This is a genomic window from Ochrobactrum teleogrylli, assembly GCF_006376685.1.
In the GTDB taxonomy this organism is placed as follows: Bacteria; Pseudomonadota; Alphaproteobacteria; order Rhizobiales; family Rhizobiaceae; genus Brucella; species Brucella teleogrylli.
On sequence record NZ_VEWL01000006.1, the window covers coordinates 114733 to 171864 of the forward strand.

A 57132-nucleotide genomic window follows, 5' to 3' on the forward strand; every position below is an offset into this window, starting at 1 on the left:
TCCTGCTGATTTTGCAAAATAATTGCCCTCCATATTTGGTTAAAAAGAGGTAAAAGCGTTTTAGCCGGCTTCGTTCACAAAAGCTTCTCTTCTCCCCGTTATCCACATTCGCCCCCAGCGACTGACGCACAATATCTAGCGTTAGACGCCTTACAACAAACCAATGCTTGACGCTCGCAGCCGAGTCGTTTTTTATGAACTTATCGTTGCGTAAGTGGCGTGGCCGGGCGTCTGAATAGCCGGTCTTTCTTTCAGGTTAGTCAAGTTCTGGAACGGGCGTTGCGCTTATTCAGCGTAGTTGTCGCTCCGGGCTTCGTCGTGCCCGAATTCCGGGTCGGACCGCCTTTGGAGAAGCAGATGCAGCCACATGACGAAAGAGCGTTAACACTAGATTTAGTATTTGCGCTCATGCTTCTTACAAGATAGAGTATTTTTCGATCTGCTGATTTGTTGGTTTGCAATGCCCTGACGAGGATGGTTTCGACTGCCTTGGGGTGTTTTGTTGCGAGCCGGATACGGCAGAAGCAGGATTTTGGGGCCCCGGATATCTGCCGGTGTCCTCACCAAGAAGCCCTTCCCCGCAGTTGGGCTTTCGAAACAGAGACGCGGTACAGACAGCACGTGGCAGGCCATGGTGGAAACTCACCCTTGGGGCTACTATATATAGAACGTTTGGATGGAAAAGATGAAGATCGAACGCCGTTTCACGAAAGAGAATCAGTCGGCCTATGCGGACATCGCGTTTCGGACTGCGACCAGCGAGATCAAGAATCCCGATGGATCCATCGTATTCCGCCTGGAAAACATCAATGTACCGGCTCAGTTCAGTCAGGTTGCGGCCGATATTCTTGCGCAGAAATATTTCCGCAAGGCTGGCGTGCCTGCCCATCTGAAGAAAGTCGAAGAAAACGACGTTCCGTCGTGGCTGTGGCGCTCGGTCGCCGATGAGGATGCGCTGGCGTCGCTGCCGCAGAACGAGCGTTATGGCTCCGAAATGGATGCCTGTCAGGTTTTCGACCGTCTCGCTGGCACCTGGACCTATTGGGGCTGGAAGGGCGGCTATTTCGGTTCGGAAGAAGACGCTCTCGCCTTCCGCGATGAGCTTGCCTATATGCTCGCCACACAACGCGTCGCGCCGAACAGCCCGCAATGGTTCAACACCGGCCTGCATTGGGCTTATGGCATTGACGGCCCCGGCCAGGGCCATTTCTATGTCGACTGGCAGACCGGCAAGCTGACCAAATCCAAGTCGTCCTATGAACACCCGCAGCCGCATGCCTGCTTCATCCAGTCCGTCGCTGACGATCTGGTCAATGAAGGCGGCATCATGGATCTGTGGGTGCGTGAAGCGCGCCTGTTCAAATACGGTTCCGGCACGGGTTCGAACTTCAGCCACCTGCGCGGCGAAGGCGAAAAGCTTTCCGGCGGCGGCAAGTCCTCCGGCCTGATGAGCTTTCTCAAGATTGGTGACCGCGCTGCCGGCGCCATCAAGTCGGGCGGTACGACGCGCCGCGCTGCAAAGATGGTCGTGGTCGACATCGACCATCCGGATATCGAGGAATATATCGACTGGAAGGTGAAGGAAGAGCAGAAGGTTGCTTCGCTCGTCACCGGTTCCAAGATCGTCAAGCAGCATCTGGCTGCAATCATGAAAGCCTGCGTCAACTGCGAAGCAGATAATGACGATTGCTTCGACCCATCGAAGAACCCTGCCCTGAAGCGCGAAATTAAGGCCGCGAAGAAGAACCAGGTGCCGGAAAACTACGTCAAGCGCGTGATCCAGTTCGCGCGTCAGGGCTATACGGACATTCAGTTCAAGACCTATGACACGGACTGGGATTCGGAAGCTTATCTTACCGTTTCGGGCCAGAACTCGAACAATTCCGTCTCGCTGAAGGATGAATTCCTGCGCGCCGTCGAAAACGACAGCGACTGGAACCTGACCGCACGCAAGGACGGCAAGGTCATGAAGACGCTCAAGGCGCGCGATCTTTGGGAAAAGATCGGTTATGCCGCATGGGCGTCCGCTGATCCGGGTCTGCACTACAACACCACCATGAACGACTGGCACACCTGCCCGGTCGCAGGTCCGATCCGCGCCTCCAATCCGTGCTCGGAATATATGTTCCTTGACGATACGGCCTGTAATCTGGCGTCGATCAACCTGCTCACCTATCGCAACAAGGACGGTTCGTTCGACATTGCAGCTTACGAGCATACGGCCCGCCTGTGGACCATCGTTCTCGAAATCTCGGTGATGATGGCGCAGTTCCCATCCAAGGAAATTGCCCGCCTCTCCTACGAATACCGCACGCTCGGCCTCGGCTATGCCAATATTGGCGGCCTGCTGATGACCTCCGGTATTCCTTATGACTCCGATGAAGGCCGCGCCATCTGCGGCGCGCTGACCGCGATCATGACCGGTATTGCCTATGCAACCTCCGCTGAAATGGCGAAGGAACTGGGCACCTTCCCAAGCTACGAGCCGAATGCGGAACATATGCTGCGCGTCATCCGCAACCATCGTCTGGCCGCTCATGGCAAGACGGAAGGTTATGAAGGCCTCGCCGTCAACCCGGTGGCGCTGATTGCCGAAGACTGCCCGGATCAGGATCTGATCACCCATGCTCGCGCGGCCTGGGACAAGGCGCTGGAACTTGGCGAAAAGCATGGCTACCGCAACGCCCAGTCCACCGTTATCGCGCCAACAGGCACGATCGGCCTCGTCATGGACTGCGACACGACCGGCATCGAGCCTGACTTTGCACTGGTGAAGTTCAAGAAGCTGGCCGGTGGCGGCTACTTCAAGATCATCAACCGCGCCGTGCCGGAAGCACTCCGCACGCTCGGTTATTCGGAAAGCCAGATCGCCGAAATCGAAGCCTATGCTGTCGGTCACGGCAACATCAATCAGGCACCGGGCGTCAATCCTTCGTCGCTGCGCGGCAAAGGCTTCACCGATGAGAAGATCGAAGCCCTGAATGCTGCGCTCAAGAGCGCCTTCGACATCAAGTTCGCTTTCAACAAGTGGACGCTGGGCGAAGATTTCTGCAAGGATGTGCTGAAACTCACCGATGAACAGCTGAACGATTTCTCGTTCGAGATGCTGCCAGCCCTCGGTTTCTCCAAGAAGGACATCGAAGCCGCCAACATTCACGTTTGCGGTGCAATGACCCTCGAAGGCGCACCGTTCCTCAAGGAAGAGCATTACGCGGTGTTCGATTGCGCCAATCCATGCGGCAAGATCGGCAAGCGTTACCTGTCGGTGGATAGCCACATCCGCATGATGGCTGCCGCGCAGCCGTTCATTTCGGGCGCGATCTCCAAAACGATCAACATGCCGAATGATGCGACCGTCGAAGACTGCAAGAACGCTTACATGCTGTCCTGGAAGCTGGCTCTGAAGGCCAATGCGCTTTACCGCGATGGTTCCAAGCTCTCGCAGCCGCTCAACGCAGCGCTGATCTCGGATGATGAAGACGAAGATGATGCAGTCGAAGCGCTGATCGAAGCACCGGCAGCCGCTCGTGCCGTTCAGGTGACGGAGCGTATCGTCGAGAAGGTGATCGAGAAGATCGTGCATGAGCGCGAAAAGCTTCCGAACCGTCGTCAGGGCTATACCCAGAAGGCCGTCGTCGGCGGACACAAGGTCTATCTGCGCACCGGCGAGTTCGGTGACGGGCGCCTCGGCGAAATCTTCATCGATATGCACAAGGAAGGCGCTGCTTTCCGTGCGATGATGAACAACTTCGCCATCGCCGTGTCGCTCGGCCTGCAATATGGCGTGCCGCTGGAAGAATATGTGGAGGCATTCACCTTCACCAAGTTCGAACCGGCTGGCATCGTCATCGGCAATGACGCGATCAAGACCGCAACGTCGATCATCGACTATGTGTTCCGCGAACTGGCCGTGTCCTATCTGGGCCGCAACGATCTCGCCCATGTTGACACGAGCGATTTCTCGAACACAGCGCTTGGCAAGGGCATCAAGGAAGGCAAGACCAATCTGGTCTCGACCGGCTGGACGCGCGGCTACAAGCCGACCCTGGTGACCAACACGGCACCGGGCGGCAGCGAAGCCAAGGGTTCGGCTGCATCGGCGCCGCAGGCTTCGAATGTCACGACCTTGAAGTCGAGTGCTACCCCGGCTGGTCGCCCTGCGACCATCGGTCTGGTGACGGAAGGTGCAACGGCTTTCAAGCGTGAGTTCGAAGAACAGGCCGCTCCGGTACAGCAGCAGGAAACCTCGGCTGCAACGGAACTGTTCTCCGACAAGGCTGCTGCCGATGCTGCTTCGGCCCGCGCTGAAAGCGCCAACTCGGCAAAGAAGCTCGAAGCGGACCGCCGCATCAAGTCGATGATGCAGGGTTACACCGGCGACAGCTGCACGGAGTGCCAGAACTTCACCATGGTGCGTAACGGCACCTGCCTGAAGTGCGACACCTGCGGCGCGACAAGCGGCTGCAGCTGATCGAATGACGGCGAGAAACCGCGAGCATTTTTATTGAGATAAAAGAGCGCCCTTCCGGGCGCTCTTTCTATTTGTGATGAGCGAAAACAAGCCGTACATTCCGTTTCGAAAACAAATGATCTTCGATAATTTGTCGGCTCACTTCCAGGGTCGACCCATCCCAATCCAGTTCTGTGAGGACGCGATGAAAGCGATTGTCATCCACGCCGCAAAGGACTTGCGTATTGATGAGCGCGAGCTCGAGATGGCCGGTCCCGGCGAGGTTGAAATCCGTCTCGCGGCTGGCGGCATATGCGGCTCGGACCTGCATTATTATAATCACGGCGGCTTTGGCACCGTGCGCGTCAAGGAACCGATGATCCTAGGACACGAGGTTTCCGGCCATATTGCTGCACTGGGCGAAGGGGTTTCGGGGCTTGCCGTTGGCGATCTGGTCGCCATATCGCCGTCCCGCCCCTGCGGACACTGCGAATATTGCCACAAGGGGCTGCCCAATCATTGCTTCAACATGCGCTTTTACGGATCGGCTATGCCCTTCCCGCATATTCAAGGCGCGTTCCGCGAAAGGCTTATCGCAAAAGCCAGCCAATGCGTGAAAGCCGACGGCCTCAGCGCCGGTGAAGCGGCAATGGCAGAACCGCTCTCGGTCACCCTGCACGCCACCCGCCGCGCAGGCGAGATATTGGGCAAGCGCGTGCTGGTGACAGGTTGCGGCCCCATCGGCACGCTTTCGATCCTCTCGGCCCGCCGCGCAGGCGCGGCTGAAATCGTCGCAGCGGATATTTCCGGGCCAGCGCTTGAATTTGCCCGCAAGGTCGGCGCGGACCGCACCGTCAACCTATCGGAGAACCCGGATGGTCTGGCGGAATACGCTCAGAACAAGGGTTCATTCGACATTTTGTACGAATGCTCCGGTGCAGCATCCGCCCTTGTGGCGGGCATACATGCCATGAGGCCGCGCGGCGTTATCGTGCAGCTTGGCATGGGCGGCGAAATGAACCTGCCGATCATGACGATCACAGCCAAAGAACTCGATCTGCGCGGCTCCTTCCGCTTCCACGAGGAATTCGCCATCGCGGTCAAGCTCATGCAGGATGGCCTGATCAACGTCAACCCCCTCATCACGCAGACGCTGCCCCTTTCCGATGCGCTGCGCGCCTTCGACATTGCGTCGGATAAAACGCAGTCGATGAAAACCCAGATCGCATTCAGCTAGAGCATTTCCAGCAAAAGTGCGTAGCGGTTTTGCGTGGGATAATGTGTAAAAACAAATAGATAGATCGGTCCCACGATTCCGTACTAACCGGAACCGCTCTAAAGAATTTCAGGAGAAGATATGAGCGTCCAACTCTTCGATCTGACAGGCAAACGCGCGCTTGTTACCGGCTCGTCTCAGGGGATCGGCTATGCGCTGGCAAAAGGTCTCGCCGCCGCCGGTGCCGACGTCATCCTCAACGGTCGCGATGAGGCAAAGTTGAAAGTCGCTGCCGACAGCCTCAGCGTAAAGCACATGCTGGCCTTCGACGCGACGGATCACGACACCGTCCGCTCGGCAGTAGATGGGTTCGAAGCAGATGTCGGCGCCATCGACATTCTCGTCAACAATGCGGGCATGCAACATCGCACCCCGCTTGAAGACTTTCCAGCCGATGCCTTTGAGCACTTGCTGAAAGCCAACGTGTCTACCGTGTTCAATGTCGGACAGGCGGTCGCCAGACATATGATCAAGCGCGGAACGGGCAAGATCATCAACATTGCCAGCGTTCAGACCGCGCTCGCAAGGCCCGGCATCGCGCCTTATACCGCGACCAAAGGTGCCGTTGGCAATCTGACCAAGGGTATGGCCACCGACTGGGCGAGATATGGCTTGCAATGCAACGCCATTGCTCCGGGATATTTCGACACGCCGCTCAACGCCGCGCTCGTTTCAGACCCGGCTTTCTCAAGCTGGCTTGAAAAACGCACGCCTGCGGGCCGCTGGGGAAAGGTTGACGAACTCGTTGGCGCCTGCATTTTCCTTGCGTCTGGCGCGTCCTCTTTCGTCAACGGCCATGTGCTTTATGTCGATGGCGGCATCACCGCATCCCTTTGAAGGTCAAAGACTGTAGCTATCCGCAACGGAATTCCGATCTGTGAACAATTCAACCGGATCGGCATCTGCTAAAAAACACTCTCTGCGGTTGATTTGCGAGCCACACCACATTATTTCGCAATAGATCTCGATGATACAATCATCAAAACTGTATCAGTCTTTGAACGGCGTCCATCAAAACGCACGAAAACTCGTTTCGGGAAAATCTATTGTCGGAATTCTTTGTTAAATATCCGTGGGCGGAGACGCTCACGGCACTCGGCGGATTGTTTCTCTCCGCATTCATCGCAAATTTTCTGATCAAGGCGATCCTGCTCAAGCTGCTCGACCGGCTCGTTCAGAAGACTTCATTCGGTCAGGATGAAGAACTGAAACGCCACAGCGTCATCAGCCGTCTGGCCAATATCGTTCCGGCCTTGATCATTTCTTCAGGCATTCTGGCGATACCGGGGTTGCCGGATACGGCAATCACCATCATTCGCAATGTCGCGATCGCCTTCATCATTCTGACGCTCGCCCTCGCGATCAATTCAGCGTTGGGTGTGGTAGACACGCTTTATCATCGCCGCCCAGAGGCCCGTTATCGGCCCATGAAGGGCTATATTCAGGTCGGCAAGCTGGTCGTCTATATCATCGCCGCCGTCCTCATCATTGCAACCCTGCTCGACAAGTCGCCGGTTATTCTGCTGTCCGGTGTGGGTGCCATGGCTGCGGTACTGATACTCGTTTTTCAGGACACATTGCTCTCACTGGTCGCCAGTATGCAGATCGCCTCTTCCAACATGGTTCGTGTGGGCGACTGGATCGAGATGAAAAATCTCGACGCCAATGGCGATGTGACCGAAATCGCGCTTTATACGGTCAAGGTGCAGAATTTCGACAGAACAATCACCACGATTCCGATCCGCAAGCTCATCACCGAACCGATGAAGAACTATCGCGGCATGCAGGAATCGGGCGGCCGCCGCATCAAGCGCGCGCTCTTTATCGACCAGAATTCAATCCGCTTCCTGACCGACGACGAACGCGCGAAAATGGCGTCAGTGGACTGGCTGGCCGACTATCTGCCAAAAAAGGCGAAGGAAATCGCCGAATGGAACGACAAGCTGGGTGACCGCGCCAAAAACCCGGTCAATACGCGTCGTTTCACCAATATCGGCACTTTCCGCGCCTATGTGGAAAACTATCTGCGCAACTATCCCGGCATCCATAAGGGCATGACGCTGCTGGTGCGCCAGATGGACCCGACCCCGGCAGGCTTGCCACTCGAAATCTACTGCTTCACCAACACCACCGTCTGGGCCTCATTCGAGCAGATACAATCCGATATTTTCGACCACCTTTATGCGGTGCTGCCGGAATTCGGCTTGAGCGCTTTCCAGAACCCGAGCGGCAAGGATTTCCGCAAGCTGGGGGTGGCTGAACCAGGTTCTAACGAAGAGCTTCGATGATCTGCGCGTCGAGGTTCTGAACGCTATAGCCGGAGCGGGATGGCGTAAGTCCCAGACGCACCACAGAAAGATGCATGGACGGTACGATCATGACGGTTTGACCGTCATGGCCGGACATCCAAAAAGCATCATCGGGAATGCCATCCTCGCCCGCTTTGGCACCGCCGGACTGCAACCAGACCTGCGCAGAACCGTAACGGCCATCCGAGGCCGCTGACGGTGTGCGCATGAACGCCACGAAATCAGCTGGCAGAACCTGCCTTCCATCGAGCTTCCCGCCCTCTGCCAGAAACGCTCCGAGACGGGCCCAATCGCGCGCGGTCGCGTACATATAGGACGACCCGGCAAAGACGCCCGACGCGTCGGTTTCCAATAGGGCGCTGCTCATGCCGAGCGGTTCGAACAAGGCGATGCGCGGATAGGCCAAAGCCGCATTCCGGCTGTCGAAACTATCCATGAACAGCTTGGAGAGAATATTCGCGGTCCCGCTCGAATAGTTGAATTTCGTTCCAGGTGCCGCTTCCAGTGGCAGCGAAGCGGCAAATCCCGCCATGTCCTTTTCCAGAAACAGCATGCGGGTGACATCTGCCACAGCACCATAATTCTCGTTGAAGCGCAGCCCGCTTTCCATCGCCATCAGATTGGCGATGGTGATTCTGGCGCGCTCATCGTTCTGCCATTCCGGCAGAAGATCGCTTTTGGCCAGATCCATGCGGTTTTCCGCAATGCGCATCCCAATCAGCGTCGCCATGACCGATTTTGTCATCGACCAACCAAGCAGTGGCGTGTCGGCATTGAAGCCCTCGCCATAGGTTTCGGCGATGAGTTGACCGTTGTGAATGACCGCGATGGCCCGCATGCCGGGGCCTGCCAGTTCCTTATCCTCGATAACGCTCTGCACCTTATCTGAGATCGCCACGTTCAGCGGTTGCGATGACGCTTGTGCAGCTTCATCGCTGGCGACGCTGCGGCTATCCGTCGATTGAACATTGGCGCAACCCTGACCGGGGAGAAACACAGCCTTGCTGGGGGCAAAAAAGCCGAAAATCCGGACAGTTACGGTGTCAGTGTCATCATCAACGGCCACATTGAGGAATTTCAGCAGCGGGTTTCCCGGTGCCTGAACATCGTCTGCGAGTACCGCATCGGCGTCTCGTTTGGCGATAAAGACATTGGAACACACGATCTTGGCCGCATAACCCGTGCCCACCCGCAAAAGCTCCGGCGGGTTGAAACCGAGCCATGATGCCGCGCCGACTAACAGTAGAACAACCAAACCGACGAGAAACGTGAGAAATCGCTTCAAAAACTTCGACATGAAATACCGTTTTCTTTCAGGGCAAACCTGCCCGAGCAGGGCAATATCCAAATCTCAATCTTGCGGTATGTTTCTGTGAAACGCGATTGCAGTCAATTACCATCCGACAACAGACCAACTAAAAAGGGGCGCTGCTGCGCCCCTGATTCTATCGATTGGAACTGGCCGGACCATTCCACCGGCTGCTGTGATGCCGGTAATGCCCGCGATAGTAATCGCGCTTGTAGTGACGGTGCGACCGCCAGCGATGATCGCGGTAATGGCGACGATCAGACCGCCAATGGTCCCTTCTGTGGTAATGCCGCTTCTTCCAGTGCTTACGCGAATGGTAGCCGCGATGATCGCGAACCTGTTCCACATTGGAGGTTACGCCGGGCTTAGCGAGATTTGCCACTGGTGCGGCGGAAGCCGCGCCAGCTCCCACCAACAAGCCAACACCAACAATACCTGCAATAAGTCCACTAAAGAGCTTCATTCTGTGTACTCCTCTTGATGGGAAGCATCATGAAACCTAGCGCATGAACTCAAAATGAACAGATTGAACTTTTCAAACATCTGTGATGATCTTAAAAGCCGTTCAATTTATTCTTCAAGAATTTTTTACACCGATAATAATTGGTTATCGCAGCGGAAAAACCGTGAAATTTCCAGCAACCAAACGTTACAAAACTTCGATTGAGATGAAATCAGACCACGGTAAATTGTTTCGTGGCGGTCCAAGCATCCGCCGGCTGGAAGACATACCAGTCTGTTAATTTGCGTGTTGCCCCCAATTAGCACGCAATTGACACGGGAGACGCCACGCTGCCCTTGTTGCGCGTCTCCCGCTCCACTCTTCGGTGCAACCTCTACGGGTTCATTTTTCTGCCGTCTTTATGCAATCATGTCCGCAGGCGCTTCGCTGCATTAGCGTTGAAGCGCCCCCGGCGTCATTATGCACCAAACACAAACGTCGGGGTTTCTCCTGTCTGATTCCCCTCCCCGCACATCAGGTCATCACGCGCCTTGGCATCAAAACGATGAACAATCCTGCCGCTCGTGCGTTAGTTACCTGTTCCCAATGTAAAACGGAGGAAATCCCGATGGACTGGAATCGTGTTGAAGGCAACTGGAAACAGGTCAAAGGTAAGATCCAGGAACAATGGGGCAAGCTGACAGACGATGATCTCGACCAGATCAGCGGTCGCCGCGAACAGCTTGAGGGTAAGATTCAGGAGCGGTACGGAGTCGCGAAAGACCGCGCCAAATCCGAAATTGATGACTGGTATAATCGACAGCAATGGCTGTCATGAATGAAACCCCGCCACGGCGGGGTTTTTCTTGGGCTACACTTTTGCGCACGGACGCAACACTGTTCTGCATGCGCCCGACTTGAGCCCGCCCGACTTTCCCGGTATCCAAGAGCTGAGACTGTTCGATGTTCTGCTGCGCAGGGGTTTTAAATGTCGCATAAACTGAATGTTGCTGCTTGTGCATTGGCGCTTCCTGCGCTGGCATCCTGCACGTCGCCTTCAGCCAGCGTCAATCCGCCGAAGCCGCCAGTCGATCCGACACCTATCCTCGGCACCTGGTGCAGCAATAATGACAAGCGCTTCACAATTTCGCAGGAGCGCTTCGACAGCCGCGACATGCAGTGTACCGTCATGAAGCTCGACAATTACAAGGGAACGTTCACGCTCAATCTGGTTTGCGAAAACGACCAACAGCAGGCCAGTGAAAACGTGACCATCACGCCGATTGGTGACGCAGTGGAAATCGTATTCCTGTCGAAAGGCGTGCGCCACACGCGGGCCAACCGTTGCGGGCCTGCCCCTTCTGCGCCTGTTGTGGCGCCTACGCCATCCGAGCCCACCCCGGCCTCTCCGGTCGTACAATAAAAGATAGCCAGCACGACACCTCTGCACGGTTGAGAATTCCGGGCTTGCTCGGAGTTTCGCAGCAGCGTGCCTGCTATTTTTCCGCCGGTCTAAATCGCATGCGGGCGACGACCGGCGCAGGTTTCCTCATGAAACAGGCAAAAAATGTCGGAACGATCCTGAAATCAAACCGTTAGGACTATGAACACTCAATTCAGAAAGGAGAGCAGTTATGTTTAGAACGACACTTCTGACGGCAGCGTGTGCACTCTTGATTGGTGCTCCAGCCCTTGCGCAGACGGCGGCTCCCACCGCGACAACGCCCGGCACGGATGCGCCCGCACAACAGGATCTGCCTGTTTCCACCAAGAACATGTTCGGCGCAGCACCCTCCCCTGACAACAACAAGATCGGCTTTGTCGAGCCTAAGGAAGGCGAAGTTCTCGTCTCCAGCTTCATTGGCCGAAGCGTTTATGAAAGCGATGCCAATGATGCAAAATCCATCGGTAAGCTGAATGACCTGATCGTCAGTGCTGATGGTTCGGTTGTAGCAGCCGTGATCGGCGTCGGCGGCTTCCTTGGCGTCGGTGAGAAGGACGTGGCCGTAAGCCCGGATGTCTTGCAGCTCGCGACCCGTAGCGACGGAAACACCTGGCTGGTTCTCAGCGCAACGAAGGACCAGTTGACCGCAGCGCCTGCTTTCGACCGCTCCAAGGTCTTCACCAATGGCGTGGCCGATCCAAACGCAGCCAAGGAAAGCGAGGCTCCGGCCAGCGGTGAGACGACTACCCCGGCGACACCCGCAACGCCTGCCCCGGCTCAATAAAAGCTGACCAAATGACAGCTATGGCCCCGATCTGTGATAGGTTCGGGGCCATAACCGATTCAGCGGACCTTTCTCACAAAGGCCCGCACTTTTATCCATTGGGCTCAATCGGAGGCTACGCCAATGAAGAAAGCTGTTCTCATCTGCATCGCGGCATTGTCGGCCAGCAGCTTCGCCGCAATCAATTCCGTTGAGGCCTCGACCTCTCCCAAGCAGCGCGCCGCCGAAGTCAAGGCCGTCATCGACGCGGTCTCTCGCGAACTGCCGAAGAACCCGATCAATACGGTTATGTATATCCGGGCGAATAATTTCGAGGTTCTCGCCGGCACCTGCACCGTGCGCGCGCATATCGTCTCTTCCAAGCCCACCGCGTCGGACAAAGGCGACAAGATCAAGGTCCGCCTCAACCGGCAGCGTTGCGTGCGCTAGAACGCATCCTGAAGCGCCTGCGTTTGTAAGAGATTGCTTATTGTTAACGTCGCTCAATATGGCGGATTAAGCGTATCCGTGCGATAGTATCGGCCATGAGAACAAGGGCGCTAATAAGGGCACGGCATACCGCTCTGATGGCGGTCAGGGTGCTGTGTCTTGTCGTGCCGATTATTGTCGCCCTCACCGCCCTCATGCTTATCGCCAAATATGACGACGACAGGAATATCGTGACGAATACCGGCGTTGCAGGCGCGACGATGCCGAACGGCAACTGAACAATTTTCGCAATGCATTTGGGCGGTTGGAAAATGGTGGGCGTGTCCAGGAAGACGTAATGAGAGTTTGCCCCGCGTAACGGGGCAAACCCCTCAACCGCCGAAAAATGATGTTTTCCCTCCGCGATTCGCCGAACCAAAGCTCAACGTAGGTTTTTTATTGCCGCTCGCAACAATGGTCGCGGTCGATTTATCGGATTTCACTGTCTGGGTATCTATGTTTCCGTTGATCGGTGCAGCTGCAAATGCAGTTCCTGCCGTCATGAATGCACCAACGGCTAACAAAGCTATGGTCTTCATCGTTCCTCCTTTGCTGGCCCCGCCAGCTGACGCCGAAAATACGATGAGATCATGCGGGCGTTGACACACAATCCGGTGTTACGAAACGCTAGATTTCATTTAAATGATATACGGCACTTGTCGTATTTCGGCATGGTAGGACGCAGAAAATAAACGCCCCACACCACATGATGGACGCTGCGGAGGCATTAAGGCTTGATTTGTGGAAATAAATGGTGGGCGCGACAGGGATTGAACCTGTGACCCCTCCCGTGTGAAGGGAGTGCTCTACCGCTGAGCTACGCGCCCTTAGAGGCACATATGTGCTCAATCAAGGTGACGCGGATATACGTTCCCGCTCAGGGCAAAGTCAAGCATGACCACACTTATTTCCCAAATGATTTTCCCTGCCGAAAACCGTCCGGGCAGACCCAACGAAAATGGCGACTATCGAACGATAGCCGCCATATCCAAGGATTAAACATCCGTACTTCTGACAGATACCAGGGGCGTAACGCCGATTAAATTGCTGCCAGACGCGAAGCCACCGTCTTGTCGGATGCCTTCTGCATGCCCGAGTCGCGATCATAAACGTCACTGTAATAACGAATCTGGCCATTCGCATCCGGCCATGCCGTGAAATAGGAAATATAGACCGGCACCGGCTCCGGCACCTTGATGCCGCGCTCGTTCTTGCCGAAATATTTCTCCAAATCACCGACTGGCTTGCCGAGTACTGCCGCAGCCATATCACGCGGGCGTTCCAGACGAATGCAGCCATGGCTGAGCGCACGCATGTCACGGCTGAAATAGGACTTTGCCGGCGTATCATGCATGTAGATATCATGTTCGTTCGGGAACAGGATTTTCAGTTCGCCCAAGGCATTGTCGAGGCTCGGCTTCTGACGAATACCGACATGCGCCTTTCCCGAAGCAACCGCGCTCCAATTAACGGCGCTCGCCGAAACCTTCTTGCCGCCGACATAGACTTCATAGCCGTTGCGGTCGAGATAGCTCGTGTCGCGCATGACCTTCGGCAGCATTTCGTTCAGAATAATCGAACGCGGCACACCCCAGGACGGATTGAAGACGACGGTTTGCACCTTGTTGTAGAAGAAATAGGTCTGATGGGTCGGCGAGCCGATTACCACATTCATACCCAGCTTTTCCTGGCCGCCTTCGAAATATTCAGCGCGGTATGCGGGCTGGTTGACCATTACATAGCGCGTGCCGAAATCATGCGGCAGCCAGCGCAGACGTTCCATCGAATAGAGAATACGGTCGCGCTTGACGGATGATTGCTCACCCTGCAACGCCGAAATCGTGTTTCGTCCGATAACCCCATCGGGCGCGCCGCCTGAAAGCTTCTGATAGTCCTTGATCGCGGAAACAAGTTCCGGATCGTAAAGGCTCGTATCGGCATGGGCCTGCAACACATCGCGGTGCTTTTCCAGATAATCAGCAGGCGCGTGTTTAGTAATCAGGGCAACCACCTTGCTCAACTGGTCGCTGGTGTCGCCCGGACGAATGACGCCGTCGAGCGACACGCGAATGGGTTCGCCCGTCGGTGCATCTGTCTGGGACAAAGCCTGCTTCAAAGCCGCATATTGCGCATTATCCGGCTGGAACCCGTGCAAATAGGCGGATGCATCCGCTTCACCGGCCAGTCTTTCCAGCACAGTTTTGGGATCGACGCGATCACGCGGCAGGTCGTGGAAACCGCTCAGGCGGTCGGCGATCACGCGTCCCTCGCCTGCATCCATCGCATAGCGCAATGCCCGGGCCGACATGCGAACTTCAAACTCTGCCAGCTTCTGCTGACGTTCCGCATTCTGCGACGGATCGAAATTGTCCGAAGGGATCGTGACTGCATATTCATCCGGATTGAGACCGTCTTCGCCAGCGCGTGCGAAGAAAGCGGCTACGGCCTTGGCGCGGTCAAGCACCTTGCCGTCGGCAGACCACATGAAGGAACGGTTGGTCGAATAATAGGAAACAATCGCTTCAGCGATTGGCTTTTCAGCCTTCACATCAACCGACTTCAGATAGTCCATGGCGGCGTCGAAAGCGCGGTTGCCAGCCGTTTCGGTCGTATCAGGCACCTTTTCCACACGGATCGGCGACATGCCGGATGTCAGTGGATCAACAGTTGGCGCAGAGGTTGCCGCAGTCACCTGCAAATCGAGCGCGCTGAAATCAATCTTGATCAGCGTTTCCGGCTTGTAATCATAAATCTCCGGCCCCTTGACCGTCACACGCTGCGCTGGCGGAGCGATACGCGTGCGCGCTGCCGGTGCGGCGGCAGCTGGTGCTGCTTTTATGCGCGGCGGGACGGCTGCTGGTGGAAGCGGTGCAACGGGCTGCTCGGCCTGTTGGCGGCGCTGTTGAAACAGCTCGAAAAGTGAATTTGCTGCCTGTGCCTGCGTGACCGGGAACAAGGCCGATGCGGCAAGAGCCAGTACCATCGCATTGCGGATGTAAGACCCGCTGGTGCGATTTTTCTTTGCATCCATCTGCGCGCGCCGAGAAAACTGCATTTCAACCGCCAAAGTTAGCATGTCCGCCGAAAGGCGAATCCATCTCAATCATTTCGCGTAGATTTTATGAATCTCGTATAGAAAGTTTTAACGCTAATGCCACTTCTTTCAATTTCTTGCTCGAAAATAATCACAAAACTTTGAGGGAGGCGCATCCGCGCAACAGCTGGCCCGCAAGGGATGCCGCTCATCATCCCCCCATTGCGCAATGTGCCGCAGTGGATTCCGCCTTTCATCGCGCTAAAAGCCCCTCTGAATTAACCCCGGACGCTGCCCGGCAATCCGGGTTTTGAGCAACATACGTGCAGGCTGGCGATCTCGCGATTTCTGGCCGGTGCGGCAGGCAAGCAAGCGAGGTACCACGATGGCAGAAGCAAGCGCCGCCGATCTCTTTCCTCTTGGCGAAGACACCACCCCTTACCGCAAACTAACCTCCGACCATGTTTCGGTCGATACGTTCAAGGGTCAGGAAATTCTGACCGTCGATCCGGAAGGTCTGCGTCTTCTGTCCGAGGCGGCATTTGCCGACATCAACCATCTGCTGCGTCCCGGCCATTTGCAGCAGCTTGCCAAAATCATGGAAGACCCGGAAGCGACCGACAATGATCGCTTCGTCGCCTATGATCTTCTGAAAAACGCGAATATCGCCGCAGGCGGCGTCCTGCCGATGTGTCAGGATACCGGCACCGCGATCATCATGGGCAAGAAGGGCCGTCGCGTCTGGACAGAAGGCGGCGATGCCGATGCGCTCGGCAGCGGCGTGCTCGACGCCTATAACAAGAAAAACCTGCGTTATTCGCAGCTGGCGCCGCTGTCGATGTTCGAAGAGAAGAACACTAAGAACAACCTGCCTGCGCAGATCGACATTTATGAAGAAGGCGAAGACGCCTACAAGTTCCTCTTCGTGGCAAAGGGTGGCGGCTCAGCCAACAAGACGTTCCTTTATCAGGGCACGCCTTCGCTTTTGACCCATGACCGGATGATGGATTTCCTCAAGGACAAGATCCTGAGCCTCGGCACAGCGGCCTGCCCGCCTTACCATCTCGCTATCGTCATCGGCGGCACGTCAGCCGAGATGAACCTCAAGACGGTCAAGCTCGCCTCGACGCGTTATCTCGACAGCCTGCCGACGGCGGGTTCGGAAACTGGCCATGCGTTCCGCGATCTGGAAATGGAAGCCGAAATCCACAAGCTGACCCAGTCACTGGGCGTCGGCGCGCAGTTCGGCGGCAAATATTTCTGCCATGACGTGCGCGTCATCCGTCTGCCGCGCCATGGCGCATCGCTGCCGATCGGTATCGGCGTGTCCTGCTCGGCAGACCGTCAGGCCAAAGGCAAGATCACCAAGGAAGGCATCTTTCTGGAACAGCTGGAGACCAATCCCGCGCAATACATGCCGGATATCGACGAAGAAAAGCTCTCCTCGCATGTGGTGAAGATCGACCTCAACCAGCCGATGGCCGAAATCTTGAAGGAGCTGTCCAAGCATCCCGTCAAGACACAGCTTTCGCTGACTGGCCCGATTATCGTCGCCCGCGATCTGGCACATGCGAAAATTCGCGAACGGCTGGAAAACGGCGAATCCATGCCGGATTATTTCAAGAACCACCCGATTTATTATGCCGGTCCGGCCAAGACTCCCGCTGGTTATGCATCGGGTTCGTTCGGCCCGACGACGGCTGGGCGCATGGATTCCTATGTCGACCAGTTCCAGTCGTTTGGCGGCTCCATGGTGATGCTCGCCAAGGGTAACCGTTCGCGTCAGGTGCGCGAAGCCTGCGGAAGCCATGGCGGTTTCTATCTCGGCTCCATTGGTGGTCCCGCCGCCCGTCTGGCGCAGGACTGCATCAAGAAAGTGGAAGTGGTCGAGTATCCGGAACTCGGCATGGAAGCCATCTGGCGCATCGAAGTGGAAGATTTCCCAGCTTTCATCGTCATCGACGACAAGGGCAATGATTTCTTCAAGGAACTCAACCTGGGTTGATCTGGCCCGATTGATCTCCGAAACGAATAAGGGCGGCTCTTAGAGCCGCCCTTTTGTATCAGGCATTCGCTCCGCCATCGGCGGTTAGCGTAGCACCCGTAACGAAGCGCGACTCTGGACCGGCAAGCCATGCCACCAAGCTCGCAATATCATCCGGCGAGCCATAGCTGCCGGTCGCGATGCGCTCCAGCTGCGGACCGGAGTGATCGCCGTCAGCAGGATTCATATCCGTATTGGTTGACCCCGGCTGCACGACATTCACCGTAACGCCCTTGGGGCCAAGATCGCGGGCAAGCCCCTTCGTCAGACCAATGAGCGCCGACTTGCTGGCGGCATAGAGGCTGATCCCCGGCCATGCGACAAGGTCCGCCAGATTGGAGCCAATGGTGACGATACGCCCGCCCTCACCCAGATGCGGCGCAGCCGCTATAACAGCGGCGAAAACAGCTCGGAAATTGACCGCCATCACCTCATCGAAATCCGCAATCGTCGTCTCACCCAGCGGAGCAGCGCGCCAGATGCCAGCGCTGTTGACCAGAATATCCAGCCGTCCCAGCTCTTTGACCGCCGCTGAAATCGCGGCGGCAATTTCATCCGCATGACGATTATCCGCCTTGAACGCGACTGCCCGGCCGCCTTCGGCGGCAATCTCGGACACGACCGCTTCGGCTTTTTCCCTGGAACTCACATAGGTGATGGCGACGATGGCACCGTCCTTGGCCAGCCGTCGCGCAATCGCGGCACCAATGCCGCGGCTGCCGCCGGTTACGAAGGCCACCTTCCCATTCAAAGGTTTTCCCGACATGAAATATCCTTTCTGTAACGATTGATACATAAAAGGTGTCAGGCTTGTCGAATGACGTCAAGTGGATTATTTAACGATCAATACAAAAAGGAGATAGCCGTGTCGGAACGCGGAAGACCTCGCAACTTTGACCGGGAAAAGGCATTGCGCGCAGCAATGTATGTTTTCTGGGAAAAGGGCTTTGACGGCGCATCACTGTCAGACCTGACAGCCGCCATGGGCATCAATGCGCCGAGCCTCTATGCCGCCTTCGGCAGCAAGGAGGGGCTTTATATGCATGCCTTGTCGCTCTATTCGAGCGAAGTCGGCACAGATATCTGGACGCAACTGGAAGAAACATCGGACGTAAAGCAGGCATTCGAGCGCTTTTTGCTGGTGAGTGCCGAGACTTTCTCGGTCACCGACAAGCCGCGCGGGTGCCTGATTGCGCTGGATGCGCTGTACCGCACCCAGTCCAGCCAGAATGTCTGCAATGAACTGAAGGCGCGTCGCAACGGGAATATCGACGTGCTGCGCGCCCGCCTTCAACGCAGTGTCGAGGAAGGCTCCTTGCCCGCGACCATCGACACCGACGCTATCGCCACCTTTTACGCGACGGTACAGAACGGTATGTCCATCCTGGCGCGCGATGGTGGCAGCGTGGAAAGTCTTGTCGCCACGGCGCATGGCGCGATGGCGGCGTGGGACAGGCTCACCGCGGCCTGATTGGTTACGGGCCGCTTATGCCACGGCGCGCAAGGGTACCGGACCGCTCACGTAATCCGCGATTTTGTCGGCCACATCCGTGCTGGCGATGATCCGCCGGTGGCCAAGACCGTCAGCCCAGTGCAGACGGACATGTGGACCGGCTTTCGCTGCCATTTCCGCACAGCGCGCTGGCACTTCCTTGTCGTCGCGTGCGTGAATAACCAGCGTCGGGATCAACAATCGGCGCAGATGCACATCGGTATCGAAATCATGGATCGGGCGCGCGGCGATTTGCTGGACCGTGTCCTTCATTGCCTGACGCACATCAGCCTTCAAACGCAGCACCTTTCCGAAGCCGTCGAAAACACCCTCCATGGAATGCGGAGACGCAATCGTGACAAGCTTGGCAGGACGCCGCTCGCGATAACAGCCAAGCGGCCCCGCAGCCGCATTGACGACCACCGCACCGCCAAAGGAATGCCCGACCATGGCGTAGAACGGCCCATACTGACGCCACGCGGCATCCACCGACGCGATGGCCCGGATGAAATCCAGTTCGCGTCCCGCCGAATCGCCATGTCCCGGCAGATCGAGAGCGACAACCCGTTCGCCGCGTGCGACCAGCGCGCTGATAATGGCCATCATATCCGCACTGCGTGAACCCCAGCCATGCACTACCAGCGAGGTACGGGCATTCTGTCGAGCCATCCCTGCTGGCTCGAAAAGATAGGTTGCGACAACGCCCCGATCGATAATCAGGTCAAGCCGCTTTGCCTTGAGCAACTCGCGGCTCGTCTGGCGCAGCCTTTCCGCATAGGCTTTTGTTTGGGGCTTGCGGCTCGGTGTGCGACAGAAAATTCTGAATGCCGCGCGGCCGGCACGTTCCGGTGCGATGCGCCCAAGCACACCCAGACCGAATCGCGTAACCTGTAGGGATAACGTCGCCATAGCGGGGCCTCAATCATGTTCAATCCTGAACAAATAATTGTACAAGAATGAACAAAATGCAAGACAAGAATCAAAAGCTGCCGTGGGATAATCCGCGCTTTAAAAACTGGATTGCGGTTGCGAGAGCCGGCAAAGCGGTTGAACGCGCGCTGGCGCAGGGACTGGCACCCTTCGATCTCAAGATCGCCGACCTCGATGTGCTGATGAATATTTATCGCCACCCCGGCGAATCGCAGCACGATCTCGCGCGCCGGATTCTGGTCGGGCGCTCCAACATTACGATGTTACTGCCGAAACTGGAGAATCGGGGATTGCTAATGCGCACCGGCGATCCGGTAGACAAACGCATCATTCGCCTTACCCTCACGCCGGACGGCGAAAAGCTGCTCGGTGAAGCGCTTTCAGTCTATACCGATCTGATCGACCGCGTCATGGCGCAATCGACCGCAGCGCAATGCAATGCGATGGGCGACATGATGCGGGGTATCGCGGATATGCTGGAAAAGGATTAAGCTCGATTAGCGGTCGCGCTTGAGCCCTTTTTCGGCCAGCTCGTCGAGATAGGTCTGCCACAGCGTCTCCTTATCGGTGCCGAGCTTATGCAGATAGGTCCAGGAAAACAGGCCGGTGTCGTGCATGTCGTCAAAGGTTATGCGCACCGCATAATTGCCGACCGGCTCGACCTTGATGATTTCGACGTTGCGCTTGCCGCCAACCGTAATGCGTTGTTCGGGAGAATGGCCCTGCACTTCTGCCGACGGAGAAAGCACGCGCAACAGCTCGGCGGTCAGTTCAAATCGCTCTCCGTTGTCGAAAACCACCGTCAGCAATTTGCGGTCGCTGGAAACGCGCAGTTCGGTCGGCCAAACGTCGCTCATCGTTTTTCTCCATATTGAGCTTGCTCCGTCATCGTCGAAGCCTGCTTGTGATAGGCCGCATGCCAAAATACCGCAAGTGCATTGAAACTGCTTCAGCGGCGCAAAACTGGACAAGGCGTCGCGGAAGTCTTATCTCATAAGAACGGGTCGATACTGCGTCGCACCTCATGGAAACAATGGCTTCACAGATGAAAACCTTGCAGGCACAGCCCCTTGTTTCTCCAACCGGACCGATGATCGATCCTTTCGGGCGGATGGTCAGCTATCTGCGTGTTTCGGTGACGGATCGTTGCGACTTCCGCTGCACCTATTGCATGGCGGAACATATGACCTTTCTTCCCAAGAAGGATCTGCTGACGCTGGAAGAGCTGGAACGGCTCTGCACCGTGTTCATCGACAAGGGCGTGCGCAAGCTGCGGCTCACCGGCGGCGAGCCGCTGGTGCGCAAGAACATCATGCATCTGATCCGCGGGCTTTCGCGCCATCTGGCATCCGGAGCGCTGGACGAACTGACGCTGACCACCAACGGCTCGCAGCTTGCGCGCTTTGCCCATGAACTGGCCGATTGCGGCATGAAGCGCATCAATGTCTCGCTCGATACGCTGAACCCTGACAAGTTTCACGAAATAACCCGCTGGGGTGATCTCGCACGTGTGCTAGAAGGCATCGATGCCGCCCAGAAGGCCGGTATTCGCGTGAAGATCAATGCCGTGGCGCTCAAAGATTTCAACGAGCTCGAAATCCCCGAGCTGATCCGCTGGGCTCATGGTCGCGATATGGACCTGACGCTCATCGAAACCATGCCGATGGGCGAAATCGAATTCGACCGCACCGATCAGTATCTGCCGCTGTCGCAAGTGCGCAACGATCTCTCACGCCAGTTCACACTGACCGATATTCCGTACCGGACGGGCGGCCCTGCCCGCTATGTGACGATCGAGGAAACTGGTGGTCGCCTTGGCTTCATCACGCCTCTGACGCATAATTTCTGCGAAAGCTGCAATCGCGTCCGCCTCACCTGCACAGGCATGCTTTATATGTGCCTCGGCCAGAATGACGATGCCGATCTGCGCAAGGTGCTGCGGGAAAACGACAGCGATGCGTTTTTGAGCCGGGCTATCGATGAGGCAATCTCGCGCAAACCCAAGGGCCATGATTTCATCATTGATCGCGATCATAACCGCCCAGCTGTGGCGCGCCACATGAGCCTGACGGGTGGTTAATCACCGCGCTATACTTTTGGGCGAAAATAATCACAAATAATTGTCGCACAATAAACTTTAACAAGGTATTGGATTCTAAACTGGATTCTATACCGTGCTGCAGTCAGATAATTTCCGCGCAAGTATTTATATGCTTCTCGCCATGGGCACCTTCACCATCGGGGACAGCATAACCAAATTCCTTCTCACGGAAATGAACAGCGGGCAGTACATGCTGATCCGCGGTTTTTTTGCCACCTCGATGATCGGTTTTCTGGCCTGGCGTCATGGCGCGCTGCGCAATCTTTCTCTGGAGTGGATGACGGTCCTGCGCGTGCTGGGCGAAGTCGTTGCGACAATCACTTACATTGTCTCGCTGGGCCACCTCTCCCAGGCGTTCTGTTCCGCCGTGTTTCAGGCCACACCTTTGGTCGTCACGCTGGGCGCTGCAATCTTTCTCAAGGAAAAAGTTGGCTGGCGGCGCTGGGTCTCCATTCTGGTGGGCTTCGTCGGTGTAATCATCATCATTCGCCCCGGGTCAGCCGGTGCGGCAAGCCTCGGTGCGGTTGGCATTTTGCTGGCGAGTGTCGCGTGCGCGGCCATGCGCGATATTGCAACGCGCCGTGTGCCCGCCCATGTGCCGACATTCTACCTTTCCACGCTTACCGCTGGTGCGATTGCGGTTACCGGCGGCGTATTGACCGTCCCCATGGGCGGTTGGCAGCCTGTCGGCCTTCTTTCCATCGCGACCTTGCTGGGCGCAGCCGTGCTTTTGCTGATCGGATATCACTTCATCATTCTCGCCATGCGTGAGGGCGAAGTGTCCTTCGTGTCCCCGTTCCGCTATTCCAGCCTGCTCTGGGCGATAGGCTTGAGCATTGCAATCTTTGGTGAAGCGCCGGATGCGTATACAATTGCTGGATCTGTTCTGGTCGTCGGAAGCGGCATTTACATGGTCTATCGCGAAAACGCGCTCAAGAAGCGTGAGAAGAACAAAAGCACTCTGGCGTCTATTCCAACCGGTCTCGGACCAAAATGATGACCATCAAGGATGTAGCCGGTGCGATCATCGCGGGCGGATTATCGAGCCGTATGCGCGAAGGCGGAATAGACGGTGACAAATTCCTGCAGGTTTTGGGTGCCGGTTCCGTCATTGGTGAGGTCGCCGCACGGCTTAAACCGCAGGTGAGCGCGCTTTTCGTCAATGCCAATGGCGACGCCTCCCGACTGTCCAGTCTCGGTCTACCGGTTGTTGCAGACATTTCCGCATCACATGGCGGTCCGCTGCCCGGCATCCTCACGGCGCTCATCCATGCGAAAAATTCGACATGGCTGCTGACCGCAGCAGCGGACACGCCGTTTCTGCCTGCCGATCTTGGACAGCGGCTTTTCGAACGTCAACGAGCGACCGGCAAGGACATCGTTCTTGCAAGCTCTGCGGGGCATATTCACCCGATCTTTGGCCTGTGGCGCACGCAGCTGGCGGATCGTCTGAATGACTGGCTTTCAACCGCAGAGAAAGCCAGTGTTCTCGCTTTCGCACGCGATGTTGAATTTGAAACGGTGGACTTTCCGCTCGTGGCGACCAAGGATGGCGCGGAGAACTATGATCCATTCTTCAATATCAACCGGCCCGACGATCTTGTCGAAGCCCGGCGATTGCATAGGCTGAACGGAGATACGGAATGACACACAAGCTTTTCGGCATTACGGGCTGGAAGAATTCCGGCAAGACCACACTGACCGAAAAGCTCGTGCGCTGCCTGACCGAACGTGGCTATCGCATCGCCACGATCAAGCACGCGCATCATAATTTCGACATCGATCACGAAGGCACCGATTCCTGGCGGCATCGTCAAGCAGGTGCCGCAGAAGTGGCCATCGTTTCGGAGCGCCGCTTCGCCATCATGCATGAAAATCTCGACGGTCCGGAAATCGCCCTGCAAGACATCGCGGACAAGCTTGCGCCGTGCGATTTGATTCTCGTCGAGGGCTATAAGCGCGAGCCGCACAAGAAAATCGAGCTTCGCCGAACGGGCAGCCATGATGGCCCGCCGCTCGCCGAAAACGATCCAAGCATCGTGGCCATTGCAACCGATCATCCACAGCCGGGCTTAAGCCTGCCGGTCTTCGATATCAATATGGTCGATGAAATCGCCGATTTCATCCAAAATGAAATGGCACTTTGAGCAATTCCCTATCGCTTTCCGCCAAAACGTCAGCATTCACTATTTTGCCACGTCATTCAGCGGATAGCCTGTGAATTCCACAATAATTATACGCAAAATTATTACGCAACCCATCTTGCCTTCGGGTGAAAAGTGGTGGGAATATCGTGCTCAGATTGGAGGGCGGCGGCGAAGATGCGAAAAAATATTGCGCAGCCTCCGTTGAACCATCTATTGGTAGCCACGGGAGGAATGACTATCAATCGGTAATCCTCAATTTTAAATTGCAATTGCACTACAGATGGCTGAACCAGAACAATAATCAGGGAACCAGCCAGAGTAAACGAGAGGACTAAATATGCGCGTATTGAAGCGTATCGTAGCAGCAGCTTCGGTTGCAACCATTGCAACCATGGCAGGCGGACTGACCATTGGCGCCGCAAATGCCCAGGAGCCCTTAAAGCTCACCATAGCCACCGAAGGCGCCTACCCCCCCTTCAATTTCATAAAGCCGGACGGCACCCTTTCGGGATTTGACGTCGATATCGCGAAAGCACTTTGCGATGAAATGAAGGCTCAGTGCACGTTCGTCACCCAGGAATGGGATGGGGCAATTCCGGCCCTTCAGGCTGGCAAGTTCGACGCTTTCATCGCTTCCATGTCGATCACCGACGAGCGCAAGAAGCAGGTCGATTTCTCGAACAAATATTACAATACGCCTCCGGGCATCGTCGCTCCGAAAGATAGCGACATCAAGGGCGTGACCAAGGAAGATCTCGCTGGCAAGACGATCGGCGTTCAGGTTTCCACCACCCATGCCAACTACTCGGAAAAGACCTTTACCGACAGCACGATCAAGGCCTACCCGACTGCCGAGGAATACCGCCTCGATCTGGCCAATGGCCGTCTCGACGCCGCCAATGACGACAGCGTGACGCTCGGCGAATGGCTGAAGACGCCGGATGGCGCCTGCTGCAAGATGGTCGGCACCTTCCCGCCGGTTGTTGAAATTCATGGTCCCGGTGCAGGCGTTGCCTTCAAGAAGGGCCGCCCGGAACTGATTGAAAAGTTCAACGCGGCTATCAAGGCGATCCGCGCCAACGGAAAGTACAAGGAAATCAACGATAAGTACTTTGAGTTTGACGCCTACGGCGCCGAAAACTAAGTTGCTTTGAAGAAGTTTGCGCCGGTTTGTGTCACACAAACCGGCGCACATCATTTATGGCAGACCATTCGGTAGAAGCGCTCGAAACAGAGACCGCCGGATTTGGTATCCGCCCAGAAAAAAGAAAAAAGGCGATGGAACATTACGCCACTTTATTGAGTTTCGGCCCCGAAGGTTGGTCGAGGAGCATCGCCTGGGGGCTATTGGTCACTGTCACTCTGGCAATCGCCACTCTGCCCGTTGGCCTCGTTCTCGGATTTCTGGTTGCTTTGGGGAAGCAATCGAGCGAACCATCGATCCGACTGGCCTCGAATATCTACACGACCATTTTCCGCGGCCTTCCAGAACTGCTGACCCTGTTTCTGGTGTATTTCGGCGCTTCGCTCGGCCTACAGAAACTGCTGGCGCTCTTCGGCATCAATGCGAATGTCGAGATCAACGCCTTTGCCGCCGGTATGGTGGCGCTCGGTTTCGTCTTCTCGTCCTATTCGAGTGAAGTCTTCCTGTCAGCCTTCCGTGCCATCCCGCGTGGCCAATATGAAGGCGGTTACGCTGTCGGCCTGTCGCACTGGCAAACCATGCGCAAGGTCATCCTGCCGCAATTGATCCGCATCGCCCTGCCCGGCCTTGCCAATCTGTGGCTGGTGCTGCTGAAGGACACGTCGCTGGTGTCCGTGATCACATTGTCCGACATCATGCGACAGACATCCATCGCAGCGCGCGTGACCAAGGAGCCGTTTCTGTTCTTTGGCGTCGCCTGCCTGCTCTATCTCGCTCTCGCGATCATCTCGTCCTATTTCATCAACCGCATTGCCCAATGGGCTGATGCGGGCAGCAATCGTTCGCGGGGTGCATGATCATGAGCGAAGCCGTCACTCAAACCAGTGCTGCCGTCATGGCACCGCCGCCCGTCGTCCGCGAATGGACCCGCGCTCGCATTGCAGGTCATATCTTCGTCGGCATATGGGCTTTGCTCTTCGCTGGGCTCGCCATCTACCTCTACAATGTCTGGCGCATCGATCTCTTCGAAACTTATGGACCGCGCTACTGGTCCGGCCTGCTGATCACCCTGAAACTGGTCGTGGTGTCGATCCTTGTCGGCGCTGCATTGTCGATCCCGATCGCAGCCGCACGCATGTCCAACAATCGCTGGCTGAAAGCCATTGCCTTCGGCTATGTGTATTTCTTCCGCGGCACGCCGCTTCTGGCGCAAACCTTCCTGATCTATTACGGCTTCGGCACTTTCCGGCCTTTCCTAGAAAGCATCGGTCTGTGGGTGTTTTTCCGTGATGCATGGAATTGCGCCATTCTGGCCTTCTCGCTCAATACGGCGGCCTATCAGGCCGAAATCCTGCGTGGAGCGATCCAGAGCGTTGCCATGGGCCAGTGGGAAGGTGCCGCGGCGCTGGGTATTTCCAAGCGCGTGACATTCTGGAAGGTCATACTTCCACAGGCGCTGATCGTTGCCCTGCGTCCATATGGCAATGAAATCATCCTGATGATCAAGGGCTCGGCCATTGTGGCCATCATCACGGTTCTCGACCTGATGGGTGAAACGCGCCGCGCCTATTCCCGCACTTTCGATTTCCAGACCTATCTCTGGGCAGCCGTGATCTATCTGCTGATCGTCGAAGCGCTGCGCCACATCTGGGATTATCTCGAACGGAAGCTGACACGGCATCTTGTTCGTTGATTTACCAGATAGACCTTAAATTTAGCCCTCGGCAGCCTTGCAGCTTCCGGGGGCTATCTGTTTAATCAACAATATGTCTTCGCTGCCACGCAGCGCGCAGACAATTTCTCAAGCATAGCGATGGGCAATATCATGCTGAAAATCTGGGGTCGCACCAATTCCACCAATGTCAAGAAAGCGCTCTGGATCGCGCAGGAGCTTGGCCTTGATTACGAACAGATCGACGTGGGCGGCCAGTTTGGCGGCCTGGACGACCCGGCCTTCCTCGCGCGCAATCCCAATGGCCTCATTCCGCTTGTCGAAGACGGCGAAACCGTGCTCTGGGAATCAAATGTCATCACGCGCTATCTGGCCGCGGCTTATGGCAAAGACAGCCTGTGGATCGAAAATCCGGCCAAGCGGGCGCAGGCGGAAAAATGGATGGATTGGGCGTCCAACACGCTCTACAGCGATTTCAGCAATGTGATGAAGCATATGATCCGCCTGCCGGAAGACAAGCGCGATCCGGCAATCCTGCAACGCGGTCTCGACGGCCTTGCACGTTCCATGAAGATTGCCAATGACGGTCTCGGCCAAGCGCCGTGGTTCTCCGGAGAAGAGTTTGGCATCGGCGACATTCCGGTTGGCTGCTATGCCTATGCATGGTTCGAGTTCCCCATCGAACGCCCCTCGCTTCCGCAGCTCGAAAGCTGGTATGAGCGCCTGAAAGAGCGCCCTGCCTACCGTTCGGCTGTGATGACACCCCTCACCTGATCAAATGGTCCATAAACTATCCAGAGGAATGAACGAATGACGACGACTGCAAAAGTAGCCTTTCTCGGGCTGGGCGTGATGGGCTATCCAATGGCAGGACACCTCAAGAACAAGGGGGGCCACGACGTTACGGTTTATAACCGCACGACGGCAAAAGCGGAAAAATGGGCGAAGGAATTCGGCGGCAGTTTCGCCGCCACGCCCGCAGAAGCCGTGCGTGATGCCGATTATGTGTTCGCCTGCGTCGGCAATGATGACGATCTGCGTTCGGTAACAATCGGCCCGGACGGCGCTTTCTCGACAATGAAGAAAGACGCGATTTTCATCGACAACACGACGGCTTCCGCCGAAGTTGCACGTGAGCTTTCGGAAGAAGCGCAGAAGCTTGGCATTCATTTCATCGATGCGCCGGTTTCTGGCGGTCAGGCTGGCGCGGAAAACGGCGTGTTGACCGTGATGGTTGGTGCCAGTGAGCCGGTTTTCGAGCGCGCCAAGCCGATCATCGACGCCTATGCCCGGTCTGTCGGTCTCATGGGTCCTGTCGGTTCGGGACAGTTGGCCAAGATGGTGAACCAGATTTGCATCGCCGGTCTCGTTCAGGGACTGGCCGAGGGCATTCATTTTGGCAAGAAGGCCGGTCTCGACATCGAAAAGCTCATCGCGGTGATTTCCAAGGGCGCTGCCGGTTCGTGGCAGATGGAAAACCGCTCTGCCACGATGAACCAGGGCAAATATGATTTCGGCTTTGCCGTCGACTGGATGCGGAAGGATTTGGGCATCTGCCTTGACGAAGCAGACCGCAATGGCGCGCTTCTGCCCGTCACGGCGCTTGTCGATCAATTCTACAAGGAAGTGCAGAAGATCGGCGGAAATCGCTGGGATACGTCTTCTCTGCTGGCGCGTCTGGAGCAGAAGTGAACATCAACTGAGTTCAGCTCAGGAGAAAAGCCCGGCATGCCCGCCGGGCTTTTTTATATTAGCCGCGTTCAATCAGAACTTGACCATCGCCGTCAGCGACAGCCCGCTGACAAAATCATCGTCGAGTACGCCCTCGGAACCCAGCAGACTGCGCTCACCGTCGGCAAGCGTCGTGTCAACCTTTCCTGAGACCAGCCAACCCGCAGCGCCCGCCAGACGAAACTCGACTTGGTCACTTGGCTTGTAACCGGCGCCAAGGCTGAACAACCAGAGGTCCGTCTGCGTGGTGAGGCCCGTGCTGGTGCCGCGATCCCAGGTTAAAGTCCCGTCGAGAGACCAGTGGTTGTCGAACGTGTGAGCAACACCGCCCCTCAAAGTCCAGCCGTCCTGATAATAGAGGTTCAGGCTGGTAACTCTGGTGCCAATAGGGAGAACCGCACTGTCAGCCGCAACAAAATCAACCGACGTCACGCTTGACCAGTCCATCCATTCTACCGAGCCAAAAGCCAGCCAACCGGGCGTTATACCCGTCTGAAATTTGAATTCGACCGATTGAGGTGTTGCAACGTCACTGCTCACATCAATCGGTTCGCCGCGCCCGGTGATTGGGTTCAAAATCAGATTATCAACCGTGCCTTCAAGGCCGTACTTGACCGCTGATTGATAAACGATGCTCGCACGGATCGCATATTCAGGAATTTCATAGGCAGCGCCAATTCGCCAGCCAAACGACTGGGCATCTGCATCCAGAGAAGCGGCGCGAAACGGACTTCCGGGAATGCCGTCAGGATTGCGGGAAAAATGCGGGATCATTCTGGTCTGCTGGCCGCGCAGTTCCTGATAGCTGACGCCACCCAGAATACGGAAATAGCCCATCGCGCCCGCATCAAAACGATAGGCACAGTTCACACCATAATCGTTCGACGTGATCTTCTGTTCGATCGAGGTGTAAGAGTGAACCGTTTCAATGCCCGCATCGGTGTCGATGCCCCAAGGCTGACGGTATTGCGCAGCACAGGCAAGATCGCTGGTCAGATCGAACTTGGCCGAAATCTTCGGCACCCAAAGTCCCTTCGCCTCTTCTATACCTTTTTCGAACGGGCGGCCTGTCGCCGGGTTGATACCGCCATTCGTGTCGCTGGCGGGTGTGCCCCCGATTTTCGTCAATCGACGCTGGGGAGCCACATAAATCGCCGACGTATCGACCGCGTTTCCCTGTTCGAACAGAATATCGAAATCCTGCGAACTGGACTCGAAAGCTCCGGCGTGAGCGACGACCGCTCTCCCAAACAGCACCGCCGCGATACAACTGATTTGAAAGCCGCGTCCGCCCATAAATCTCCCCCCAAGAAGCTGTGGCATTAACGAGGACGCAAACGTAAAACGGGAAGAAACGGAGCTGCAATATCCAACCAATAGCGGGTTAATTGTGCGGCCAAAGCGCCCCCCGAGCAAATTGGCTCAGCGACAGAGTTCCAACAAATCCCAAATCAAATTCCGCTAAAACCGCCGTTTTTGGCCTGTTTCCGCCTGCTGCGAATGCGCGATGGCGTGCTTGCGAATCCGAACCGCCGGTTCGATTACTTTAGACGCTTCTGGAATTAAAATTTCCCCGGACCGATCACGCAAAAAGCCCGGCAGCGGGAACTGCCGGGCTGATACATAAAGGGCCGGAACATTGTTAGGATGCTCCGGCCCTTGATTTATATTTGATCCGATGGATCAGAACTTGACCTTCGCCGTCAGCGAGAGGCCGCCGACGAAATCGTTGTCGAAGTCGCCTTTAGAACCGGTTGGATTGAGCTTGCCATTGACGAAGGTATCGTCCAATTCACCTGAGCTGAGCCAGCCTGCCGCCCCGGCAAGACGGATTTCGAACTGATCGTTCGGCTTGTAATTGGTGCCAAGGCCAAACAGCCAGATATCGGTTTGCGAAGTCAGGCCAGTGCTGGTGCCACGATCCCATGTCACAGTTCCTGCAACCGACCACTGGTCGTTGAACTTGTGGCCTACGCCGCCGCTCACCGTCCAGCCATCCTGATAATAGAGGTTGAGGGCTGTGATTTCATAGCCTGCTGGAAGCACTACGCCAGTAGCGGTGCGCAAGGGCGAGTCAGAGGCAAAGCTGACTTTGCTAATGCTCGACCAATCAGTCCACTTCACGGAACCAAATGCAAGCCAATCGGGAGCGATACCGGTCTGGAATTTGAATTCGACGGACTGCGGTGTTGAAACCTCGCTTGATACATTGATCGCGCCATACCGCATCGTTGCGGGATCGAGATACAAATTGTCGATGGTGCCTTCAAGGTTGTACTTCACCTTGGACTGATAGACGACACTTGCACGGATCGCATATTCTGGAATTTCGTAAGCCGCACCAAGACGCCAGCCCACGGATTCATCTTCCACATCCAGTGAGGCGACGCGCCAATTCCCTCCGTACGGATGCCCGGTCGGTGGAATGGCTTTTGTTTGCTCACCGCGCAATTCCTGATAGCTGACGCCACCAAGGAGGCGGAAATAGCCCTTTTCGCCAGCTGCGAAACGATAGGAGCAGTTCACGCCATAATCGTTCGAGGAGATTTTCTGCTCGATGGCGACAAAGCTACGGACCGTGTCGATACCGACATCTGTATCGATACCCCAAGGCTGACGATATTGCGCCGCACAAGCCAAATCCGAAGTCAGATCGAACTTTGCGGATGCCTTCGGCACCCAATAGCTCGTAGCCTCGTCAACCTCAGTACCATAGGGCTGACCGCCATTTAGCGGATTTCTACCGCCGGTAGCAGCTCCGACTAACGAGCCACGAATATTCTTCAGCTTGCGTTGCGGAGCCACGAAGGTGCCTGACGCATCGACAGCATTTCCCTGCTCAAACAGGATATCAAAATCCTGCGAGCTGCGTTCAAAACCACCTGCATGAGCGACAACCGCACTCCCAAGCAGTACCGCTGCAATTCCCCCAATTTTTAAGCCGCGTCCGCTCATTATGTCCTCCCAGATAGCAACCGGCATTAACGTTGACGCAAACGTAAAACAGGAAGGATTCGACCTGCAATATCCAATCATTCGCGGGCTATGAGCGGCTTCGGAGTCGCTTCTTTCAAAACGCTTAAAATACGGGGCGTTTCTCCATTTGGTGGAAACATTCCGACAAATGTAGACCAGAAATTCGCCCAAATTGCCCCTTTTTCGGCCATATTTCAGCCTTGTTGCGAAAGGGCAACATTTTCAAAAAACAATCGAAACGCCGGTTCGATGCGGTCCAAAGCCCCTTGAAACGCAACTTTTCCGCGACATACCGCACAAAAAACACCCGGCAGTTTTCGCTGCCGGGTGTTGATTCGTGAAAATCTTACGTTGCGGAACGCGTCAAATCAACCTGCGTCACGGATACGTGACTCAGCTGTCGCAACCCGCTCCGCGGCTTCCTTCAGCTCGGCCAAACGCTCGCGTTCGGCTTCAACGACCTCTTCCTTGGCATTGGCCACGAACTTCTCGTTCGACAGCTTCTTCTCGATCCGGTCGATATCAGCGGCAATCTTGCCTGCTTCCTTGGCCAGACGTGCAGCTTCAGCCTTGAGGTCAATCAGCTTGCCGAGCGGAATGCAGATCGTCGCTTCACCGAGCAGCATCTGCGCTGCCCCCTTCGGAGCCTGCGCTTCGAAGGTCACGCTTTCAACACGGGCCAAACGCTTGATCGCAGCGCCGTGACGCTCAAAACGTTCTGTCGTCGTTGCGTTGGCGTCAAGAACGACGACTGGTGCCACAGCACCTGCCGGGACGTTCATTTCCGCGCGCACCGAGCGGATACCGGTGACGAGATCGACCAGCCAGTTGATATCGGCAGCCGCGTCTTCATCCACGAAGGAAAGCTCCGGCCAGTCGGCCAGTGCCAGAACCGTATCGCGCTTCTTGCCTTCACCAGCCGTCAGCGTCCACAGTTCTTCCGTCATGAACGGCATGAACGGATGCAGCAACTTATAGATCTGATCCAGACAGTAAGCAGCCGTAGCCTGCGCTTCGGCCTTTGCCACTTCATCGTCGCCCATGAAGATCGGCTTGAGCAATTCCAGATACCAGTCGCAGAACTGGTTCCAGACAAAGCGATAGGCCGCACCAGCCGCTTCATTGAAACGGTAATTGGCAATGCCCTCGGTCACGGAACGCGTGGCCTTGGTCAGTTCGGTCAGAATCCAGCGATTGACCGCAAGCCTTGCGTTTTCCGGACGGAAATCCGCGTTGAGCTCAACGCCATTCATCTGCGCAAAACGCGTCGCATTCCAGAGCTTGGTGCCGAAATTGCGGTAGCCCGCGATACGCGCCGGATCAAGTTTAACGTCGCGTCCCTGCGCGGCCATGATAGCCAGCGTGAAACGCAGCGCATCGGCGCCATATTCGTCCATCAGTTCCAGCGGGTCGATGACATTGCCCTTGGACTTCGACATCTTCGCGCCGTGCTTGTCACGAACGAGCGCGTGCAGATAGACCGTATGGAACGGGATTTCCTCCATGAAATGGAGGCCCATCATCATCATGCGGGCAACCCAGAAGAACAGAATGTCGAAGCCGGTCACCAGAACGCTGGTCGGGTAATAGGTCGCGAGTTCCGGCGTCTTGTCGGGCCAGCCAAGCGTCGAGAACGGCCACAGGCCCGATGAGAACCAGGTGTCCAGAACGTCGGTGTCGCGTTCCAGAGCAACGTCTTCGCCATAATGCGCCTTCGCAGCCGCTTTGGCTTCGGCTTCGCTCTTTTCAACGAAACAGGTACCGTCCGGGCCATACCACGCCGGAATCTGGTGTCCCCACCAGAGCTGACGCGAAACGCACCACGGCTGAATGTTCTCCATCCAGTCGAAATAGGTCTTTTCCCAATTCTTCGGCACGATCTGCGTGCGACCGTCGCGAACAGCGGCCATGGCAGGCTTGGCCATTTCGGCTGCGTTCACATACCACTGGTCGGTCAGATACGGCTCGATCGGCACGCCTCCGCGATCACCATGGGGAACGGCATGGGTGTGATCCTCAACCTTTTGCAGATAGCCGCGCTCGTCCATCAACTCAACGATACGTTTGCGCACCGCAAAGCGATCCTGTCCGTCCAGCTCGGCGATCAGCGCCTTCAATTCCGGCGTCAGCTGCAGGCCTTCGAGGAAGTCGTTATTGTCTTTCAGCGTGACAGCCGCTGCTGGCGTCAGAATATTGATTGCGCGCAGATCATTGCGCTTGCCGACTTCGAAGTCGTTGAAATCATGCGCAGGCGTGATCTTGACCGCGCCGGAACCAGCTTCCGGATCAGCGTAATCATCAGCAACAATCGGAATATGACGGCCAACGAGCGGCAGAACGACATCATTGCCGACCAGAGCGTGATAGCGCTCATCCTTCGGATTGACCGCAACGCCGGTATCGCCCAGCATGGTTTCCGGACGGGTCGTCGCGACAACAATGTAAGTATGCGGATTTTCTGAATCGAACGGCACATTTTCCAGCGGATAGCGGAAGTGCCAGAGATGCCCTTTCGTCTCACGAGATTCGACTTCAATGTCGGAAATCGCCGTTAGCAGCTTCGGGTCCCAATTGACCAGTCGCTTGTCGCGATAGATCAAGCCCTGCTTGTGAAGCGTGACGAAGACTTCCAGAACAGCGCGCGACAGGCCCTCATCCATGGTGAAGCGCTCACGGGACCAGTCGCACGACGCGCCAAGCCGACGCAGCTGATTGGAGATCATGCCGCCGGATTCTGATTTCCACTGCCAGATGCGCTCGATGAACTTCTCGCGGCCCATGACATGGCGGTTCGGCTCCTGCCTTTCGGCAAGCTGGCGCTCGACAACCATCTGGGTGGCGATACCGGCATGATCCATGCCCGGCTGCCACAGCACGTTCTTGCCGCGCATGCGCTCAAAACGAACCAGAATGTCCTGAATCGTGTTGTTGAGCGCGTGGCCCATATGCAGCGATCCGGTGACATTCGGCGGAGGAATGACCACGGCAAAAGGATCGGCTCCTGGCTTCGCTCCTGCTCCCGCTTTAAATGCCCCTGCTTCTTCCCAGCGTTCGGCAATTTTCGGCTCTATGGCCGCGGCGTCATAAGTCTTCTCAAGCATGGAATTATCCGGTCTTTTTGCGCAATGAAAGGATTGGGCGCTCAATAACAACAAACGGGTGATAAATCACTTTAAAAGTGAAAACCCGCCTGCGAGACAGACGGGCTTTTGAACTCAAAGGCCGTTTTAGACAGGCAACACGTCGATTATCGGTCGCCGCGCACCACCCGTTCGATTTCTTCACGAACAAGCCGCTCCACCAGGGTGGGCAGATTGTTGTCCAGCCAATCCTGCAACATGGGACGCAGAAGTTCGGCAGCGATATCGTCAAACGAACGACGCGGTTCCGACCGCACGACGTGGCTCAAATCCTGGAAGGCGGCGGCCACCTGACGTTCTGCCACCTGTGACAGAATATGGGAAGCCGCAGTCGCCTTTGCCAGTGGTTCGGGCGCGGTCGGAGCAGCGGCAGCAACCGGCGTTTCTGAAACTGGTTCCTCGACGGGCGCAGCGCTTGCCCCGACAGGCTCTTCAAGGTCAGGTTCAAGCAGTTCGTCGATGGCTTCGGCGATTCCATCTTCCAGTGAGCGATCAAGCGCCTCTATCGAAACATCCTCTTGTGCAGCTTCTGGAGCAGTTGCGGCAGGCGCGTTCGGGGACAGTTCGGCGGCGCGCCAGTCATCGTTCTGGGCGTCGAGAACAATGTCCTCTTCTTCCTCTTCGATTTCCGGTTCCGGTGCGGGCGCGGCTTTGACCGGCGCATCAATCGAGCCGCGCAACACCGGCTCATCTTTTAGAATATCGCGCATCATGACCGGCTTTTCTGCCGCTCTGGAAACCGGAGGTTCTGCAGCGGGCTGTTCCTGCGCAGGCACTGGGCGACGGAACTCTGCCACCTCGCCGCGCAACGGAAAATTCGCCGTGGTGGACACAGGGTGGCGGCTCACATCGCTGTCTTCAATAATGCGCCGGATAGAAGCGAGAATCTCTTCCATGGACGGTTCGCGTGATGCGCTGGATGTCTGTGCCATAGCTGTCCATCTTCCCTATTTCAGAATAGAGCAATGCGCGCGTGTGGGCGGCGCAAGGTTCTCCTTCTCTGTTCGGAACGGCAGTCTCACGCGGAAAAACCTTCCGCAAGCTCACAAAGCCGCGCCCTGCAAAGGACAGAGAATCAATGAATTAAGGGTACCGGACGTTCGGCGATTTGAGAATCCCCGCAAGAGAGCCAGCCAATTGAACCCACAGCTTTATCATTTTGTTAAGAATTGATCGCCCGCCGCTCGCGAATCATCATCAAACAAAAACGGCGCCCGAAGGCGCCGTTTGATCTGAATTCTCGCTGATCAGCGACCGTCCGGCGTGCGCAGGCCGAACCACTTGTCCTTGACGGCCTCGTAATGTTCTTCCGGCTTATATTCAGCCACCTGAAGGCCCATCTGCTTCGAGGTCATGCGGCCGGTCGCGTTGAGAAGCGCATAGCTGGCGACAACCACATCATGCTCCGACTGGACCAGGCTGATTTCGGCGGCAGTCAAATCGTTCTGCGCGTTCAACACGTCGAGCGTGGTGCGCTGACCAACCTTGCGTTCTTCGACCACACCATCCAGCGCGAGCTGGGCGGCGGCGATACCATCGCGATTTGCCTTGACCGAAGCGCGGGCAGCTTCTAGCTGCGACCATGCCGAACCAATGGCTTCACGAACCTGATCGCGCACAACGTCAACTTCGATGCGCGCCTGACCAAGCTGTTCCTTGGACTGGCGAATCTGCGCCGAGGTGCGGCCACCCGTATAAATTGGAATGGTCACGCCAATACCAACCGAAGCGGAATTGCCGTCACCCACCGTCGAACCGGCATAAGTATCGAGACGGCTGGCGCCGGCCGACAGACCAACGGTTGGCAGCATTGCGCCTTCCTTGGCCTTCACGTTGTAGCCAGCGGCATTCACCGCATATTGCGTTGCAAGAATGCCGGGATGGCCTGCCTGCGCGATTGCGAAAGCCTCGCTCGGCGACTTGGGCAGGTTCTTCGCTGCCGCAGCAGCAGACAGCTTGCCCGGCTGCGCACCAACGATACGGATATAGGTTGCTTCAGCCGACTTGATATTGGCGCGGGCACTATTCAGTTCGGCAACTGCTGTCGAACGGCTGGCTTCAGCCTGCGCAACGTCCGTGCGCGTGCCTTCACCAACATCCAGACGTGCGCGAGCTGCGCGCACCTGTTCGTTCATCGCAGCCAGATTCTTCTCGCGAAGCACGGCGATCTGGCGATTCTGATAAACGTCCATATAGGCGGCGACAGCGCTATAGAGCGTGTTCTGCTCGTCATTGCGCATATTTTCGCGCTGGGCAAAAACCTGCGTTTCCGCCGCGGCGACATTATTCTTGGTCTGGAAACCGTCGAACAGCATCTGGTTCAGCTGAATGCCGACCGTGCCACTGGTACGGTAACCGCTCGTCGGCGAACGACTGCGGCTTGCATCATAAGTACCGGTGATCTGCGGGCGATAATTGGACTTGGCGATTGCTACGTTCTCGTCCTGAATGCGCACACCTGCGCGGGACGAGTTGAGCGTGGCGTTATTCTTATAAGCCTTGACCAGTGCACCAGGCAGGGTTTCAGATAAGGCGGACTGCCCCGATAAAACGGTGCCGGCCAACAATGCTGCCGCTGCGACCAGTCCTTTGTACGTTTTGAACACCGGGTACCTCATCTTAAAGAACAGCCAATTTCAATAAATCGAACCAATCAGTTCGGGCAACCTTAAATAACCTTTAAAATCGGTTATTTCCATCGCCCCGCCCAGAGCATGCACAAAGAAATTCCGCAGCGTTGCAGAATTGTACCAATCCCCGAAATTAAAATTCGAACTGGGGAATCCGCTCGAATCCCGGAAGTGGGCGCACCGCAGTGTTGAACGCAATGCGTCCCGATGCAACACCATTTTCTTTAACATAAATCCGGGCAACCGAGGCATTTCCGCGGCCTTCGACGGCGACGAGGCGTCCGCCTTCCTTAAGCTGCTGGAACAAGGCGTCCGGAACGAAATCCACGCCGCCCTCGATCATGATCACATCGTAAGGTGCTTCCGAAGGATAGCCGGCGTGCATGTCGCCCGACACAATCACAACATTGTCATAGCCGAGTTCGGCAAGACGTGCGGTCGCAGCCGCAGAAAGTGCAGAATCACTCTCCAGTCCGATAACCGAACCGGCCAGATGCGACAGGATCGCCGAGGAATAGCCAGTGCCACATCCGATATCGAGCACGACATCGTTCTTGTTCACGCCGGCGAGCTGAACGAGCTTGGCAAAAGGCGACGGCTCCATCAGATAGCGTGGTGCAGAACCTTCGGTCTCAAGCCGCTGGTCTTCGTCGATATAGGCAACAGCCTGACGCACAGTCGGTACGAAAGCTTCCCGCGGTACCGCCAGGAATGCATCGATAACCGCCAGATCGGTTACGTCCGTCGTACGGATCTGATTGTCGACCATCTTTGTGCGAAGATCCTGGAAATCGGCTGCCATAGCCCTCAACCCTTCATTATCGCCTAACGCGATGTTTCATATCACAAAGCACTCCGCAGCGTTGGTTCAAACCTCGCTGCGAGTGCACCATAAACGAGATTTGCCGTTGATGTGGCAAAAATCGCCGGTGCAGTCAATGAAACAGCTGCGAAACACCCGCATTTGCGGCACTTGAACTCACCATAACGAACCTGTTCAGCCCCACTTCCGTTACGGAAAGAAAATGCCGGAAAGCGAGGCTTCCCGGCACCTACATCCTGTCTTGTCCCGGCGCAAGCGCTGGCAAAATCACATTATTGAGCGTTTGCAGCCGGATAACCCGCTGCGGCCAGCGCGGAAACCACGGCATCTCTGGACGCATCGCCGCCAAACTCGACTTCCTTGGTTTTGAGGTCGATTTCAATCGGCGCCGTAGCATCGAGCTTGCGCAGGGCGGCAGTCACGCTTTCGGCACAGCCGCCACATTTCATCTTGGGAATAGTCAATTTCATCACGGGTAACGCTCCACACTTGATATACACACGTTATGCACCTTGCCATCGTGGTAAGGTCAAGCGTGAAAAAGCCATCAGCGATCAGGGCTTATTTCACCTTTCTATTCCGTTGCCGGGATCAAAGAATTATGGGGCTTCACAGGCTTCCGGCACGCTTTTTTCAAGCTCCAGTTCCGATTTGCTCAGCGAGCCGGTCATGATTTCAATCGGCTTGAAGGGCGGCTCTTCCTGCATGGCGGGATTGGTAAGATGAATTGTGTAGCAGCCGCCGAAGACTTCCTTCTTGCCATCATTGCTCTCGGCTTCGATGGCCAGCGGCTGGCTCCAATAGATTTGGCCTGCCCCCGGATCGGGTTCGGTCTTGCGCAAAGCGACCTTGACGCTTTTGGTGTTCTCGTAGCCCTTCACAAAGGTCTTGAAGTCGGGCTCCCGCCCCTCTTCCGAGTAATACCCATAAGCCCGCGTATATTCCTTGCGGTTGATCGCATTATAGTAAGATTCGATTAGCGCCTGCGGCGAAGACCGGTCGTCGCGATATTCCGGGACTGTAACACCATTGGCGGCATCCTGTGTCTGTTCGGATGGCTTGGTCTCTTCCACGGGCGCCTTTGTTTCCGCAGCCTCTGGCTTCTTCTGCGCTGTCGGCTCGGCGTTTTCCTTCGCCGCAGGCTTCTGTGCTTCCTTCGCGGCAGGTTTCGGCGCTTCCTGCGCATAGGCCTGCGGGAGAGCAACAGACAAGCCGAGCGCGCTCGCGAGAACAGCCAGTCTCAGAGATTTCATCCGATCGATCGACATTCACATCTCCTCTTTCCCAAAGCCCGCCAGCCGGGCACCCGGCCTGTGCTCTCGATTTGGTGTCTTGCGGTAATGATGTTACAACACTAACTATAGTGAAAACGTGGCAGCGAGGTCGAAACTCGCGGGTTTCACACGAGATTGGTTGATTCTCGCGCATGAAGCCACACTTTCGAAGCCACTGCATAACACCGGAAGAGATGAACCATGGGCCGTTTCGCAGTCATGACGCTAACCGAAGCCGCAGCAAATCGCGTTCGCGAGATTGTTGAGTCGCGTGAAGGCGCGCTGGGTATTCGTGTCGGTGTGAAAAAAGGCGGCTGCGCAGGCATGGAATATACCATCGATGTCGCCAATGAAGCGAAAGCCGGTGACGATGTTGCCGAGAAAGATGGCGCCAAGGTCTTTATCGCCCCGGAAGCCGTGCTTTTCCTGCTCGGAACCCAGATGGATTTTGAAGTGACGACGCTGCGCACCGGTTTCGTGTTCAACAACCCGAACCAGACCTCTGCCTGCGGCTGCGGTGAATCGGTTGAGCTGACGCCCGCCTCGGCAGAAAGCCTCCGCCAGATGCAAGGCGCCGCCTGATCCGATTTAAGCGGCTGGTCTTCCGAAGGAATCTCCCCAATGGATGACGAAACCCTCCGCGATCTGCTGCAGGATTTCGGCCCGATCAGCATCCGCCGCATGTTCGGCGGCAAGGGCATTTATCATCAGGGGTTGATCTTCGCGCTTGTGGTTCGCGACGAACTCCTTTTCAAAGCCGACGCATTGACCAGTCCGCGTTTCATCGATGCCGGATCGGTGCAGTGGACCTATGAAGGGCGCAAAGGCGGCGATCCGATCGGCATGCCTTATTGGAGCGTGCCGGGCGAAGCCTTCGATGATCCAGAAATCATGACTGAGTGGGCGCGCCTCGCCTATGAAGCCGCCCTGCGCAGCGGTCCATCAAAACCCCAAAAGAAATCGGCCGCGAAGCGTTCCTTCACGGCCGAATAACAATCTCAAAACTGCAGTCTGCTTACATGCCCGTCGGAATGAGCATGAAAGCAGGGATATCGTTGCCGAAACCAACCGGCGACGGACCATCATCATCGCGATCACGACGGCGCTGCTTATGCTGGTCATGCTGCGGCCTGCCACGACGTTCGTCGTTGGAAGCGCGGATCGCGTCGCGGCGGTCGTGGGATTCGATAATGGGCTGCGGCTGTTCCGCCGGATCGAGCGCTTCAATCGAAGCGACCTTTTCCTTCGGTTTATCCATGCTCTTGTCCCGCCCCTTGTCTTTGCCCTTGCTGTCGCGCTGCGAGTCCTTGCCCTTCCCACGCGCATTCCGGCCCTTGCGCGGCTGATCATCAGCCTCGTCGGACGGCGCAAGCGTGGACAGATCGCCATCGACCCATTCAATCTTCTCGCCAATCATGTTTTCAATCGCGGCAAGGTATTTCGTGTCCGACGGCGTCACGATGGTGAACGCCTTGCCGGAGCGACCAGCGCGGCCTGTACGGCCAATGCGGTGGACATAGTCTTCCGAGTGAATCGGCACATCGAAGTTGAAAACGTGGCTGACGTCAGGAATGTCGAGACCACGTGCGGCCACATCGGAAGCGACCAGCAGCTGCAACTTGCCGTCCTTGAAGTTGGACAGCATCGTCATGCGGGCGCGCTGGTCCATATCGCCATGCAAGGCACCGGCGTTGAACTCGTGACGCACCAGCGAACGGAACAGCTCCGACACATCCTTCTTGCGGTTGCAGAAGATGATCGCATTCTTGAGCGTGTCGCCTTCGGCGCGGATAAGATCGCGCAATGCGGCGCGCTTGTCCCAATCCTTCTTGCTGGACTTGACCAGACGCTGCGTCACGGTCTTGGCCGTGGACGAAGCCTTGGCCACTTCGATCCGGGATGGCGAATGCAGGAACTGCTCGGTGAGCTTGGTGATTTCCGGCGGCATGGTCGCGGAGAAGAACAGCGTCTGGCGCGTGAACGGGATCAGCTTGCAGATACGTTCGATGTCCGGGATGAAGCCCATGTCGAGCATACGGTCTGCTTCATCGATGACCAGAATTTCAACGCCGGTCAGCAAAAGCTTGCCGCGTTCGAAATGATCGAGAAGACGGCCCGGCGTTGCAATCAGCACGTCCGCGCCGCGCTCCAGCTTGCGCTCCTGTTCGTCGAACGAAACGCCGCCGATCAGCAGGGCGACGTTCAGGCGATGATTGACGCCATATTTGACGAAGTTTTCTTCAACCTGCGCTGCGAGTTCACGCGTCGGCTCCAGAATGAGCGTGCGCGGCATACGTGCGCGAGCGCGGCCTTTTTCCAGGAGCGTCAGCATCGGCAGAACGAAAGAAGCCGTCTTGCCCGTCCCCGTCTGGGCGATACCAAGCACATCCTTGCGCTCTAACGCGGGCGGAATGGCGCCAGCCTGAATGGGTGTAGGCGCGGTGTATCCTGCCGCTTCTACAGCAGCAAGCACTTTCGGGGAAAGACCGAGTTCGGCAAATGTCGTCAATGGAGGCGCAGCTCTCTGGTTCGGAAACGTGTTCCGCCCATCCTGTCATTGCAGCCGCGTCATCGGGCGCAGGACCAAAGCAGAAAAGGCGTCTGCAACGCATCTAGCGTTTTCTTGCAGCATCGCCTACGTCCGCAGCGTGCAAAAGTCAACCAAAATACCATCATACGATATCAAATTGCTTTGATAGTTCTGCACAAAACGATAATCGACGCCAATCAACGCCGTTTCTAATCGAATTAAATCAAATTGATGACATTAGAGGATTGTCACACACGGAAGTTTTTCATCTTTGCTTGCGCATAATCTTACCCGAAATCTATAGACTTTTCAGATCAATGCCGGAACTGTTCCGTCAAAATCCGCTCGTCCCAGGAATGGTTCTTATCGAACAAAATGGCTACCTGGCTGTTCGGCGCCTCGCGCACCGTAACCGACGTTACCGATTTGACTTCGTTATTGTCAGCCACCGCATTAACCGGGCGCTTTTCCGTTTCAAGCAGATCCATGCGCACCGTTACATGCTTTGGCAGCAATGCGCCCCCCCAGCGACGTGGCCGGAACGGACTCACCGGCGTCAGCGCAAGAAGCGGTGCTTCCAGAGGGAGGATTGGCCCCTGCGCCGACAGATTATAGGCGGTCGAACCGGCAGGCGTTGCAACCATCACACCGTCACAGACCAGCTCTTCCAGCCGCACCTTGCCATCGATCGATATGCGAACCTTGGCTGCCTGATAGGATTGGCGAAACAGCGAAACTTCGTTGATTGCAAGCGCTTCGACCGGCGCTGAATTTTCGGTCTCCGCGATCATGACCAGCGGGCGGATCGTTTCCATCTGTGCGGCGAGAATGCGCTCGCACAGATTATCGACGCTAAACTCATTCATCAGGAAGCCGACGGACCCGCGATTCATCCCATAGATCGGCGTACCGGTATTCATGAAATCACGCAGCGCCTGCAGCATGGTGCCATCGCCGCCGAGCGCAACGATGATATCGGCGTCTTCGCCTGCCACGTGGCCATAGCGTTTCACGAGTTCTTTCTGCGCCGCGAGTGATTCTTCACTCCCGGACGACAGAAAATGAAGCGCGAGTGATTTGTCTGTCATGTCTACCGTCTCGCTCCCCAGTTCAACCCTGATAAGTTTGCCATGTCCTCATCGCGGTCTACTGGCTAGCACATGAAAAACCCTGTTGCCATGACCTCAATGCGATGAATTTTCGTTTTACAGACGCGTCATTTGTGCTAATCGAGCGCTAACCGCGATGCGGAAGCGATTTGCGACCAAAACCGGTTCGATACAACACTGTATTGTGAAGTGCCCTTATAGCTCAGTTGGTAGAGCACCTGATTTGTAATCAGGGGGTCGGGAGTTCGAGTCTCTCTGGGGGCACCAATATTTTCACGGTTGGAGCAAAACGCTCGCCGTTCACAATGACAAGATTACACTTTCCTCAAAATTCAGAACCGCCGCAGACTGATATCTCTAATGTCATCTCAATCAGACGATTGAGACGCTTGCCGCTTTTTCAAAGCAATAAATAGTTTATTTATCACAGATCAGAATATTCATAAAAATTCATATCAGCAACGTTCGTTTACAAATCAGCCGTAAACAGGACAATCTAAAGATATATATTTGAATTACTGAAAACATTGAGGATACTGATTATGAGAAAAATCTTTGCTGCGGCAATCGCGCTTTCCTTTATTTCCGCGCCGGCTGCATTTGCTGCTCCAAGCCACATCTCCTCGGGCTTGGTTCATCAAGTCAAAGCGGAGAAAAAGGCGAAAGCGAAAAAGCCATCCCCCAAAAGGCATGTGAAACAGCCGGTAAAGAAGCCCATCAAAAAGCCAACACGGCATTAAAACCAAACAGAAATTCGCGTTTTAAATCTATTTCACGGCCAAATCTTATCGATCTTCATCCCGATTGGTAAGATTTGGCTCTGAGACCGCTACCGTTACAAAGAGATAGCGGCTCGAAGATCAGGCGGACGGGCTCAGTTTCCCTTCCCGCCGCGATAGATATTTACGCCGAGTTCGCGGATTTTCTTGCGCAGCGTATTGCGGTTGAGACCGAGCAGGTCCGCCGCCTTGATTTGGTTGCCGCGCGTTGCCGTCAGGCAAGCCAGAATCAGGGGATATTCGAGTTCGGCCAGCACACGGTGATAAAGCCCCGGCGGCGGCAGATCGGCACCGAACGAAGCGAAATAACGCTGCATGTTTTGCTCGACGGCTTGCGAAATCGTGATGTTTTCCGCATCACCTGCCACTGCCGGAATGCTGTCGGGCTTCGACATTTCCGCCTTCAGCTCGGTTTCGATGATTTCCGGCGAAATCTCTTCCTGCGGATAGAGCGCGGCTAGCCTGCGCACCAGATTTTCCAGTTCGCGCACATTGCCCGGCCATGGATAGCGTCGCATCATGTCGAGACCGGCATTGGTAATGCGCTTTTCAGGCAAGCCCTCTTCGGCGGCGCGCTTGAAGAAATGGCGCACAAGATCAGGCACATCCTCGCTGCGCTCACGCAACGGCGGCAGCCGCAGCGGCACCACATTAAGCCGGTAATAAAGATCCTCGCGGAAAAGACCCTGCGCGATCAGCTGGCGCAAATCCTTGTTGGTCGCTGCCACGATGCGCACATCGGTCTTGATCGGCGTACGCCCGCCGACGGTCATGTATTCGCCCTGCTGCAACACGCGAAGCAGACGCGTTTGGGCTTCCATCGGCATATCGCCAATTTCATCAAGAAAAAGCGTACCGCCATTGGCCTGCTCGAAGCGACCACTGGACCGATTCTGCGCGCCGGTGAAAGCGCCCTTCTCGTGGCCGAACAGTTCGGACTCGATCAGATCACGCGGGATCGCCGCCATATTGATAGCAACGAATGGTCCTTTGCGGCGACGGCCATATTCATGCAAGGCGCTTGCGACCAGCTCCTTGCCGGTGCCGGATTCGCCCGTGACCATCATGGTGAGGTCCGTCTGCATCATACGCGCCAGAACGCGGTAGATTTCTTGCATGGCGGGCGAACGGCCGACAAGAGGCATGTTCTCGCCCGGCTCGTCGTGCATCACCGAAGCCGGCTTATGTTTTGGTTCAGACAGCGCGCGTCCGACAATATTGATCAGTTCCGTCAGGTCGAACGGTTTTGGCAGATATTCATAAGCGCCCGCTTCCGAGGCGCGAATGGCCGTCATGAAGGTGTTCTGGGCGCTCATCACCACAATCGGCAATTCCGGTCGCATCTTCTTGATGCGCGGCAGAAGGTCGAAGGCGTTTTCGTCCGGCATCATGACATCGGTAATCACCAGATCGCCGTCGCCTGCCGCCACCCAACGCCAAAGCGAAGCGGCGTTCGAAGTGACCCGCACATCGTAACCGGCCCGGGAAAGCGCCTGATTGAGCACAGTGCGGATCGCCGCATCGTCATCCGCCACCAATACGGTTCCCGTCGGGCGTCCTGCTATCATGCGTCGTCTCCGGTATAATCAGTCGTGAGTTTGCGCGCTGGCGAAGCAATATCCGAGCTTTTCCAGGCAGGCATGAGAATGCGGAAAGTGGTGCGCGAGGGATGGCTGTCGCATTCGATAATGCCGCCGTGATCGCCGATGATTTTCGCCACCAGTGCCAGTCCAAGGCCCGAACCGTTGGTTTTGGTCGTCACAAACGGATCGAAGAGATGCGGCAGCATATCCTGCGGCACTCCGGGCCCATTGTCGTGCACGCAGAATTCCAGCGGCAGCGCAACGCGGTCGCGTGCGCCCGGCACCTGAAGCCGGATACCGGGACGGTACGCCGTCGAGAGAAGGATTTCTCCGTGGTCGCGGTCGCCAATGGCCTCAGAGGCGTTCTTCACCAGATTGAGAAACACCTGCACAAGCTGGTCGCGATTGGCGAAAACCGGCGGCAGTGAGGGATCGTAATCTTCCGAGAAGCGAATATGCCGCGCAAACCCGTTGCGGGCCACGGCCTTTACATGGTCCAGAACCGCGTGAATATTCACAGCTGTGCGCTCGATGGGGCGTTCGTCAGAGAAAACCTCCATCCGGTCCACGAGCGATACGATACGGTCGGTTTCATCGGTAATGAGTCGCGCCAGCGCGCGATCCTCGTCGCCCACCACCTGTTCAAGCAACTGCGCCGCACCGCGAATGCCCGATAGCGGGTTCTTGATTTCATGCGCCAGCATCGAGGCCAACCCGGTCACTGAACGCGCAGCGCCGCGATGGGTCATCTGGCGGTCGATCTTTTCCGCCATGGTCTTTTCCTTGAAAAGAATGACCACGGCGCCCTGCATTTCAACAACGGGCGCGACATAGAGATCGACAATGCGTTCCGCACCAAGACGCGGCGAAGAAATATCGACGCGATATTCATTGACCGGCATCTGGCTAGCGCGAACCTGATCGATAAGCGCCAGAAGCGGGCTGCCAAACGGCAGAAAACTTTCCAGCCGGTTGCGCGCCAATATGGACGAACCCGAGCGGAAGAACTGCTCGCCGTCCAGATTGGCATAAACGATGTGATTGTCAGGCCCAACCATAATGACCGGCTGGCTGATCGCATCCAGTATGACCGACGGGATGCTGCCCTTTTCATCTCTTTCGCGCATCAGGCGACCTTTCTGAACGCCGATTTCAACTCTGGCGCATCCGTCGTCCGCGCCGCGAAAATCCGGCGCAGCACTTCCACCACCTTTGCGGGATCGGTCAGCGTCATCACTTCCGCCTTGTCTGCTGAGGTCGAACACTCTCCAGCGTGACGATCCAGATACCAGCCAAGGTGCTTGCGCGCATGGCGAATACCCGTTTTGCTACCATAATGGTCGAGCATATCTTCGTAATGCATTATAATATAATCGCTAATCTCTGTTCCATCTTGAGACGACAAGGCACTGCCCGCGATCGAGCCCGGCAACCATGGCTGCCCATAGGTAGCGCGCCCGACCATCACCGCGTCGGCACCCGACCGGCGGCGAACCTCTTCCGCATCTTCACGCGACGTCACATCGCCATTGGCGACGAGCGGAATTTTCACCGCATCGCGCACGGCGCGAATGGCGTCCCAGTCGGCATGACCTTCATAGAACTGGCAGCGGGTGCGGCCATGCACCGTCACCATCGCAATACCGGCATCCTCGGCCCGTTTGGCCAGTTCCGGCGCATTGATGCTGTTTTCGTCCCAGCCAAGCCGCATTTTCAATGTGACCGGCACGTTGACCGCTGCCACTGTTGCTTCGACAAGCGTCATGGCGTGATCCAGATCGCGCATCAAGGCAGAGCCGGAATAACCGCCCGTCACCTTTTTGGCGGGGCAGCCCATATTGATATCGATGATATCAGCGCCCTCGCCCTCGGCAATCCTGGCCGCCTCGCCCATCCAATGCGCTTCACGCCCGGCAAGCTGAACCACATGCGTGCCCAGTCCTTCGCCCGACAGGCGCAGCAGGCTTTCCTTGTGACGATTGCAGAGTTCCGCGCTGGCCACCATTTCCGAAACGACCATACCCGCTCCGGCGGCGGCAGCACGCTTGCGAAACGGCAGATCGGAGACGCCTGACATCGGCGCCAGAAAAACGCGATTCTTGAGCACCACGCCGCGGATATCCAAGGGCTGATCGATAGAAGTCACCAATAAATGCCTATTTCATGTGCATGATGCATAACGCACACACTTTAATCAGTTCATCTTTTGAACGCAAGGAAAAGCGCATAGATTAAGCGATAAATCAATTGCAGTCTGGCATTTGTCGATGCAAGGCATTATTCGGCTTCAAAGCGATCCGTTTTGGCAAAGGCAAAGATCATTTCGAAAACAGCAGCGGTCATTGTGGCAGCCGGCCGGGGCGAACGGGCGGGGCAAAGCGTCGAAGGGCCGAAGCAATATCGGCGCATCGGCGGCGAAGCCGTGCTCGCGCGCACCTTGCGCGCCTTTACCGACTGCACATTGGTCGACGAGATCGTCGTCGTCATTCATCCGGACGATCTCGCGCTTTATGAACGCGCCATACCAGAAAGCCACAAAGATGCGATCGTCGTCACCGGCGGCCCCACACGGCAGGAATCCACACGGCTGGGCCTCCTCGCCCTCAAGGACCACGCGCCGGATTATGTGATGATCCATGACGGCGTACGCCCCTTTATCACGCAAGCACTGCTCGAACGCATCGTCGGCAATCTGACGCCGGAAGAAGGCGTCCTCCCCGCGCTGGCCGTTTCGGACACGCTGAAACAATCCGCCATCGATGGCACGGTCAAGACCACCGTTCCCCGCGCCGGTCTGTTCGCGGCACAGACCCCGCAGACATTTCCCTATGCGCCTATACTCGAAGCGCATGAAAAAGCCTTCGCCATTCGTCGCACCGATTTCACCGACGACGCCGCCATCGCCGAATGGCAGGGCCTCGCCGTGCGCATCATCGAAGGCTCGGCTGACAATACGAAGCTTACCTGGGCAAAGGACATTGAAATGGCAGACAAGCGCCTGCGGCAAGACCATGCCGCCTTTCCGGATATTCGCACGGGCAATGGCTATGACGTCCATTCCTTCGAACCGGGCGACCATGTCACGCTGTGCGGCGTGAAAATCCCGCATGAAGCAAAGCTCAATGGCCATTCTGACGCCGATGTGGCGCTCCATGCCCTGACCGACGCCCTGCTCGCCACGCGCGGCGCTGGCGATATCGGCACGCACTTCCCGCCATCGGACCCACAATGGAAGGGCGCGGCCTCGCGCATCTTCATCGAGCACGCCGCCAAAATCGTTCGTGAAGCTGGCGGGCGCATCGCCAATGTCGATGTGACGCTGATCAGCGAGGCGCCGAAGGTCGGGCCGCATCGCGCCGCGATGACGGAGGCGCTCTGCGACATGCTGGGCATTGCCGCCGACCGCGTTTCCATCAAGGCAACCACCAACGAAAAGCTTGGCTTCGTCGGCCGCCGCGAAGGCATTGCAGCCATCGCCACCGCCACCGTCATTTATCCCGGCGAGGTGCCGGAATGACCCGTCTCGTCGCCGAAAAGCAGGCCATCGCCACACTGGAAGCCTGCCGCAAGGCTGGCGTGATGATCGCGACCGCAGAATCCTGCACCGGCGGCCTTATAGCCGGTGCCCTGACCGATATTGCCGGTTCGTCCGACGTGGTGGATCGCGGCTTCGTCACTTATTCCAACGAAGCCAAGCACGACATGATCGGTGTGCCAATGGAGCTGATCAACCGCGTCGGCGCAGTCTCGAAGGAAGTGGCGATTGCCATGGCCGAAGGCGCGCTGAAACATTCGCGTGCGGGCATCAGCATCGCGGTGACCGGCGTTGCCGGTCCAGGCGGCGGCTCGGAAGAAAAGCCCGTCGGGCTCGTCCATATCGCCTCCGCGCGCAACGGCCAGCCAACGCTGCATCGGGAATGCCGTTTCGGCCCGAAAAGCCGTGCTGAAATTCGCCATGCAACGGTTCTTGCCGCGCTGGAACTGGTGCTGACAAATTTGCGCAAGGCATAACGCTCACGCATGTACTTTCCGCCCTGCCGCCCTATCCTCTACTTATCAGTTTAAGATGAGGAGCATAGGCAATGCGGTTCAAAGGCAAAGTGGCCGTTGTTACGGGCGGGGCAAGTGGTATTGGGGAAGCGACGGTCCGGGCTTTTGTGCGCGAAGGCGCCAATGTCGTCATTGCCGATTATGCCGACCACGGCCAGCAACTTGCCGATGAACTTGCCGGTGAACACCAGCAGGCCATTTTCATCAAGACAGACGTGACAAAAACCAAAGCTGTTCAGGAGCTTATCGCCCGAACAGTGGAAAATTACGGTCGTCTCGACATCATGTTCGCCAACGCCGGTATTGCTGCGGACGGACCAATCGACGAACTTGACGAAAGCGCGTGGCAGAAGACCATCGATATCAATCTGACCGGCGTTTATCTCTGTGATAAATACGCAATCGACCAGATGCGGTCGCAAGGCGGCGGTGTCGTCGTCAATTGCGGCTCGATCCACAGCCATGCCGGCAAGTCTGGCGTGACCGCCTATGCCGCGGCAAAAGGCGGCGTGAAACTGCTGACCCAGACACTGGCTATCGATTATGGTACGCAGAATATCCGCGTAAATGCCGTCTGCCCCGGCTATATCGACACGCCACTTCTGAAAGATATTCCCGACGACAAGAAGGACGCTCTGGTTGCACTGCACCCGATGGGTCGCCTTGGCCGGGCCGAGGAAGTGGCAAGCGCTGTGCTCTTCCTCGCCAGCGACGAGTCCTCATTCATCACCGGGTCTTCGCTAATGGTCGATGGCGGTTATACGGCACAGTAAAAAGCTGTTTGATTATAGGCCGTAAATCTGGTCGGCGCGTTTTTCGAAAGCTTCCGAGAATTTCTTGAAGGCCAGATCGAACATCGTCCCCATCAGCAAGCCGAGTGTGCGGCTCTTGAATTCGTAGTCGATGAAGAACTCAACATCGCAATAGGCCGCATCCTCGGCAGGTTTGAACGTCCAGCGATTATCGAGATAGCGAAACGGGCCGTCGAGATATTTGACGTCGATGACGTTCTCTTCCGGCTTCAGCAGCACCTGACTGGTGAAGGTCTCGCGGATGAGCTTGTAGCCGACCGTCATGTCAGCTATCAGCAAAGCCTTGCCGTCGCGCTCCTTGCGGGAGCGGATCGACAAGGCTTCGCACATGGGCAGAAATTCCGGGTATTTCTCGACATCCGCCACGAGTGCGAACATCTGATCGGCCCGGTGATGCACCCGTCTGACGGTCGTAAACTGCGGCATGTCTACTTATGACCGGTTGGCAATCTGCGCTTCGCGGGCGGCCTTGAGCTTTGCAAAATCGTCGCCAGCGTGATGCGAAGAACGCGTCAGCGGGCTGGAGGCGACGAGCAGGAAGCCCTTTGTTTTGCCGATGGTTTCGAACGACTTGAATTCGTCCGGCGTCACGAAACGGATGACCGGATGGTGCTTGCGGGTCGGCTGCAGATACTGGCCGATGGTCATGAAATCCACATCCGCCGAACGAAGATCGTCCATCAGCTGCAGGATTTCATTCCGCTCTTCGCCGAGACCGACCATGATGCCGGACTTGGTGAAGATGGTCGGATCGAGTTCCTTGACGCGCTGCAACAGGCGGATCGAATGGAAATAGCGTGCGCCGGGGCGAACCTTCAGATAACGCGACGGCACGGTTTCCAGATTGTGGTTGAACACGTCGGGACGCGCCTTGACCACGATTTCCAACGCGCCTTCCTTGCGCAGGAAGTCCGGCGTCAGAATTTCGATGGTGGTCGCAGGCGTTGCAGCGCGAATGGCGCGAATGACATCGGCGAAATGCTGCGCACCGCCGTCTGCCAGATCGTCGCGATCCACCGAGGTAATGACCACATGGGTCAGGCCCATCTGCTTGACGGCCTTGGCGACATTTTCCGGCTCGTTGGGATCGAGCGGCGTCGGGATGCCGGTCGAAACATTGCAGAATGCGCAGGCGCGTGTGCAGATTTCGCCCATGATCATGAACGTGGCGTGCTTCTTTTCCCAGCACTCGCCGATATTCGGGCAGCCAGCTTCTTCACAGACGGTCACGAGCTTGTTGGAACGCACGATTTCGCGCGTTTCGCTATAGCCGCGCGAGACCGGAGCTTTGACGCGAATCCAGTCGGGCTTTTTCAGGACTTCATTGTCCGGGCGGTGCGCCTTTTCCGGGTGCCGCAGACGTCCGCTCTGGTTGACCGTATTGAGAACTGTAACCATGCTGTTTCCTGCCTATCCGGAGCATGTTCCAAAAGAAAAGTGGAACGCTCCTTAATTCGCTCCGGTCCTAAGCCCTGACCACAGACCTGTCAACTTGGACCATTTGCTACTCATCGCCGCGCAGCCAGCCCGAGCGCCCTGAAAACCAGAGCCCAGATGAGCCCGAAGACCAGACCGCCAAAGCCAAGCGCCAAAGTCAGCGTCCAGACACCATACCAGCCCAAGAGCGCCATTCCGTTGACCGATATGGTGTTCCCGCCAAGCAGACTCAAGACGCCGGCTACAAATCCGAGCGCCAGACCGATGACGGTACACCATTTTATGATCGGCCAGGCGGCGCGCCGCCATGGCCCTCCATTTTCGATCAGCGGAATAGGCGTCTCCTATTGCTTTAAGCGTTCAGCACACGTCCATAAGCGTCGAGTACGCTTTCCTTCATCATCTCCGAAAGGGTCGGATGCGGGAAGACCGAATGCATCAGCTCTTCTTCGGTGGTCTCAAGGTTCATGGCAATCACGAAACCCTGGATAAGCTCGGTGACTTCCGCGCCAACCATATGTGCGCCCAGAAGCTGACCGGTCTTCTTGTCGAAGATCGTCTTGACCAGACCCTGATCTTCACCCAGAGCAATCGCCTTGCCGTTGGCCGTGAAGGAATAGCGACCGACACGAATGTCGAAACCCTGTTCCTTGGCCTTGGCTTCCGTCAGACCAACCGAAGCGACCTGCGGATTGCAATAGGTGCAGCCCGGGATCTTGCCCTTGTCGAGCGAATGGACATTCGGAAGGCCTGCGATCTTTTCAACGCAGATCGTGCCTTCATGTTCGGCCTTGTGCGCCAGCATCGGCGGACCGGCAACATCGCCGATAGCGTAAATGCCTTCGACATTGGTCTTGCCATAGCCGTCGATGACGATGCAGCCACGATCCGTCTTCACGCCGAGCGCTTCAAGGCCGAGATTCTCGATATTGCCCTGAACGCCAACCGCCGAAATCATCCGGTCGACCGTCAGCTTCTGCACCTTACCGTCCTTGGTTTCGATGGAAGCAGTGACGTTGTTGGCGCCCTTCTCCACTTTCGCCACCTTGGCGTCGGTGATGATCTTGAGGCCGCGCTTTTCAAGCTGCTTGCGAGCGATGGCGGAAATTTCCGCATCTTCCACCGGCATGATCTGCGGCATCACTTCCACAACCGTCACATCGACGCCCATGTCGTGATAGAACGACGCGAATTCGATGCCGATAGCGCCCGAACCCATGACCAGCATCGACTTTGGCAGGTCCTGCGGCACCATGGCTTCGAAATAGGTCCAGATCAGCTTGCCGTCCGGCTCGATGCCAGGCAGTGCACGCGGACGCGCACCGGTGGCCACGATGATGTGCTTGGCCTTGTAGCTGCCCTCGCCCAGCACGCCCTTCGGCACCGGGTTCTGCGGCTGCATCGGCTGCTTCGACGTCTTGCCGACCGTGATTTCAGCAGGATTGGAGCCAGAAGCGCCTTTGACGAGCTTGGCTTCGCCCCAGATCACGTCGATCTTGTTCTTCTTCATGAGGAAGGCGACGCCGCCATTAAGACGGGCCGAAACGCCGCGCGAACGCTGCACGACGGCTTTCACGTCCGGCGTGATGGTGCCTTCGAGTTTCAGACCGTAATCCTTGGCGTGTTCGCCGAAATGCAGGATTTCCGCCGAACGCAGCAGTGCCTTGGTGGGAATGCAGCCCCAGTTGAGGCAGATACCACCCAGATGCTCGCGCTCGACAATAGCGGTCTTGAGACCCAGCTGTGCCGCACGGATTGCCGTCACATAGCCGCCGGGGCCAGATCCGATAACAATAACGTCGTAAATGTCGGCCATAATTCTTGCCCTTATTCCTGAATGCGGAAAGGCCGCGCTTGTCCCTGCATGATCTACAAAGACAAGCGCGGCGTCAGTTCCATCAGACCAGCATGCCCATCGGGTTTTCGATGTGGCGCTTGAAGGCCTGCGCGAGTTCGGCAGCAAGTGCGCCGTCCACCGCGCGGTGATCGGTAGAAAGCGTGACCGACATGACCGTCGCCACTTTCATCTCGCCCTTCTTCACCACGACGCGCTCTTCACCGGCGCCGATTGCGAAAATGGTCGCATGCGGCGGGTTGATGATGGCTGCAAAATCCTTGACGCCGAACATGCCCAGATTGGACACGGAGGTCGAACCGCCCTGATATTCCTCCGGCTTCAGCTTGCGATCACGCGCGCGCTTGGCCAAATCCTTCATCTCGTTGGAGATGGTGGAGAGCGTCTTGCTTTCCGCATTGCGAACGATTGGCGTGATCAGGCCGCCCGGAATGGAAACGGCAACGCCGACATCCGAACGCTTGTGCTTGATCATGCCGCCATCGGTCCAAGAAACATTAGCTTCCGGGATATCACGCAGCGCCAGAGCCGTTGCCTTGATGACCATATCGTTGACAGAGAGCTTGTAGGCCGGAACCTCACCCTTCTCAGTCTTGATCATCGGCGAAGCCGCGTTGATCTGCGAGCGAAGCGCCAGAAGCGCATCGAGTTCGCAATCGATCGTCAGATAGAAATGCGGAACGGTCTGCTTCGATTCCACCAGACGGCGAGCAATGGTCTTGCGCATGCCGTCATGCGGCACAATCTCGTAAGAACCTTCCTCGAACAGCTTGAGAACGGCATCGTCCGACATCGGCTTAGGCGCTGGAGCAGCCGCAGCAGCCTGCGGTGCAGCAGCAGCTTTCGCGCCGCCGGACTGGATCGCGGATTCCACATCGCGCTGAACGACACGGCCATGCGGACCAGTGCCCTTCACGGCGGCGATATCGACGCCGGCGTCCTTGGCAATACGGCGAGCAAGCGGAGAAGCGAAAACACGTTCGCCCTTTGCCTGTGCGGGAGCGGCAGGTGCCGGAGCAGGAGCAGGAGCAGGAGCAGGAGCAGCGGCGGGCGCGGCTTCCATCTTGGCTTCAACCTTCGGCTCTTCCTTCGGAGCCTCGGCTTTTGCTTCTGCCTTGGGAGCGGCAGCGCCGCCGCCCTTTGCTGCTTCCGCGATATCTTCGCCGTCAGCGGCGAGAATTGCGATCAGCGCATTGACCTTGACGCCTTCGGTGCCAGCCGGAACGACCAGCTTGGCAACCGTACCCTCATCGACGGCCTCGACTTCCATCGTGGCCTTGTCGGTTTCGATCTCGGCAATCACATCGCCGGAGGAAACCTTGTCGCCTTCCTTGACCAGCCATTTCGACAGGTTGCCTTCTTCCATCGTGGGAGAAAGCGCTGGCATGGTGATATTGATCGGCATGTCCAGACCCTTTCGTTAAGCGGTGTAGGTCACGGCTTTCACCGCTTCCACGACTTCGGCCACATTCGGCAGCGCCAACTTTTCGAGATTTGCGGCATAAGGCATCGGAACGTCCTTGCCCGCAATGGTCAGGATCGGCGCATCCAGGTAGTCGAAAGCCTGCTGCATCACGCGGGTGGCGATTTCCGTGCCAACCGACGACTGCGGGAAGCCTTCTTCCACCGTTACGAGGCGACCGGTCTTCTTGACCGATTCCACGACAGTCGGAATGTCCATCGGGCGAATGGTGCGCAGATCGATGACTTCAACGTCGATGCCCTGTGCAGCCAGTTCTTCCGCAGCCTTGACCGCATAGGTCATGCCGATGCCGAACGAAACCAGCGTCGCGTCCTTGCCCTGCTTGTGAATGCGGGCCTTACCAATCGGCAGAACGAAATCATCCAGCTTCGGCACTTCGAAATGATGACCGTAGAGAATTTCGTTTTCGAGGAAAATGACCGGGTTCGGATCGCGGATGGCAGCCTTGAGCAAGCCCTTGGCGTCGGCAGCCGTGTAAGGCATGACGACCTTGAGGCCCGGAATGTGGCTGTACCATGCGGCGTAGCACTGCGAGTGCTGGGCGGCAACGCGGGCAGCCGCGCCCGAAGGACCACGGAACACCATCGGTGCACCCATCTGACCGCCCGACATGTAGAGCGTCTTTGCAGCCGAATTGACGATCTGGTCGATTGCCTGCATGGCGAAGTTGAAGGTCATGAATTCGACAATCGGCTTCAAACCGGCCATTGCGGCACCGACGCCCACACCGGCAAAACCATGCTCGGTGATCGGCGTATCGACGACGCGGCGCGCGCCGAACTCATCGAGAAGACCCTGCGTGATCTTGTAAGCGCCCTGATATTCGGCAACTTCTTCACCCATGATGAAGACGTTTTCGTCGCGGCGCATTTCTTCGGCCATGGCATCGCGCAGCGCTTCACGCACGGTCATCGAAACCATTTCCGTGCCTGCCGGAATATCCGGATCGGAAGCGACTTCAACCTTCGGAGCAGCCGGAACGCTTGCGGCGGGCTTGTCCTCAGCCTTCGGCGCTTCCTTTACTTCTTTCTTGGCTTCCTGCTTCGGGGCTTCAGCCTTGGCAGCCGGGGCCGAACCGATATCGGAAGCGCTTTCGCCGTCGCCGAGCAACACGGCAATCGGCGTATTGACCTTCACGCCTTCTGTGCCTTCAGCGATGAGGATCTTGCCGATAACGCCTTCATCGACGGCTTCGACTTCCATCGTCGCCTTGTCGGTTTCGATCTCGGCAATCACATCGCCGGACGTAACCTTGTCGCCTTCCTTTTTCACCCACTTGGAAAGCGTGCCTTCTTCCATGGTCGGAGAAAGGGCGGGCATGAGAATTTCTACGGGCATGACAACACCTTTCCCGAATTAGAGCAGAATATCCGTATAGAGCTCGGAAACATCCGGCTCCGGATCGTTTTGAGCGAAATCGGCCGAATCAGCGACGATGTCGCGGACTTCCTTGTCGATTTCCTTCAGCTCTTCTTCGGTTGCCCAGCCCTTGTCGATCAGGCGCTGTTTGACCTGTTCGATCGGATCATGCTCGGAACGCATCTTTTGCACTTCGTCCTTCGAGCGATATTTCGCAGGATCGGACATGGAGTGACCGCGATAGCGATAGGTTTCCATTTCGAGAATCAACGGACCCTTGCCGGAACGCGCCCAATCGGCAGCGAACTTGGCGGCAGCGGCAACGGCGCGAACGTCCATGCCGTCAACCTTGATGCCCGGAAGATTGAACGAAACACCGCGCTTGGAGAAATCGGTCTCAGCGGAAGAACGCGATACCGAGGTGCCCATGGCGTAACGGTTGTTTTCGATGACGTAGATCACCGGAAGCTTCCACAGCGAGGCCATGTTGAAGCTTTCATAAACCTGGCCCTGAT

55 protein-coding genes and 2 tRNA genes (2 of these 57 cut by a window edge) are annotated in these 57132 nt (G+C 56.7%); 28 read left to right on the forward strand and 29 right to left on the reverse strand.

Features of this window, described 5'->3' with window-relative positions; all coding sequences use genetic code 11:
• Positions 1–130, reverse strand: the 5' portion of a protein-coding gene (locus FIC94_RS11750) for a hypothetical protein (RefSeq protein ID WP_140024996.1). Its footprint begins 185 nt before the window's first position; 130 of the gene's 315 nt are visible here — the first part of the coding sequence; it begins with the start codon at positions 128–130; its stop codon lies off the left edge, out of view.
• A gap of 555 nt (positions 131–685) precedes the next feature.
• Between FIC94_RS11750 and FIC94_RS11755 the strand changes: the two genes are divergently transcribed.
• The 4 genes from FIC94_RS11755 to FIC94_RS11770 all read left to right on the forward strand — a co-directional run bounded on the left by FIC94_RS11755 (position 686) and on the right by FIC94_RS11770 (position 8014).
• A complete protein-coding gene (locus tag FIC94_RS11755; RefSeq protein ID WP_140024997.1) occupies positions 686–4471 on the forward strand; it encodes a vitamin B12-dependent ribonucleotide reductase in 3786 nt (1261 codons plus the stop codon).
• A gap of 184 nt (positions 4472–4655) precedes the next feature.
• Positions 4656–5687 carry an L-idonate 5-dehydrogenase gene (locus FIC94_RS11760; RefSeq protein WP_140024998.1) on the forward strand — a complete coding sequence of 344 codons (1032 nt, stop codon included), beginning with the start codon at positions 4656–4658 and terminating at the stop codon, positions 5685–5687.
• A gap of 120 nt (positions 5688–5807) precedes the next feature.
• On the forward strand, positions 5808–6563 hold the full coding sequence (locus FIC94_RS11765; protein ID WP_140024999.1) for an SDR family oxidoreductase: 756 nt from the start codon (positions 5808–5810) through the stop codon (positions 6561–6563).
• Positions 6564–6772: 209 nt separating this feature from the next.
• Positions 6773–8014 (forward strand): mechanosensitive ion channel family protein, encoded by a 1242-nt coding sequence (locus tag FIC94_RS11770; RefSeq protein WP_140025000.1) that lies wholly within the window; start codon positions 6773–6775, stop codon positions 8012–8014.
• Here FIC94_RS11770 and FIC94_RS11775 read toward each other — a convergent pair.
• Together FIC94_RS11775 and FIC94_RS11780 are read right to left on the reverse strand one after the other, a co-directional pair.
• Entirely contained in the window at positions 7995–9332 is a 1338-nt protein-coding gene (locus FIC94_RS11775) for a serine hydrolase domain-containing protein (protein ID WP_180917969.1), read from the reverse strand. The two genes, FIC94_RS11770 and FIC94_RS11775, sit on opposite strands and share 20 nt — an antisense overlap.
• Positions 9333–9480: 148 nt before the next feature.
• Positions 9481–9807, reverse strand: a complete 327-nt coding sequence (locus tag FIC94_RS11780; RefSeq protein WP_140025001.1) for a hypothetical protein — start codon at positions 9805–9807, stop codon at positions 9481–9483.
• Between the two features lie 607 nt (positions 9808–10414).
• Between FIC94_RS11780 and FIC94_RS11785 the strand changes: the two genes are divergently transcribed.
• From FIC94_RS11785 to FIC94_RS22440, 5 genes are all read left to right on the forward strand, one after another.
• The gene (locus tag FIC94_RS11785) at positions 10415–10624 is read left to right on the forward strand and encodes a CsbD family protein (protein ID WP_109369106.1); all 210 of its coding nucleotides are present in this window, start codon (positions 10415–10417) and stop codon (positions 10622–10624) included.
• Between the two features lie 150 nt (positions 10625–10774).
• Complete coding sequence (locus tag FIC94_RS11790) at positions 10775–11209, forward strand: hypothetical protein (protein ID WP_180917971.1); 435 nt, start codon at positions 10775–10777, stop codon at positions 11207–11209.
• A 211-nt stretch (positions 11210–11420) separates the two neighbouring features.
• The gene (locus FIC94_RS11795; protein WP_140025002.1) at positions 11421–12014 is read left to right on the forward strand and encodes a PRC-barrel domain-containing protein; all 594 of its coding nucleotides are present in this window, start codon (positions 11421–11423) and stop codon (positions 12012–12014) included.
• Between the two features lie 123 nt (positions 12015–12137).
• Positions 12138–12443 carry a hypothetical protein gene (locus FIC94_RS11800; protein ID WP_140025003.1) on the forward strand — a complete coding sequence of 102 codons (306 nt, stop codon included), beginning with the start codon at positions 12138–12140 and terminating at the stop codon, positions 12441–12443.
• A 137-nt stretch (positions 12444–12580) separates the two neighbouring features.
• Entirely contained in the window at positions 12581–12721 is a 141-nt protein-coding gene (locus FIC94_RS22440) for a hypothetical protein (RefSeq protein WP_171318396.1), read from the forward strand.
• Positions 12722–12814: 93 nt separating this feature from the next.
• Here the strand turns inward: FIC94_RS22440 and FIC94_RS11805 are convergent, their stop codons facing one another.
• The 3 genes from FIC94_RS11805 to FIC94_RS11815 form a co-directional block, all read right to left on the reverse strand.
• Entirely contained in the window at positions 12815–13021 is a 207-nt protein-coding gene (locus tag FIC94_RS11805; RefSeq protein WP_140025004.1) for a hypothetical protein, read from the reverse strand.
• A 213-nt stretch (positions 13022–13234) separates the two neighbouring features.
• Positions 13235–13309: transfer RNA gene (locus FIC94_RS11810), tRNA-Val, on the reverse strand.
• A 212-nt stretch (positions 13310–13521) separates the two neighbouring features.
• The gene (locus FIC94_RS11815; protein WP_371830908.1) at positions 13522–15513 is read right to left on the reverse strand and encodes a L,D-transpeptidase family protein; all 1992 of its coding nucleotides are present in this window, start codon (positions 15511–15513) and stop codon (positions 13522–13524) included.
• Positions 15514–15901: 388 nt separating this feature from the next.
• On the opposite strand from FIC94_RS11815, the gene FIC94_RS11820 reads away from it, so the two are divergent.
• Entirely contained in the window at positions 15902–17521 is a 1620-nt protein-coding gene (locus FIC94_RS11820; RefSeq protein ID WP_140025006.1) for a fumarate hydratase, read from the forward strand.
• 58 nt (positions 17522–17579) lie between these two features.
• Here the strand turns inward: FIC94_RS11820 and FIC94_RS11825 are convergent, their stop codons facing one another.
• Positions 17580–18326 (reverse strand): 3-oxoacyl-ACP reductase family protein, encoded by a 747-nt coding sequence (locus FIC94_RS11825; RefSeq protein WP_140025007.1) that lies wholly within the window; start codon positions 18324–18326, stop codon positions 17580–17582.
• 99 nt (positions 18327–18425) lie between these two features.
• Between FIC94_RS11825 and FIC94_RS11830 the strand changes: the two genes are divergently transcribed.
• The gene (locus tag FIC94_RS11830) at positions 18426–19031 is read left to right on the forward strand and encodes a TetR/AcrR family transcriptional regulator (protein ID WP_140025008.1); all 606 of its coding nucleotides are present in this window, start codon (positions 18426–18428) and stop codon (positions 19029–19031) included.
• 15 nt (positions 19032–19046) lie between these two features.
• On the opposite strand, the gene FIC94_RS11835 is transcribed toward FIC94_RS11830, so the two are convergent.
• Positions 19047–19961: an alpha/beta fold hydrolase gene (locus tag FIC94_RS11835; protein ID WP_140025009.1), complete on the reverse strand. Its 915-nt coding sequence runs from the start codon at positions 19959–19961 to the stop codon at positions 19047–19049.
• Positions 19962–20008: 47 nt separating this feature from the next.
• On the opposite strand from FIC94_RS11835, the gene FIC94_RS11840 reads away from it, so the two are divergent.
• Positions 20009–20473 (forward strand): MarR family winged helix-turn-helix transcriptional regulator, encoded by a 465-nt coding sequence (locus FIC94_RS11840; protein WP_140025010.1) that lies wholly within the window; start codon positions 20009–20011, stop codon positions 20471–20473.
• Positions 20474–20479: 6 nt separating this feature from the next.
• Here FIC94_RS11840 and FIC94_RS11845 read toward each other — a convergent pair whose 3' ends face one another.
• A complete protein-coding gene (locus tag FIC94_RS11845) occupies positions 20480–20839 on the reverse strand; it encodes a gamma-butyrobetaine hydroxylase family protein (protein WP_140025011.1) in 360 nt (119 codons plus the stop codon).
• Positions 20840–21027: 188 nt separating this feature from the next.
• Here FIC94_RS11845 and moaA point away from each other — a divergent pair, with 188 nt between their 5' ends.
• The 9 genes from moaA (at position 21028) to FIC94_RS11890 (ending at position 28738) form a co-directional block, all read left to right on the forward strand.
• Positions 21028–22062: a GTP 3',8-cyclase MoaA gene (gene moaA, locus FIC94_RS11850; protein WP_140025081.1), complete on the forward strand. Its 1035-nt coding sequence runs from the start codon at positions 21028–21030 to the stop codon at positions 22060–22062.
• A 130-nt stretch (positions 22063–22192) separates the two neighbouring features.
• Entirely contained in the window at positions 22193–23080 is an 888-nt protein-coding gene (locus FIC94_RS11855; RefSeq protein WP_109369116.1) for a DMT family transporter, read from the forward strand.
• Positions 23077–23730 carry a molybdenum cofactor guanylyltransferase MobA gene (gene mobA / locus FIC94_RS11860; RefSeq protein WP_371830909.1) on the forward strand — a complete coding sequence of 218 codons (654 nt, stop codon included), beginning with the start codon at positions 23077–23079 and terminating at the stop codon, positions 23728–23730. The genes FIC94_RS11855 and mobA overlap by 4 nt, the downstream gene beginning before the upstream one ends.
• Complete coding sequence (mobB, locus tag FIC94_RS11865) at positions 23727–24230, forward strand: molybdopterin-guanine dinucleotide biosynthesis protein B (protein ID WP_140025012.1); 504 nt, start codon at positions 23727–23729, stop codon at positions 24228–24230. Before mobA ends, mobB begins: the two co-directional genes overlap by 4 nt.
• A gap of 337 nt (positions 24231–24567) precedes the next feature.
• A complete protein-coding gene (locus tag FIC94_RS11870) occupies positions 24568–25374 on the forward strand; it encodes an ABC transporter substrate-binding protein (RefSeq protein ID WP_140025013.1) in 807 nt (268 codons plus the stop codon).
• Between the two features lie 134 nt (positions 25375–25508).
• A complete protein-coding gene (locus tag FIC94_RS11875; protein WP_109370241.1) occupies positions 25509–26231 on the forward strand; it encodes an ABC transporter permease in 723 nt (240 codons plus the stop codon).
• A 2-nt stretch (positions 26232–26233) separates the two neighbouring features.
• A complete protein-coding gene (locus FIC94_RS11880) occupies positions 26234–27067 on the forward strand; it encodes an ABC transporter permease (protein ID WP_109370242.1) in 834 nt (277 codons plus the stop codon).
• 132 nt (positions 27068–27199) lie between these two features.
• Positions 27200–27820, forward strand: a complete 621-nt coding sequence (locus FIC94_RS11885) for a glutathione S-transferase family protein (protein WP_140025014.1) — start codon at positions 27200–27202, stop codon at positions 27818–27820.
• 36 nt (positions 27821–27856) lie between these two features.
• Positions 27857–28738, forward strand: a complete 882-nt coding sequence (locus tag FIC94_RS11890; RefSeq protein WP_140025015.1) for an NAD(P)-dependent oxidoreductase — start codon at positions 27857–27859, stop codon at positions 28736–28738.
• 72 nt (positions 28739–28810) lie between these two features.
• On the opposite strand, the gene FIC94_RS11895 is transcribed toward FIC94_RS11890, so the two are convergent.
• The 8 genes from FIC94_RS11895 to FIC94_RS11935 all read right to left on the reverse strand — a co-directional run bounded on the left by FIC94_RS11895 (position 28811) and on the right by FIC94_RS11935 (position 39614).
• Positions 28811–30100 carry an OmpP1/FadL family transporter gene (locus FIC94_RS11895; protein ID WP_328592136.1) on the reverse strand — a complete coding sequence of 430 codons (1290 nt, stop codon included), beginning with the start codon at positions 30098–30100 and terminating at the stop codon, positions 28811–28813.
• 360 nt (positions 30101–30460) lie between these two features.
• Positions 30461–31456: an OmpP1/FadL family transporter gene (locus FIC94_RS11900; protein ID WP_235892004.1), complete on the reverse strand. Its 996-nt coding sequence runs from the start codon at positions 31454–31456 to the stop codon at positions 30461–30463.
• A 665-nt stretch (positions 31457–32121) separates the two neighbouring features.
• Positions 32122–34854, reverse strand: a complete 2733-nt coding sequence (locus tag FIC94_RS11905) for a valine--tRNA ligase (RefSeq protein ID WP_140025017.1) — start codon at positions 34852–34854, stop codon at positions 32122–32124.
• A gap of 146 nt (positions 34855–35000) precedes the next feature.
• A complete protein-coding gene (locus FIC94_RS11915) occupies positions 35001–35825 on the reverse strand; it encodes a PopZ family protein (protein ID WP_140025019.1) in 825 nt (274 codons plus the stop codon).
• A 315-nt stretch (positions 35826–36140) separates the two neighbouring features.
• Positions 36141–37511 carry a TolC family outer membrane protein gene (locus FIC94_RS11920; protein ID WP_140025020.1) on the reverse strand — a complete coding sequence of 457 codons (1371 nt, stop codon included), beginning with the start codon at positions 37509–37511 and terminating at the stop codon, positions 36141–36143.
• A 145-nt stretch (positions 37512–37656) separates the two neighbouring features.
• Complete coding sequence (locus tag FIC94_RS11925; protein WP_140025021.1) at positions 37657–38325, reverse strand: protein-L-isoaspartate O-methyltransferase family protein; 669 nt, start codon at positions 38323–38325, stop codon at positions 37657–37659.
• 293 nt (positions 38326–38618) lie between these two features.
• Positions 38619–38819: a heavy-metal-associated domain-containing protein gene (locus FIC94_RS11930; RefSeq protein WP_140025022.1), complete on the reverse strand. Its 201-nt coding sequence runs from the start codon at positions 38817–38819 to the stop codon at positions 38619–38621.
• A gap of 126 nt (positions 38820–38945) precedes the next feature.
• Entirely contained in the window at positions 38946–39614 is a 669-nt protein-coding gene (locus FIC94_RS11935) for a hypothetical protein (RefSeq protein ID WP_109369130.1), read from the reverse strand.
• Between the two features lie 207 nt (positions 39615–39821).
• Between FIC94_RS11935 and sufA the strand changes: the two genes are divergently transcribed.
• On the forward strand, positions 39822–40202 hold the full coding sequence (sufA, locus tag FIC94_RS11940) for a Fe-S cluster assembly scaffold SufA (RefSeq protein WP_109369131.1): 381 nt from the start codon (positions 39822–39824) through the stop codon (positions 40200–40202).
• Positions 40203–40241: 39 nt separating this feature from the next.
• Entirely contained in the window at positions 40242–40613 is a 372-nt protein-coding gene (locus tag FIC94_RS11945; RefSeq protein WP_109369132.1) for a TfoX/Sxy family protein, read from the forward strand.
• A gap of 22 nt (positions 40614–40635) precedes the next feature.
• Here FIC94_RS11945 and FIC94_RS11950 read toward each other — a convergent pair whose 3' ends face one another.
• Together FIC94_RS11950 and FIC94_RS11955 are read right to left on the reverse strand one after the other, a co-directional pair.
• Positions 40636–42129 (reverse strand): DEAD/DEAH box helicase, encoded by a 1494-nt coding sequence (locus FIC94_RS11950; protein WP_121536232.1) that lies wholly within the window; start codon positions 42127–42129, stop codon positions 40636–40638.
• Positions 42130–42464: 335 nt separating this feature from the next.
• A complete protein-coding gene (locus FIC94_RS11955) occupies positions 42465–43238 on the reverse strand; it encodes an NAD kinase (protein WP_109369134.1) in 774 nt (257 codons plus the stop codon).
• A 212-nt stretch (positions 43239–43450) separates the two neighbouring features.
• Between FIC94_RS11955 and FIC94_RS11960 the strand changes: the two genes are divergently transcribed.
• Together FIC94_RS11960 and FIC94_RS11965 are read left to right on the forward strand one after the other, a co-directional pair.
• Positions 43451–43526: transfer RNA gene (locus tag FIC94_RS11960), tRNA-Thr, on the forward strand.
• Between the two features lie 275 nt (positions 43527–43801).
• The gene (locus tag FIC94_RS11965) at positions 43802–43999 is read left to right on the forward strand and encodes a hypothetical protein (RefSeq protein ID WP_140025023.1); all 198 of its coding nucleotides are present in this window, start codon (positions 43802–43804) and stop codon (positions 43997–43999) included.
• Between the two features lie 134 nt (positions 44000–44133).
• On the opposite strand, the gene ntrC is transcribed toward FIC94_RS11965, so the two are convergent.
• Genes ntrC through dusB form a run of 3 tightly spaced genes read right to left on the reverse strand, consistent with a single transcriptional unit; the run spans position 44134 to position 47767 of the window.
• The gene (gene ntrC / locus FIC94_RS11970; protein WP_109369136.1) at positions 44134–45606 is read right to left on the reverse strand and encodes a nitrogen regulation protein NR(I); all 1473 of its coding nucleotides are present in this window, start codon (positions 45604–45606) and stop codon (positions 44134–44136) included.
• Entirely contained in the window at positions 45603–46748 is a 1146-nt protein-coding gene (locus tag FIC94_RS11975; protein ID WP_121536234.1) for a two-component system sensor histidine kinase NtrB, read from the reverse strand. The genes ntrC and FIC94_RS11975 overlap by 4 nt, the downstream gene beginning before the upstream one ends.
• Positions 46748–47767, reverse strand: coding sequence for a tRNA dihydrouridine synthase DusB (gene dusB, locus FIC94_RS11980; protein ID WP_180917975.1), 1020 nt, complete (start codon positions 47765–47767; stop codon positions 46748–46750). The genes FIC94_RS11975 and dusB overlap by 1 nt, the downstream gene beginning before the upstream one ends.
• Before the next feature lie 156 nt (positions 47768–47923).
• On the opposite strand from dusB, the gene FIC94_RS11985 reads away from it, so the two are divergent.
• The 3 genes from FIC94_RS11985 (at position 47924) to FIC94_RS11995 (ending at position 50444) form a co-directional block, all read left to right on the forward strand.
• Positions 47924–49138, forward strand: a complete 1215-nt coding sequence (locus FIC94_RS11985) for a bifunctional 2-C-methyl-D-erythritol 4-phosphate cytidylyltransferase/2-C-methyl-D-erythritol 2,4-cyclodiphosphate synthase (protein WP_140025025.1) — start codon at positions 47924–47926, stop codon at positions 49136–49138.
• Positions 49135–49632 (forward strand): CinA family protein, encoded by a 498-nt coding sequence (locus FIC94_RS11990; RefSeq protein ID WP_140025026.1) that lies wholly within the window; start codon positions 49135–49137, stop codon positions 49630–49632. The genes FIC94_RS11985 and FIC94_RS11990 overlap by 4 nt, the downstream gene beginning before the upstream one ends.
• Before the next feature lie 71 nt (positions 49633–49703).
• On the forward strand, positions 49704–50444 hold the full coding sequence (locus tag FIC94_RS11995) for an SDR family NAD(P)-dependent oxidoreductase (RefSeq protein ID WP_140025027.1): 741 nt from the start codon (positions 49704–49706) through the stop codon (positions 50442–50444).
• 12 nt (positions 50445–50456) lie between these two features.
• On the opposite strand, the gene FIC94_RS12000 is transcribed toward FIC94_RS11995, so the two are convergent.
• From FIC94_RS12000 to pdhA, 7 genes are all read right to left on the reverse strand, one after another.
• A complete protein-coding gene (locus FIC94_RS12000) occupies positions 50457–50909 on the reverse strand; it encodes a type II toxin-antitoxin system RatA family toxin (RefSeq protein WP_140025028.1) in 453 nt (150 codons plus the stop codon).
• Positions 50910–50915: 6 nt separating this feature from the next.
• The gene (gene lipA, locus FIC94_RS12005) at positions 50916–51881 is read right to left on the reverse strand and encodes a lipoyl synthase (RefSeq protein ID WP_140025029.1); all 966 of its coding nucleotides are present in this window, start codon (positions 51879–51881) and stop codon (positions 50916–50918) included.
• A gap of 110 nt (positions 51882–51991) precedes the next feature.
• Positions 51992–52153 (reverse strand): hypothetical protein, encoded by a 162-nt coding sequence (locus FIC94_RS22445; protein WP_167836034.1) that lies wholly within the window; start codon positions 52151–52153, stop codon positions 51992–51994.
• Positions 52154–52272: 119 nt separating this feature from the next.
• Complete coding sequence (lpdA, locus tag FIC94_RS12010) at positions 52273–53736, reverse strand: dihydrolipoyl dehydrogenase (RefSeq protein ID WP_140025030.1); 1464 nt, start codon at positions 53734–53736, stop codon at positions 52273–52275.
• Positions 53737–53818: 82 nt separating this feature from the next.
• Positions 53819–55180 (reverse strand): pyruvate dehydrogenase complex dihydrolipoamide acetyltransferase, encoded by a 1362-nt coding sequence (locus FIC94_RS12015; RefSeq protein ID WP_140025031.1) that lies wholly within the window; start codon positions 55178–55180, stop codon positions 53819–53821.
• A 15-nt stretch (positions 55181–55195) separates the two neighbouring features.
• Entirely contained in the window at positions 55196–56596 is a 1401-nt protein-coding gene (locus tag FIC94_RS12020) for a pyruvate dehydrogenase complex E1 component subunit beta (RefSeq protein WP_140025032.1), read from the reverse strand.
• Positions 56597–56614: 18 nt separating this feature from the next.
• Positions 56615–57132: the final stretch of a pyruvate dehydrogenase (acetyl-transferring) E1 component subunit alpha gene (gene pdhA / locus FIC94_RS12025; protein WP_121536240.1), read on the reverse strand. 523 nt of this gene lie beyond the right edge of the window; only the last 518 of its 1041 coding nucleotides appear in the window; its start codon lies beyond the right edge, outside the window; its stop codon occupies positions 56615–56617.

What these genes read in the sequence shown, in the direction of transcription:
- FIC94_RS11825 (WP_140025007.1), bottom strand. Translation starts at nt 18,326, where the DNA reads ATGTCGGGAAAACCTTTGAATGGGAAGGTGGCCTTCGTAACCGGCGGC.
- lpdA (WP_140025030.1), bottom strand. Translation starts at nt 53,736, where the DNA reads ATGGCCGACATTTACGACGTTATTGTTATCGGATCTGGCCCCGGCGGC.
- FIC94_RS11760 (WP_140024998.1), top strand. Translation starts at nt 4,656, where the DNA reads ATGAAAGCGATTGTCATCCACGCCGCAAAGGACTTGCGTATTGATGAG.
- FIC94_RS11800 (WP_140025003.1), top strand. Translation starts at nt 12,138, where the DNA reads ATGAAGAAAGCTGTTCTCATCTGCATCGCGGCATTGTCGGCCAGCAGC.
- FIC94_RS11975 (WP_121536234.1), bottom strand. Translation starts at nt 46,748, where the DNA reads ATGCGCGAAAGAGATGAAAAGGGCAGCATCCCGTCGGTCATACTGGAT.
- FIC94_RS11965 (WP_140025023.1), top strand. Translation starts at nt 43,802, where the DNA reads ATGAGAAAAATCTTTGCTGCGGCAATCGCGCTTTCCTTTATTTCCGCG.
- FIC94_RS11870 (WP_140025013.1), top strand. Translation starts at nt 24,568, where the DNA reads ATGCGCGTATTGAAGCGTATCGTAGCAGCAGCTTCGGTTGCAACCATT.
- FIC94_RS11995 (WP_140025027.1), top strand. Translation starts at nt 49,704, where the DNA reads ATGCGGTTCAAAGGCAAAGTGGCCGTTGTTACGGGCGGGGCAAGTGGT.
- FIC94_RS11805 (WP_140025004.1), bottom strand. Translation starts at nt 13,021, where the DNA reads ATGAAGACCATAGCTTTGTTAGCCGTTGGTGCATTCATGACGGCAGGA.
- FIC94_RS11845 (WP_140025011.1), bottom strand. Translation starts at nt 20,839, where the DNA reads ATGAGCGACGTTTGGCCGACCGAACTGCGCGTTTCCAGCGACCGCAAA.
- FIC94_RS11885 (WP_140025014.1), top strand. Translation starts at nt 27,200, where the DNA reads ATGCTGAAAATCTGGGGTCGCACCAATTCCACCAATGTCAAGAAAGCG.
- mobB (WP_140025012.1), top strand. Translation starts at nt 23,727, where the DNA reads ATGACACACAAGCTTTTCGGCATTACGGGCTGGAAGAATTCCGGCAAG.
- FIC94_RS11765 (WP_140024999.1), top strand. Translation starts at nt 5,808, where the DNA reads ATGAGCGTCCAACTCTTCGATCTGACAGGCAAACGCGCGCTTGTTACC.
- FIC94_RS11890 (WP_140025015.1), top strand. Translation starts at nt 27,857, where the DNA reads ATGACGACGACTGCAAAAGTAGCCTTTCTCGGGCTGGGCGTGATGGGC.
- FIC94_RS11895 (WP_328592136.1), bottom strand. Translation starts at nt 30,100, where the DNA reads ATGCCACAGCTTCTTGGGGGGAGATTTATGGGCGGACGCGGCTTTCAA.
- FIC94_RS11790 (WP_180917971.1), top strand. Translation starts at nt 10,775, where the DNA reads ATGTCGCATAAACTGAATGTTGCTGCTTGTGCATTGGCGCTTCCTGCG.
- FIC94_RS11820 (WP_140025006.1), top strand. Translation starts at nt 15,902, where the DNA reads ATGGCAGAAGCAAGCGCCGCCGATCTCTTTCCTCTTGGCGAAGACACC.
- FIC94_RS11920 (WP_140025020.1), bottom strand. Translation starts at nt 37,511, where the DNA reads ATGAGGTACCCGGTGTTCAAAACGTACAAAGGACTGGTCGCAGCGGCA.
- FIC94_RS11905 (WP_140025017.1), bottom strand. Translation starts at nt 34,854, where the DNA reads ATGCTTGAGAAGACTTATGACGCCGCGGCCATAGAGCCGAAAATTGCC.
- FIC94_RS11875 (WP_109370241.1), top strand. Translation starts at nt 25,509, where the DNA reads ATGGAACATTACGCCACTTTATTGAGTTTCGGCCCCGAAGGTTGGTCG.
- moaA (WP_140025081.1), top strand. Translation starts at nt 21,028, where the DNA reads ATGAAAACCTTGCAGGCACAGCCCCTTGTTTCTCCAACCGGACCGATG.
- FIC94_RS11880 (WP_109370242.1), top strand. Translation starts at nt 26,234, where the DNA reads ATGAGCGAAGCCGTCACTCAAACCAGTGCTGCCGTCATGGCACCGCCG.
- FIC94_RS12015 (WP_140025031.1), bottom strand. Translation starts at nt 55,180, where the DNA reads ATGCCGATCAATATCACCATGCCAGCGCTTTCTCCCACGATGGAAGAA.
- FIC94_RS12020 (WP_140025032.1), bottom strand. Translation starts at nt 56,596, where the DNA reads ATGCCCGTAGAAATTCTCATGCCCGCCCTTTCTCCGACCATGGAAGAA.
- FIC94_RS11780 (WP_140025001.1), bottom strand. Translation starts at nt 9,807, where the DNA reads ATGAAGCTCTTTAGTGGACTTATTGCAGGTATTGTTGGTGTTGGCTTG.
- ntrC (WP_109369136.1), bottom strand. Translation starts at nt 45,606, where the DNA reads ATGATAGCAGGACGCCCGACGGGAACCGTATTGGTGGCGGATGACGAT.
- FIC94_RS12000 (WP_140025028.1), bottom strand. Translation starts at nt 50,909, where the DNA reads ATGCCGCAGTTTACGACCGTCAGACGGGTGCATCACCGGGCCGATCAG.
- FIC94_RS11785 (WP_109369106.1), top strand. Translation starts at nt 10,415, where the DNA reads ATGGACTGGAATCGTGTTGAAGGCAACTGGAAACAGGTCAAAGGTAAG.
- FIC94_RS11915 (WP_140025019.1), bottom strand. Translation starts at nt 35,825, where the DNA reads ATGGCACAGACATCCAGCGCATCACGCGAACCGTCCATGGAAGAGATT.
- mobA (WP_371830909.1), top strand. Translation starts at nt 23,077, where the DNA reads ATGATGACCATCAAGGATGTAGCCGGTGCGATCATCGCGGGCGGATTA.
- FIC94_RS11835 (WP_140025009.1), bottom strand. Translation starts at nt 19,961, where the DNA reads ATGGCGACGTTATCCCTACAGGTTACGCGATTCGGTCTGGGTGTGCTT.
- FIC94_RS11775 (WP_180917969.1), bottom strand. Translation starts at nt 9,332, where the DNA reads ATGTCGAAGTTTTTGAAGCGATTTCTCACGTTTCTCGTCGGTTTGGTT.
- FIC94_RS11935 (WP_109369130.1), bottom strand. Translation starts at nt 39,614, where the DNA reads ATGTCGATCGATCGGATGAAATCTCTGAGACTGGCTGTTCTCGCGAGC.
- FIC94_RS22440 (WP_171318396.1), top strand. Translation starts at nt 12,581, where the DNA reads ATGGCGGTCAGGGTGCTGTGTCTTGTCGTGCCGATTATTGTCGCCCTC.
- FIC94_RS11955 (WP_109369134.1), bottom strand. Translation starts at nt 43,238, where the DNA reads ATGACAGACAAATCACTCGCGCTTCATTTTCTGTCGTCCGGGAGTGAA.
- lipA (WP_140025029.1), bottom strand. Translation starts at nt 51,881, where the DNA reads ATGGTTACAGTTCTCAATACGGTCAACCAGAGCGGACGTCTGCGGCAC.
- FIC94_RS11795 (WP_140025002.1), top strand. Translation starts at nt 11,421, where the DNA reads ATGTTTAGAACGACACTTCTGACGGCAGCGTGTGCACTCTTGATTGGT.
- FIC94_RS11815 (WP_371830908.1), bottom strand. Translation starts at nt 15,513, where the DNA reads ATGGATGCAAAGAAAAATCGCACCAGCGGGTCTTACATCCGCAATGCG.
- sufA (WP_109369131.1), top strand. Translation starts at nt 39,822, where the DNA reads ATGGGCCGTTTCGCAGTCATGACGCTAACCGAAGCCGCAGCAAATCGC.
- FIC94_RS11925 (WP_140025021.1), bottom strand. Translation starts at nt 38,325, where the DNA reads ATGGCAGCCGATTTCCAGGATCTTCGCACAAAGATGGTCGACAATCAG.
- FIC94_RS11855 (WP_109369116.1), top strand. Translation starts at nt 22,193, where the DNA reads ATGCTTCTCGCCATGGGCACCTTCACCATCGGGGACAGCATAACCAAA.
- FIC94_RS11945 (WP_109369132.1), top strand. Translation starts at nt 40,242, where the DNA reads ATGGATGACGAAACCCTCCGCGATCTGCTGCAGGATTTCGGCCCGATC.
- FIC94_RS11990 (WP_140025026.1), top strand. Translation starts at nt 49,135, where the DNA reads ATGACCCGTCTCGTCGCCGAAAAGCAGGCCATCGCCACACTGGAAGCC.
- FIC94_RS11755 (WP_140024997.1), top strand. Translation starts at nt 686, where the DNA reads ATGAAGATCGAACGCCGTTTCACGAAAGAGAATCAGTCGGCCTATGCG.
- FIC94_RS11840 (WP_140025010.1), top strand. Translation starts at nt 20,009, where the DNA reads ATGAACAAAATGCAAGACAAGAATCAAAAGCTGCCGTGGGATAATCCG.